Annotated in this window: 57 protein-coding genes and 1 riboswitch (1 of these 58 only partly in view); of the genes, 30 read left to right on the forward strand and 27 right to left on the reverse strand. The window is 71.9% G+C overall.

Going from position 1 to position 53,964, the window contains the following annotated elements; all coding sequences use genetic code 11:
• Nucleotides 1-30: 30 nt before the first annotated feature.
• The 4 genes from ABD127_RS13455 to ABD127_RS13470 form a co-directional block, all read right to left on the reverse strand.
• Complete coding sequence (locus tag ABD127_RS13455; protein WP_425545814.1) at nucleotides 31-309, reverse strand: HU family DNA-binding protein; 279 nt, start codon at nucleotides 307-309, stop codon at nucleotides 31-33.
• A 103-nt stretch (nucleotides 310-412) separates the two neighbouring features.
• Nucleotides 413-1,090 (reverse strand): leucyl/phenylalanyl-tRNA--protein transferase, encoded by a 678-nt coding sequence (aat, locus tag ABD127_RS13460; RefSeq protein ID WP_344202428.1) that lies wholly within the window; start codon nucleotides 1,088-1,090, stop codon nucleotides 413-415.
• Nucleotides 1,083-2,042: a phosphotransferase gene (locus ABD127_RS13465; protein ID WP_344202430.1), complete on the reverse strand. Its 960-nt coding sequence runs from the start codon at nucleotides 2,040-2,042 to the stop codon at nucleotides 1,083-1,085. Before ABD127_RS13465 ends, aat begins: the two co-directional genes overlap by 8 nt.
• 199 nt (nucleotides 2,043-2,241) lie before the next feature.
• Nucleotides 2,242-2,910 (reverse strand): EcsC family protein, encoded by a 669-nt coding sequence (locus ABD127_RS13470; RefSeq protein WP_344202432.1) that lies wholly within the window; start codon nucleotides 2,908-2,910, stop codon nucleotides 2,242-2,244.
• A gap of 382 nt (nucleotides 2,911-3,292) precedes the next feature.
• Between ABD127_RS13470 and ABD127_RS13475 the strand changes: the two genes are divergently transcribed.
• Entirely contained in the window at nucleotides 3,293-3,832 is a 540-nt protein-coding gene (locus ABD127_RS13475; RefSeq protein WP_344202434.1) for a PadR family transcriptional regulator, read from the forward strand.
• Here the strand turns inward: ABD127_RS13475 and ABD127_RS13480 are convergent.
• On the reverse strand, nucleotides 3,808-4,056 hold the full coding sequence (locus ABD127_RS13480; RefSeq protein ID WP_344202435.1) for an SCO4848 family membrane protein: 249 nt from the start codon (nucleotides 4,054-4,056) through the stop codon (nucleotides 3,808-3,810). The genes ABD127_RS13475 and ABD127_RS13480 overlap by 25 nt on opposite strands.
• 26 nt (nucleotides 4,057-4,082) lie before the next feature.
• On the opposite strand from ABD127_RS13480, the gene ABD127_RS13485 reads away from it, so the two are divergent.
• Nucleotides 4,083-6,104 (forward strand): FAD-dependent oxidoreductase, encoded by a 2,022-nt coding sequence (locus ABD127_RS13485; RefSeq protein ID WP_344202436.1) that lies wholly within the window; start codon nucleotides 4,083-4,085, stop codon nucleotides 6,102-6,104.
• 126 nt (nucleotides 6,105-6,230) lie between these two features.
• Here the strand turns inward: ABD127_RS13485 and ABD127_RS13490 are convergent, their stop codons facing one another.
• Nucleotides 6,231-7,526 carry an acyl-CoA dehydrogenase family protein gene (locus tag ABD127_RS13490; protein ID WP_344202438.1) on the reverse strand — a complete coding sequence of 432 codons (1,296 nt, stop codon included), beginning with the start codon at nucleotides 7,524-7,526 and terminating at the stop codon, nucleotides 6,231-6,233.
• Nucleotides 7,527-7,529: 3 nt separating this feature from the next.
• Complete coding sequence (locus ABD127_RS13495; RefSeq protein ID WP_344202440.1) at nucleotides 7,530-8,630, reverse strand: alcohol dehydrogenase catalytic domain-containing protein; 1,101 nt, start codon at nucleotides 8,628-8,630, stop codon at nucleotides 7,530-7,532.
• 63 nt (nucleotides 8,631-8,693) lie between these two features.
• Here ABD127_RS13495 and ABD127_RS13500 point away from each other — a divergent pair, with 63 nt between their 5' ends.
• The 3 genes from ABD127_RS13500 to ABD127_RS13510 are packed head-to-tail and all read left to right on the forward strand — an operon-like array spanning nucleotide 8,694 to nucleotide 11,139.
• On the forward strand, nucleotides 8,694-9,443 hold the full coding sequence (locus ABD127_RS13500; RefSeq protein ID WP_344202442.1) for an SDR family NAD(P)-dependent oxidoreductase: 750 nt from the start codon (nucleotides 8,694-8,696) through the stop codon (nucleotides 9,441-9,443).
• Nucleotides 9,440-10,105 (forward strand): TetR/AcrR family transcriptional regulator, encoded by a 666-nt coding sequence (locus ABD127_RS13505; protein WP_344202443.1) that lies wholly within the window; start codon nucleotides 9,440-9,442, stop codon nucleotides 10,103-10,105. Before ABD127_RS13500 ends, ABD127_RS13505 begins: the two co-directional genes overlap by 4 nt.
• Before the next feature lie 53 nt (nucleotides 10,106-10,158).
• Nucleotides 10,159-11,139 carry a phosphotransferase family protein gene (locus ABD127_RS13510; protein WP_344202445.1) on the forward strand — a complete coding sequence of 327 codons (981 nt, stop codon included), beginning with the start codon at nucleotides 10,159-10,161 and terminating at the stop codon, nucleotides 11,137-11,139.
• 10 nt (nucleotides 11,140-11,149) lie between these two features.
• Here ABD127_RS13510 and ABD127_RS13515 read toward each other — a convergent pair whose 3' ends face one another.
• Together ABD127_RS13515 and ABD127_RS13520 are read right to left on the reverse strand one after the other, a co-directional pair.
• Nucleotides 11,150-11,839 (reverse strand): nitroreductase, encoded by a 690-nt coding sequence (locus ABD127_RS13515; RefSeq protein ID WP_344202446.1) that lies wholly within the window; start codon nucleotides 11,837-11,839, stop codon nucleotides 11,150-11,152.
• Nucleotides 11,832-12,824, reverse strand: coding sequence for a zinc-binding dehydrogenase (locus ABD127_RS13520; RefSeq protein ID WP_344202448.1), 993 nt, complete (start codon nucleotides 12,822-12,824; stop codon nucleotides 11,832-11,834). Before ABD127_RS13520 ends, ABD127_RS13515 begins: the two co-directional genes overlap by 8 nt.
• A gap of 193 nt (nucleotides 12,825-13,017) precedes the next feature.
• On the opposite strand from ABD127_RS13520, the gene ABD127_RS13525 reads away from it, so the two are divergent.
• Nucleotides 13,018-13,614, forward strand: coding sequence for a TetR/AcrR family transcriptional regulator (locus ABD127_RS13525; protein ID WP_344202450.1), 597 nt, complete (start codon nucleotides 13,018-13,020; stop codon nucleotides 13,612-13,614).
• Nucleotides 13,615-13,648: 34 nt separating this feature from the next.
• On the opposite strand, the gene ABD127_RS13530 is transcribed toward ABD127_RS13525, so the two are convergent.
• Genes ABD127_RS13530 through ABD127_RS13545 form a run of 4 tightly spaced genes read right to left on the reverse strand, consistent with a single transcriptional unit; the run spans nucleotide 13,649 to nucleotide 18,392 of the window.
• A complete protein-coding gene (locus ABD127_RS13530) occupies nucleotides 13,649-14,359 on the reverse strand; it encodes an ABC transporter ATP-binding protein (RefSeq protein WP_344202452.1) in 711 nt (236 codons plus the stop codon).
• A complete protein-coding gene (locus ABD127_RS13535) occupies nucleotides 14,356-16,308 on the reverse strand; it encodes a branched-chain amino acid ABC transporter ATP-binding protein/permease (RefSeq protein ID WP_344202453.1) in 1,953 nt (650 codons plus the stop codon). The genes ABD127_RS13530 and ABD127_RS13535 overlap by 4 nt, the downstream gene beginning before the upstream one ends.
• Nucleotides 16,305-17,171: a branched-chain amino acid ABC transporter permease gene (locus ABD127_RS13540; protein ID WP_344202454.1), complete on the reverse strand. Its 867-nt coding sequence runs from the start codon at nucleotides 17,169-17,171 to the stop codon at nucleotides 16,305-16,307. The genes ABD127_RS13535 and ABD127_RS13540 overlap by 4 nt, the downstream gene beginning before the upstream one ends.
• A gap of 42 nt (nucleotides 17,172-17,213) precedes the next feature.
• A complete protein-coding gene (locus tag ABD127_RS13545) occupies nucleotides 17,214-18,392 on the reverse strand; it encodes an ABC transporter substrate-binding protein (RefSeq protein ID WP_344202456.1) in 1,179 nt (392 codons plus the stop codon).
• Between the two features lie 187 nt (nucleotides 18,393-18,579).
• Here ABD127_RS13545 and ABD127_RS13550 point away from each other — a divergent pair, with 187 nt between their 5' ends.
• The 5 genes from ABD127_RS13550 (at nucleotide 18,580) to ABD127_RS13570 (ending at nucleotide 24,357) form a co-directional block, all read left to right on the forward strand.
• Nucleotides 18,580-20,109, forward strand: a complete 1,530-nt coding sequence (locus ABD127_RS13550; protein ID WP_344202458.1) for an AMP-binding protein — start codon at nucleotides 18,580-18,582, stop codon at nucleotides 20,107-20,109.
• Entirely contained in the window at nucleotides 20,106-21,161 is a 1,056-nt protein-coding gene (locus ABD127_RS13555; protein WP_344202460.1) for a phosphotransferase family protein, read from the forward strand. Before ABD127_RS13550 ends, ABD127_RS13555 begins: the two co-directional genes overlap by 4 nt.
• A gap of 38 nt (nucleotides 21,162-21,199) precedes the next feature.
• Complete coding sequence (locus tag ABD127_RS13560; protein WP_344202462.1) at nucleotides 21,200-22,435, forward strand: acyl-CoA dehydrogenase family protein; 1,236 nt, start codon at nucleotides 21,200-21,202, stop codon at nucleotides 22,433-22,435.
• A gap of 348 nt (nucleotides 22,436-22,783) precedes the next feature.
• Nucleotides 22,784-23,827, forward strand: coding sequence for an NADP-dependent oxidoreductase (locus tag ABD127_RS13565; protein ID WP_344202464.1), 1,044 nt, complete (start codon nucleotides 22,784-22,786; stop codon nucleotides 23,825-23,827).
• Entirely contained in the window at nucleotides 23,824-24,357 is a 534-nt protein-coding gene (locus ABD127_RS13570; protein WP_344202466.1) for a DUF1697 domain-containing protein, read from the forward strand. The genes ABD127_RS13565 and ABD127_RS13570 overlap by 4 nt, the downstream gene beginning before the upstream one ends.
• A gap of 21 nt (nucleotides 24,358-24,378) precedes the next feature.
• On the opposite strand, the gene ABD127_RS13575 is transcribed toward ABD127_RS13570, so the two are convergent.
• Nucleotides 24,379-24,603, reverse strand: coding sequence for a hypothetical protein (locus ABD127_RS13575; RefSeq protein WP_344202468.1), 225 nt, complete (start codon nucleotides 24,601-24,603; stop codon nucleotides 24,379-24,381).
• 206 nt (nucleotides 24,604-24,809) lie between these two features.
• On the opposite strand from ABD127_RS13575, the gene ABD127_RS13580 reads away from it, so the two are divergent.
• The 4 genes from ABD127_RS13580 to ABD127_RS13595 all read left to right on the forward strand — a co-directional run bounded on the left by ABD127_RS13580 (nucleotide 24,810) and on the right by ABD127_RS13595 (nucleotide 27,652).
• Nucleotides 24,810-25,613 (forward strand): NAD-dependent protein deacetylase, encoded by an 804-nt coding sequence (locus ABD127_RS13580; RefSeq protein WP_344202469.1) that lies wholly within the window; start codon nucleotides 24,810-24,812, stop codon nucleotides 25,611-25,613.
• A gap of 9 nt (nucleotides 25,614-25,622) precedes the next feature.
• Nucleotides 25,623-26,537 carry a hypothetical protein gene (locus ABD127_RS13585; protein WP_344202470.1) on the forward strand — a complete coding sequence of 305 codons (915 nt, stop codon included), beginning with the start codon at nucleotides 25,623-25,625 and terminating at the stop codon, nucleotides 26,535-26,537.
• A gap of 64 nt (nucleotides 26,538-26,601) precedes the next feature.
• Entirely contained in the window at nucleotides 26,602-27,147 is a 546-nt protein-coding gene (locus ABD127_RS13590; protein WP_344202471.1) for a hypothetical protein, read from the forward strand.
• A 64-nt stretch (nucleotides 27,148-27,211) separates the two neighbouring features.
• A complete protein-coding gene (locus ABD127_RS13595) occupies nucleotides 27,212-27,652 on the forward strand; it encodes a hypothetical protein (RefSeq protein ID WP_344202472.1) in 441 nt (146 codons plus the stop codon).
• On the opposite strand, the gene serA is transcribed toward ABD127_RS13595, so the two are convergent.
• Both serA and ABD127_RS13605 read right to left on the reverse strand, forming a co-directional pair.
• Nucleotides 27,645-28,889 (reverse strand): phosphoglycerate dehydrogenase, encoded by a 1,245-nt coding sequence (gene serA / locus ABD127_RS13600; RefSeq protein WP_344202473.1) that lies wholly within the window; start codon nucleotides 28,887-28,889, stop codon nucleotides 27,645-27,647. The genes ABD127_RS13595 and serA overlap by 8 nt on opposite strands.
• 59 nt (nucleotides 28,890-28,948) lie before the next feature.
• Nucleotides 28,949-29,036, reverse strand: a riboswitch (ZMP/ZTP riboswitch).
• Between the two features lie 4 nt (nucleotides 29,037-29,040).
• Nucleotides 29,041-29,469, reverse strand: coding sequence for a PaaI family thioesterase (locus tag ABD127_RS13605; protein WP_344202475.1), 429 nt, complete (start codon nucleotides 29,467-29,469; stop codon nucleotides 29,041-29,043).
• A gap of 78 nt (nucleotides 29,470-29,547) precedes the next feature.
• Here ABD127_RS13605 and ABD127_RS13610 point away from each other — a divergent pair, with 78 nt between their 5' ends.
• The 5 genes from ABD127_RS13610 to ABD127_RS13630 all read left to right on the forward strand — a co-directional run bounded on the left by ABD127_RS13610 (nucleotide 29,548) and on the right by ABD127_RS13630 (nucleotide 33,650).
• Complete coding sequence (locus ABD127_RS13610) at nucleotides 29,548-30,144, forward strand: DUF305 domain-containing protein (protein ID WP_344202476.1); 597 nt, start codon at nucleotides 29,548-29,550, stop codon at nucleotides 30,142-30,144.
• Nucleotides 30,145-30,189: 45 nt separating this feature from the next.
• On the forward strand, nucleotides 30,190-30,762 hold the full coding sequence (locus ABD127_RS13615) for a DUF305 domain-containing protein (protein ID WP_344202478.1): 573 nt from the start codon (nucleotides 30,190-30,192) through the stop codon (nucleotides 30,760-30,762).
• 162 nt (nucleotides 30,763-30,924) lie between these two features.
• Entirely contained in the window at nucleotides 30,925-31,218 is a 294-nt protein-coding gene (locus tag ABD127_RS13620; protein WP_344202480.1) for a metal-sensitive transcriptional regulator, read from the forward strand.
• A 30-nt stretch (nucleotides 31,219-31,248) separates the two neighbouring features.
• Nucleotides 31,249-31,488, forward strand: a complete 240-nt coding sequence (locus ABD127_RS13625; RefSeq protein ID WP_344202482.1) for a heavy-metal-associated domain-containing protein — start codon at nucleotides 31,249-31,251, stop codon at nucleotides 31,486-31,488.
• Complete coding sequence (locus tag ABD127_RS13630; RefSeq protein WP_344202483.1) at nucleotides 31,488-33,650, forward strand: heavy metal translocating P-type ATPase; 2,163 nt, start codon at nucleotides 31,488-31,490, stop codon at nucleotides 33,648-33,650. The genes ABD127_RS13625 and ABD127_RS13630 overlap by 1 nt, the downstream gene beginning before the upstream one ends.
• 71 nt (nucleotides 33,651-33,721) lie before the next feature.
• On the opposite strand, the gene ABD127_RS13635 is transcribed toward ABD127_RS13630, so the two are convergent.
• From ABD127_RS13635 to ABD127_RS13645, 3 genes are all read right to left on the reverse strand, one after another.
• On the reverse strand, nucleotides 33,722-34,639 hold the full coding sequence (locus ABD127_RS13635) for an esterase/lipase family protein (RefSeq protein ID WP_344202485.1): 918 nt from the start codon (nucleotides 34,637-34,639) through the stop codon (nucleotides 33,722-33,724).
• 110 nt (nucleotides 34,640-34,749) lie between these two features.
• Nucleotides 34,750-35,670 carry an esterase/lipase family protein gene (locus tag ABD127_RS13640; protein ID WP_425545815.1) on the reverse strand — a complete coding sequence of 307 codons (921 nt, stop codon included), beginning with the start codon at nucleotides 35,668-35,670 and terminating at the stop codon, nucleotides 34,750-34,752.
• Between the two features lie 64 nt (nucleotides 35,671-35,734).
• A complete protein-coding gene (locus tag ABD127_RS13645; RefSeq protein ID WP_344202486.1) occupies nucleotides 35,735-36,373 on the reverse strand; it encodes a TetR/AcrR family transcriptional regulator in 639 nt (212 codons plus the stop codon).
• 50 nt (nucleotides 36,374-36,423) lie between these two features.
• On the opposite strand from ABD127_RS13645, the gene ABD127_RS13650 reads away from it, so the two are divergent.
• The 4 genes from ABD127_RS13650 to ABD127_RS13665 are packed head-to-tail and all read left to right on the forward strand — an operon-like array spanning nucleotide 36,424 to nucleotide 39,686.
• Nucleotides 36,424-36,861, forward strand: a complete 438-nt coding sequence (locus ABD127_RS13650; protein WP_344202487.1) for a hypothetical protein — start codon at nucleotides 36,424-36,426, stop codon at nucleotides 36,859-36,861.
• Nucleotides 36,862-36,876: 15 nt separating this feature from the next.
• Nucleotides 36,877-37,179 (forward strand): YbaY family lipoprotein, encoded by a 303-nt coding sequence (locus ABD127_RS13655; protein ID WP_344202488.1) that lies wholly within the window; start codon nucleotides 36,877-36,879, stop codon nucleotides 37,177-37,179.
• Nucleotide 37,180: 1 nt separating this feature from the next.
• The gene (locus ABD127_RS13660; protein WP_344202489.1) at nucleotides 37,181-39,088 is read left to right on the forward strand and encodes an ABC transporter ATP-binding protein; all 1,908 of its coding nucleotides are present in this window, start codon (nucleotides 37,181-37,183) and stop codon (nucleotides 39,086-39,088) included.
• Nucleotides 39,089-39,125: 37 nt separating this feature from the next.
• Nucleotides 39,126-39,686 (forward strand): NYN domain-containing protein, encoded by a 561-nt coding sequence (locus tag ABD127_RS13665; RefSeq protein ID WP_344202490.1) that lies wholly within the window; start codon nucleotides 39,126-39,128, stop codon nucleotides 39,684-39,686.
• A gap of 204 nt (nucleotides 39,687-39,890) precedes the next feature.
• Here ABD127_RS13665 and ABD127_RS13670 read toward each other — a convergent pair whose 3' ends face one another.
• The 3 genes from ABD127_RS13670 to ABD127_RS13680 are packed head-to-tail and all read right to left on the reverse strand — an operon-like array spanning nucleotide 39,891 to nucleotide 43,989.
• Nucleotides 39,891-41,345 carry an NAD-dependent succinate-semialdehyde dehydrogenase gene (locus tag ABD127_RS13670; protein WP_344202491.1) on the reverse strand — a complete coding sequence of 485 codons (1,455 nt, stop codon included), beginning with the start codon at nucleotides 41,343-41,345 and terminating at the stop codon, nucleotides 39,891-39,893.
• Between the two features lie 50 nt (nucleotides 41,346-41,395).
• Nucleotides 41,396-43,030: an acyl-CoA dehydrogenase family protein gene (locus ABD127_RS13675; protein WP_344202492.1), complete on the reverse strand. Its 1,635-nt coding sequence runs from the start codon at nucleotides 43,028-43,030 to the stop codon at nucleotides 41,396-41,398.
• Nucleotides 43,027-43,989 carry a crotonase/enoyl-CoA hydratase family protein gene (locus tag ABD127_RS13680; protein WP_344202493.1) on the reverse strand — a complete coding sequence of 321 codons (963 nt, stop codon included), beginning with the start codon at nucleotides 43,987-43,989 and terminating at the stop codon, nucleotides 43,027-43,029. The genes ABD127_RS13675 and ABD127_RS13680 overlap by 4 nt, the downstream gene beginning before the upstream one ends.
• 65 nt (nucleotides 43,990-44,054) lie before the next feature.
• On the opposite strand from ABD127_RS13680, the gene ABD127_RS13685 reads away from it, so the two are divergent.
• Nucleotides 44,055-44,777, forward strand: coding sequence for a PaaX family transcriptional regulator C-terminal domain-containing protein (locus ABD127_RS13685; RefSeq protein WP_344202494.1), 723 nt, complete (start codon nucleotides 44,055-44,057; stop codon nucleotides 44,775-44,777).
• 120 nt (nucleotides 44,778-44,897) lie between these two features.
• Here the strand turns inward: ABD127_RS13685 and ABD127_RS13690 are convergent, their stop codons facing one another.
• Nucleotides 44,898-45,776, reverse strand: coding sequence for an ABC transporter substrate-binding protein (locus ABD127_RS13690; protein ID WP_344202495.1), 879 nt, complete (start codon nucleotides 45,774-45,776; stop codon nucleotides 44,898-44,900).
• 11 nt (nucleotides 45,777-45,787) lie between these two features.
• Entirely contained in the window at nucleotides 45,788-46,456 is a 669-nt protein-coding gene (locus ABD127_RS13695; protein WP_344202497.1) for a DedA family protein, read from the reverse strand.
• A gap of 4 nt (nucleotides 46,457-46,460) precedes the next feature.
• Between ABD127_RS13695 and ABD127_RS13700 the strand changes: the two genes are divergently transcribed.
• From ABD127_RS13700 to ABD127_RS13710, 3 genes are all read left to right on the forward strand, one after another.
• On the forward strand, nucleotides 46,461-47,957 hold the full coding sequence (locus ABD127_RS13700; protein WP_344202499.1) for a hypothetical protein: 1,497 nt from the start codon (nucleotides 46,461-46,463) through the stop codon (nucleotides 47,955-47,957).
• A 126-nt stretch (nucleotides 47,958-48,083) separates the two neighbouring features.
• Nucleotides 48,084-48,485 carry a Crp/Fnr family transcriptional regulator gene (locus ABD127_RS13705; RefSeq protein ID WP_344202501.1) on the forward strand — a complete coding sequence of 134 codons (402 nt, stop codon included), beginning with the start codon at nucleotides 48,084-48,086 and terminating at the stop codon, nucleotides 48,483-48,485.
• Nucleotides 48,478-49,530 carry an adenylate/guanylate cyclase domain-containing protein gene (locus tag ABD127_RS13710; protein ID WP_344202502.1) on the forward strand — a complete coding sequence of 351 codons (1,053 nt, stop codon included), beginning with the start codon at nucleotides 48,478-48,480 and terminating at the stop codon, nucleotides 49,528-49,530. The genes ABD127_RS13705 and ABD127_RS13710 overlap by 8 nt, the downstream gene beginning before the upstream one ends.
• A 96-nt stretch (nucleotides 49,531-49,626) precedes the next feature.
• On the opposite strand, the gene ABD127_RS13715 is transcribed toward ABD127_RS13710, so the two are convergent.
• The 3 genes from ABD127_RS13715 to ABD127_RS13725 all read right to left on the reverse strand — a co-directional run bounded on the left by ABD127_RS13715 (nucleotide 49,627) and on the right by ABD127_RS13725 (nucleotide 53,239).
• The gene (locus ABD127_RS13715; RefSeq protein ID WP_344202504.1) at nucleotides 49,627-51,303 is read right to left on the reverse strand and encodes an ABC-F family ATP-binding cassette domain-containing protein; all 1,677 of its coding nucleotides are present in this window, start codon (nucleotides 51,301-51,303) and stop codon (nucleotides 49,627-49,629) included.
• 207 nt (nucleotides 51,304-51,510) lie between these two features.
• Nucleotides 51,511-52,620: an S-layer homology domain-containing protein gene (locus tag ABD127_RS13720; RefSeq protein ID WP_344202506.1), complete on the reverse strand. Its 1,110-nt coding sequence runs from the start codon at nucleotides 52,618-52,620 to the stop codon at nucleotides 51,511-51,513.
• 52 nt (nucleotides 52,621-52,672) lie between these two features.
• Complete coding sequence (locus ABD127_RS13725; RefSeq protein WP_344202507.1) at nucleotides 52,673-53,239, reverse strand: TetR/AcrR family transcriptional regulator; 567 nt, start codon at nucleotides 53,237-53,239, stop codon at nucleotides 52,673-52,675.
• Between the two features lie 52 nt (nucleotides 53,240-53,291).
• Here ABD127_RS13725 and ABD127_RS13730 point away from each other — a divergent pair, with 52 nt between their 5' ends.
• Together ABD127_RS13730 and ABD127_RS13735 are read left to right on the forward strand one after the other, a co-directional pair.
• A complete protein-coding gene (locus ABD127_RS13730) occupies nucleotides 53,292-53,786 on the forward strand; it encodes an FBP domain-containing protein (RefSeq protein WP_344202508.1) in 495 nt (164 codons plus the stop codon).
• 46 nt (nucleotides 53,787-53,832) lie between these two features.
• Nucleotides 53,833-53,964, forward strand: the beginning of a protein-coding gene (locus tag ABD127_RS13735) for a putative quinol monooxygenase (RefSeq protein ID WP_344202509.1). It continues 171 nt past the right edge of the window; the window shows 132 of its 303 coding nt (coding positions 1-132); its start codon is at nucleotides 53,833-53,835; the stop codon falls past the right edge of the window.

Genomic DNA, 53,964 nt, shown 5'->3' on the forward strand with positions numbered 1-53,964 from the left:
GGGGTGCGGCGGCGTCGTGGAAAAGCGGTGTTACTTGGCGGCGGCCTTGAGCTTCGAGCCGGCGCTGACCTTCACGCCGAAGCCGGCGGGGATCTCGATCGTCTCGCCCGTGGAGGGGTTGCGACCGGTGCGGGCGGCACGCTCGACGCGCTCGACCGAGAGGATGCCCGGGATGGAGACCTTGTCGCCGGCGGCGACGGCCTCGAGGAGGACGTCGGTGAACGACGACAGCACGGAGTCGGCGACCGTCTTGGTGGTGCCGGACTTCTCGGCGAGGGCCGCGACGAGGTCACTGCGGGAAATAGCCACAACTGCTCCTAGAAATGGTGGATCTGGATCGGCCTCAGTCTAGGGAGCCGCACTCTGTTGCCAACCACCGGGCCCTGCGTGTTGCCCGAATTTTCGGCGTTTTTCAGGTCCACCGACCTGGCGAGCGCCGGTCGCGGTAGCGCACGACGAGCTCGCGGTACTCCTCACGCGGCACCTCGACGACGCCCAGGGTCGCCAGGTGGTCGGTCCGCCACTGCACGTCGACCAGCCCGCCGCGCATGCGTCGGCACAGCTCGACGACCGCAGCCTTCGACGCGTCGGTCGCGTGGTGGAACATCGACTCCCCGGCGAACAGGTCGCCGATCGCCAGTCCGTAGAGGCCGCCGACGAGGCGGCCGTCGGCCCAGACCTCGACCGAGTGCGCCCAGCCCAGCTCGTGCAGGCGGACGTAGGCCTCCCGGATCGGTGCGTCGATCCACGCTCCCGGACGGCCCGGATCGGCACAGGCGTCGATGACCTGCGCAAACGCGGTGTCGACGGTCGTCGTGAAGCCGCGCAGGGACCGGCGCAGGGACCGACTGACGTGCACCTGCTCGGGCCAGAGGATCCCCCGCTCCATCGGCGACCACCACAGGGGAGCGCCGCCGTCGTCGCCCATCGGGAACATCCCGGCGCGGTACGCCGCCACGATCGTCGCCGGCGCGAGGTCGGCGCCGCCGACGACGCAGTCGACGGGCGGCAGCGTCACCTGGTCGCCGAGCTCCGGGAACTGCCACGGCGACGGGGGGAGCGGGGTGGGTCCGTCCGTCGGCTCAGTCATGCGACAGCACCCGCGTCAGGTGGTGGACCGGACCGACGCCCCACTCCGACCACTCCGCGGCCGACGCGCTGGAGAGCGCGCGCCACCACGTCAGGCAGCGGTGCACCGACTGGGTCGTCCACGTCGCCGACAGGTCGTCGGCGAGGTCGTCGGGGGTCAGGTCCCACTCCGCGGCGTACGCGGCGAGCACCGGCTCCCACCGGACGTCGCCCTCGTCGGCGTCGATCACGCCGCGCGGGACGGCCAGCACCTCGAGGGCGTGGGCCCACTGCGCGTCGCCGAAGTCGAACAGGCGCAGCCCCTCGGGAGAGGCGAACACGTTGTCGGTGTGGAGGTCACCGTGCTGCAGGGTCGACGGCAGGGGCGAGGCGACGAGCCGGGCGGCGGCCGTCTCGACACGGGGGCGCTGGTCGCGCAGGTCCGACGCCACGCCGGCGTCGAGGTGGCACGGGTGGTCGGGCTCCAGCTCGGCGAACAGCGTCACGAAGCGGTCGAACAGGTCCACCGTGCGCGACGGTCGGCAGTCGGGCAGACCGGTCGCGAGGATCGCGTCTCCGTGGCGGGCCAGCCGTTGCTGCAGACGGGCGACGCGCGCCATCAGCGACTGCCAGTCGGCGGTCGTCGCGGCCCGCTGCTCGCGCCAGGTCGGGCCGTGGTCGACGTCGAGGATCCAGCCGCGGGCGGCGTCGACGGCCACGGGGCGGGCGACGTCGTCCGGGGCCAGGTCGGCCAGGAGGGCGTGGAGTCCGGCCTCGTAGGCCGCACCCGGCGGCAGCGCCTTGAACCAGTGGCGGCCGCGCGACGTCTCGACGCGCAGCTGCGTCGACCAGGGACGGATCCGCGGCTGCTCGACCGACACGATCTCGGCTCCGTCGAGGTGCGCGGCGATCCACGACCGGGCCGCCTGGTGCCACGGCTCCTCGGCGACCTCGAGGGAGAACGCCCGGTCCATGCCCTGACGCTAGCGCCAAACCCAGCCACCGGTGGTTGAGGTGAGCGCTCCGAGGCTCGCTCGTTCCGGGTCCTGAGGTGCGAGGAACGAGCCTCGAAGGGGGCTCGCACCTCAGGGCCCGGAGAGGGTCCCGCCCTCTGAGGTGTGAGGAACGAGCCTCGAAGGGGGCACCTCAACCACCGGGCGTTGAGGCCGGTGGCTACAGCCGGCGGTCCTTGAGCTCGGTCGCGGCGTACTGGCCGACCTGTCGGGTCTGGTACGCGTCGGTGCCTCCGGCGACGACTCCGCCGACGCCGGGGATGCGGCGGGCCATCAGCGTCACGGCGCGGCGTCCGATCGTGCGAGCGACGAGCTCACCCGTGAGCTCGCTGGCGATCAGCCGGTCGAGCCCGGGGTCGTGGACCTCGGCCGTGGCGATGCCCATGGGGTACGCCGGCAGGCTGTGGCGCTTGACGAGCTCCTTGACCTTGTCGGGCCCGAGCATGCAGCCCAGGATCGCGTTGCGGACGCGGGGGTCGTCGAGGTCGTAGCCGCGCAGGTGCGCGATGCCGGCGACGAGGTGCGCCTGCAGCAGCGTCACGCCCGCGACGTTGGCCGGCACGCTGACGGGGACCGTCGCGATGCCGCCGAGGTTCGTGACGAATCCCTGCGCTCCGGCGAGGACCACGTGGGTCCGGGTCAGCGTGGCGATGGCCTGCTCGACGTCGCCGTGCGCGTCGACCATGTGGGTCGTCGCGGACTCGGCGGCCGAGCGCAGCGGACCGATCCCGTCGATCGCCTTGTCGAGGGCCTGGCGCACGAAGCTCCAGCCCACCTTCGGTGCCGCCTGTGCACCTGCGGCCGCGGCCAGCTTCTTCCCTGCTCCCATGCCGCGAGTCTAGGAGCGGGTCGGGCCCGGCGCTCGGTGGTCGCCGCCCCCGGAGCGGTGAGCCAGCAACCTCTCGGACCAGCGATGAGGTTGCCTGCTCACCGCCCGGCGGCGGGAGCGGTGAGTCAGCAACGTCTCGGACCCCGGTTGAGGTTGCCTGCTCACCGCTCTCGCGGGCCGGGCCCCGGACGGCCGACAGGCCCCCACATGCGCGAAGGGGGGCCTGTCAGGAGAGGTCCCGGCTCGGACCGTGGTCGACGCCGGTCCCTCGAACCTATGGCTTTTCTGTGCGGGCGCAACTCGAACGTGAGGCAACCCTCATGTCGTTGCCTCATGTGCAACCAGTTGCCTATGCATCGAGTTGCGTACTAAGGTGCTCGCCATGGCACTCGAGCACGCGATCCTCGTCTCGCTCGCGGAGCGGTCCGCGAGCGGCTACGAGCTGGCGCGCCGCTTCGACGCCTCGATCGGGCACTTCTGGCGGGCCAGCCACCAGCAGATCTACAAGGTGCTGGGCCGCATGGAGTCCGACAAGCTCGTCGAGTCGCACCTCGTCGCGCAGGAGAGCCGGCCCGACAAGCGGGTCTACGCCATCACCGCCGAGGGCCGCGAGGAGCTCGCCGCCTTCACGCGGACCCCGACCGGACCCGAGGTGCTGCGCAGCGACCTGGCCGTGAAGCTGCGGGCGCTGCCGTTCGGCGACCGCGACGCGATCGTCGCGTCCGTGCGCCAGCGGCGGGCTGACCACGCAGCGACCCTCGCCGGCTACGAGGCCAGCGCCGCGCGGTTCTACCCCGACCCCGCAGCCGTGCCGGCGGAACAGCTCGGTGCCTGGCTCGTGCTCAGCGGCGGCATGCGCGCCGAGCGCGGCGGCCTCGAGTGGTGCGACGAGATCCTTCAGGCGCTGGGGGAGCGGCGATGAGCCAGCAGGCTGCGCACGCCGATCACCAGCACGATCACGCCCAGCGTCATCGCGGTGCCGATCAGCACCGCGTGCACCCAGAAGAACGCCTGCGGCGCGCTCGACCACGCCTCACCGGCCCACGCGCGGTCGTCGTCGACGATCGCCTTCGCGAACCGCGGCCAGATGACCACGTTGAACACGCCCGCCACGACGAGCATCCATGCCGACAGCCTCGAGATCACGCCCCCATGAAACAGGAGCACCCCCGATGAGCGAGTACCCGCACCTGCTGAGCCCCCTCGACCTGGGGCACACGACCCTGCGCAACCGGGTCATCATGGGCTCGATCCACTCCAAGCTCGAGGACCGCGCGAAGGACGTCCCCAAGTGGGCCGCGTACTTCGCCGAGCGGGCCAAGGGGGGCGTCGCGCTGTCGATCACCGGCGGCATCTCGCCGAACCGCACCGGCTGGCTGCTGCCGTTCGGCGGCACGATGAACTCGGGCCGCATCGCCGACCGCCACCGCCCCGTGACCGACGCGGTGCACGAGCACGACGGCAAGATCGCGATGCAGGTCCTGCACGCGGGCCGCTACGGCTACCACCCCTTCGTCAAGGGGGCGTCGACCCGCAAGTCGCCGATCTCGCCCTTCAAGCCGCGCGCGCTGAGCACCAAGGAGGTCGACCAGACGGCCACCGACTTCGCGAAGGCCGCGAAGCTCGCCCGCCGGGCCGGCTACGACGGCGTCGAGATCATGGGCTCCGAGGGCTACCTGATCAACCAGATGCTCGCCGCCCGCACCAACACGCGCACCGACGCGTGGGGCGGCAGCGCGGCCAAGCGCATGCGGTTCCCCGTCGAGATCGTCAAGCGCACGCGCGAGCTCGTGGGCGACGACTTCATCGTCCTGTACCGGATGAGCCTGCTCGACCTCGTCGACGACGCCCAGTCGTGGGAGGAGACGGTCGAGCTCGCGCACCTCCTGGAGGAGGCCGGGGTCAGCATCATCAACACCGGGATCGGCTGGCACGAGGCCCGCGTGCCCACGATCGTCACGTCGGTCCCCCGCGCCGCGTTCGCGCCGCTGACCGCGCGGCTGCGCGCCGAGGTCTCGGTGCCCGTCGTCGCGTCCAACCGCATCAACACCCCCGAGATCGCCGAGCAGATCCTCGCCGACGGCCAGGCCGACCTGATCTCGATGGCGCGTCCGCTGCTCGCCGACCCCGACTTCGTGCGCAAGGCCGAGGAAGGTCGCGCCGACGAGATCATCACGTGCATCGCGTGCAACCAGGCGTGCCTCGACCACACGTTCAAGAACCAGCGCGCGACCTGCATGCTCAACCCGCGGGCGGCGTTCGAGACTGAGCTCGTGCTGCTGCCCACGCGCACCGTCGAGCGCATCGCGGTCGTCGGAGCGGGACCCGCGGGCCTCGCCGCGGCGGTCGAGCTGGCCGGCCGGGGACACGAGGTCGAGCTCTTCGAGGCCGCCCCGGAGATCGGCGGGCAGTTCAAGCTCGCGATGGAGATCCCGGGCAAGGAGGAGTTCAAGGAGACGATCCGGTACTACCGCCGCATGCTCGAGGTGCGGAACGTGAAGGTGCACCTGAGCACGCGAGCCACGGTCGCGGACCTGACGGGCTTCGACCAGGTGGTCGTCGCCAGTGGCGTCGAGCCGCGCGTCCCGACCATCCCGGGCATCGACCACCCGAGCGTCGTCACCTACCAGCAGGTCATCGGTGAGGGCGCCGCTGTGGGCGAGACCGTCGCGGTGCTGGGCGCCGGCGGCATCGGCTTCGACGTCAGTGAGTTCCTGCTGCACGATCCCGACGAGTCGGTGGAACAGTGGCAGGAGCGCTGGGGCGTCGTCGACCCGTCGCTCGAGGTCGACGGCGGCGAGCGCGGCGGCCTCGGCACCAAGCTCCTCGCCCCGCCGCGCCGGAAGGTGTACCTCCTGCAGCGCAAGACCTCCGACCTCGGCAAGGGCCTGGGCAAGACGACGGGCTGGGTGCACCGCCAGACGCTGAAGGACTCCGGCGTCGAGATGATCAAGGGCGTCACGTACGACCGCATCGACGACGAGGGACTGCACCTGACGCACGACGAGCGCGAGCTGCTGATCAAGGCCGACACGATCGTGCTCTGCACCGGTCAGGAGTCGGTGCGCGACCTCGTCGACGGGCTGGCCGAGGCCGGCGTGACCCACCACGTGATCGGTGGCGCCGACGTCGCCGCCGAGCTCGACGCGAAGCGCGCGATCAAGCAGGCCACCGAGCTCGCCGCCCGCCTCTAGCCCCCGCCGCGGCCGCGGATTCCCACGAGACCGCTCGTTTCTTGCGTCGAGCGCATGAAGTTTCGTGCGCTCGACGCGGGATTTCGACGGTCTCGTGGGAATCCGCGCCGGGGGGCGGGGGGCGGGTCAGAGCTGGGCGACCTCGTGCTCGAGGACGTCGGCGAACTTCGCCCGAGCCTTCGCGCGAAGGGTCGGCAGGTGGCCGGACGACCAGAGCTCGTCGCCCGGCTCGACGTCGCGCAGCAGCGACTTCGCGAGCGTGAACACGTGCACCTCGGTCGGGCCGTCGACCATGCCCATGACCTGGGCGTCGACGAGCATCTTCGCGAACGGCAGCTCGTTCGACATGCCGAGCGCACCGTGCAGGTGCATCGCCCGGGCGACGACCGAGTGGTAGACGTCGGGCATCGCGACCTTCACGGCCGCGATGTCGCCGCGCACCGCGCGATAGTCCTGGTGCTTGTCGATGAGCCACGCGGTGCGCAGGAGCAGCAGGCGGAACTGCTCGAGCTCGATCCAGCTGCGGGCGATCGCGTCCTGCGTGAGCTGGGAGTCGGCGAGTCGCCCGTTGCGCAGGCGGCGGGAGACCGCGCGCTCCAGCATCAGGTCGAGGGCCTTCCGCACCTGCGCGACCGTGCGCATGCCGTGGTGGATGCGTCCGCCGCCCAGGCGCGTCTGAGCGATCGCGAATCCCTCGCCCGGCTGTCCGAGCAGGTGGTCGGCCGGCACGCGCACGTCGGTGTAGCGCAGGTAGGCGTGGCTGCTCTCCTCCGGACCCTCGGTCCCGACGCCCGCGTCGCGGACGATCTCGAGGCCGGGAGTACCGGCCGGGACGATGAACATCGACATGCCGCGGTGCGGGTCCACCTCGGGGTCGGTCACGACCATGACGAGGAAGAACGCCGAGTGCCGCGCGTTCGACGAGAACCACTTCTCGCCGTTGATGACCCACTCGTCGCCGTCGCGCACCGCCCGCGTCGTGAAGAGCGTCGGGTCGGCGCCCGCGTGGGGCTCGGTCATCGAGTAGCAGGACGAGATCTTCGAGTCGAGGAGCGGCTGCAGGTACGTCGCCTTCTGCTCCGGCGTGCCGTACTTCGCGAGGATCTCGGCGTTGCCCGAGTCCGGCGCCTGCGTGCCGAACACCGTCGGCGCCCACCGCGACCGACCGAGGATCTCGTTGAGGAGCGCGAGCTGGAGCTGGCCGTAGCCCTCGCCGCCGAGCTCGGGGCGCAGGTGGCACGCCCACAGGTGCTGCGCGCGAACCTGCTCCTGCAGCGGCCCGAGGATGCGGTTGGCCACCTCGTCGGACTTGTCGTAGGGATCGCCGAGGACGAGGTCGAGCGGCTCGACCTCCTCGCGGACGAACGCGTCTGCCCAGTCCAGCTTGGCCTGGAACTCAGGATCGGTCTCAAAACTCCACATGGGTCAGCTCTCTTCGTCGGGGTCGACAGGTTCGGGGGTGTGCAGGTCGGGATCGGACAGCAGGACGACACGGGTCGGGCTACCGCGTCGTGAGGCCAGGAGGTCGTAGCCCTCCGCTGCGTCGGCCAGGGGGAGGGTCGCCGAGACCGTGCCCTCGATCGTGAGGTCGCCGCGCTGGACGTGGTCGACCAGCGCGACGAGGTCGTCACGGCCGTAGCCGTACGAGCCGACGAGCGACCACTCCTGCACGACGAAGGGCTCGAGGCGCTGGGCGAGCTCAAGGCGGCCCGGGCCCACTCCCATGACGACCGCGGTGCCGCCTCGGCGCAGCGAGCGCAGGGCCTGCTCGACGACCGGCACCGCACCGACGAACTCGAGCGAGGCGTCGACCGGACCGTGCTCGGCGCGGATCCGGGTGGCGACCCGCGGGTCGAGGCCGTCGAACACGGCCGAGGCGCCGAAGGCGAGGGCACGCTCCCGGGCCACCGGGTCGATGTCGACGCCCACGACCCGCGCGCCGTACAGCTGGCGCGCGATGATCACGGCGTGCAGGCCCAGGCCCCCGAGGCCGAAGATCGCCACCGAACCGCCGGCGCGCAGGCCACTGCGACGCAACGCCCGGAACGGACCGGCCACGGCGTCGGCGAGGACGGCTGCCTGCGCGAAGTCCAGGCTCGGCGGCACGGGCACGAGGTTGCGCCCCGGCACGACGACGTAGTCGGCCTGGGCGCCGTCGACACCGACGCCGAGGACGACGTGGTCGTCGCAGCGGTGCCAGGATCCGTCGGCGCACGCGTCGCACGCGTCGCAGCCGATGATCGGGTTGATCAGGACGCGGTCGCCCTCCACGAACCTCTCGACGCCGGCGCCGACCTCGGCGACCTCGCCCGCGGCCTCGTGCCCCAGGGTCAGGGGCAGTCGGGGCACCGCGACGTCACCGTCCAGCACGTGCAGGTCGGAGCCGCAGATGCCGCACGCCCTGACGCGCACCAGTACCTCGTCCGGCCCGGGCCGGGGCGTGGCCACGGACTCCACCACCGGCGGTTGCCCAGGAGTACGGACGCGGACGGCGCGCATCCTGTCCGTCGATTGATTCAGTCGCATTATGTGGTGGATAATACACACGCATTACTGATCTGCTAGTCTGGAGTCCTGCAGAGGAGGACGATGTACACCGACAAAGTCGTCATCGTGACCGGCGGGAGCCGGGGGCTGGGCCGCGCCATGTCGCTGGCCTTCGCGGCCCGCGGAGCCCACGTCGTGGTCGCCAGCCGCAAGATCGAGGCGTGCCAGGAGGTCTGCGACGAGATCATCGAGCTCGGCGGACCCCGGCCGCTCGCCGTCGCCGCCCATGCCGGGTCGTGGGACGACGCCGACGCGCTCGTCGCGCAGACGCTCGAGACCTTCGGGCGCCTCGACGTCCTGGTCAACAACGCCGGGTCCTCGCCGCCCTACCCCTCGCTCGAAGAGCTCTCGCGCGAGCTCGTCGACAAGACGATGGCCCTCAACCTCGTCGGTCCGCTGCGCCTGACGATCCGTGGCGCCGAGGCGATGCGGGAGACCGGGGGAGGTGCGGTGCTGAACATCAGCAGCACCGCGGCCGTCCAGCCCGAGGCCTACGACCTGCCGTACGCGATCGCCAAGGCCGGCCTGCACACCATGACCACCGGGTTGTCGCGCGCGCTCGGACCCACCGTGCGGGTCAACACGATCATGGCCGGGCCGTTCGACACCGACGTGACCTCCGCCTGGTCGCAGGACACGTGGGACCGCGTCTCCGGACAGGTCGCCCTCGGCCGTCTCGGCCGTCCCGAGGAGGTCGCCGCCGCAGCACTGCACCTCTGCAGCGACGAGGCCGCCTTCACGACCGGCGCGGTGCTCAAGATCGACGGCGGCATGGCGTGGTCGCCGGCATGAGCCCGGAACGTGACGGTGTCGTCGACCCGGCGTCCACCGGTCAACGTCTGCTCGATGCCGCCGAGGAGCTCTTCGCCCTCCACGGCAGCGAGTCCGTCAGCCTGCGCCAGATCAGTCGCCACGCAGGTGCCGGCAACGTGCTCGCGGTGCAGTACTGGTTCAGCGACCGCGACGGGCTGGTCCGTGCCGTGCTCGACCGGCACCACGACGCGATCGACGACCAGCGCCACGCCCTGATCGACGGGATCGACCCCACCCTCGGGTCCGAGGACCGCGTCCGAGCCCTGAGCCGCGCGCTCGTGGTGCCGTGGGCGGCCGAGCTCGAGACCGGCGCGCGAGGTGCGGGGTACCTGCGCCTGGTCTCGGACCTGCTGCACCGCCCCGAGCCGTCGATCGAGCCGTGGCGTGCGGACGACCCCGACAGCAGCATGGTGAGGTGGCGCGACGCGCTGGACGAGGTCCTCGACCCGCAGGTCGTCGCCCTGCACCGCCGATTCCGCGTCGCGCGATTCGTGATCAGCGAGCTGAGCCACCGGGCTGTCGCCCGCTCACGCACGCAGGACCCGCTGTTCGTGAGCCAGCTCGTCGACATCGTCGCGGGCATGCTGCAGGCACCCGTCTCCGCCGAGACCGCCGCACTCGTCGAGCGACAGGCGGACTGAGCGTGGACCTGGCCGGCCTCGACAGCGATCACCTCTCCGCTTGGCTCGAATCCGTGGGGGTCGAGGGCCAGCTGACGGACGGACGGCCCCTGAGCGGGGGCACGCAGAACCTGATGCTGGTCCTGACCGTCGGAGGCCGTCAGGTCGTGCTTCGCCACCCGCCGGTGCACCGGCGTGAGCACAGCAACCGATCCCTGGGCCGCGAGATGCGGGTGCTCGGTGCGCTCGCCGGGACCGACGTCCCGCACGCGCCGCTGATCGGCGGTGCCGAGGACTCAGCCCTCCTGGGTGGGGCCACCGCCTTCGTGACCGGGTTCGTCGAGGGGTTCAACCCCGGTGACGACGCCGGCCCGGCGGCATACGCCGACGCCGAGTGGCGAACGGCGGCCACGCTGGACGTCGCGGTCTCCTTCGCCCGGTTGGGCGACCTCGATCCCGACGCGCTCGGCCTGGCCGGGCTCGGTCGGCCTGACGGATTCCTGGAACGCCAGATCGACCTCACGGTCCGGACGTGGGACACCGTCGCCGCCGAGAGCGGGTCGACGGTCGACGTCCTGGGGATCTGCTCCTGGCTGCGCTCGACCCTGCCCCCGGCGTCCCGGCCCGGCATCACGCACGGCGACGCCCACCTCAACAACGTCCTGCTCGCCGTCGACGCGCCTCGCACGGCCGCGATCGTCGACCTCGAGATGGTCACGGTGGGCGACCCGCTCCTCGACCTCGGGTGGCTGCTGGCGTGCTGGCCGGACGAGGACGAACCGTTCACCGGCGCCGCGCTGGCCGAGCGTGGTCCCGTGGCCGAGCGCGACCGTCTCGTCGAGGTGTACGCCACCGCGAGCGACCGGGACGTCGACCACCTCGCCTGGTACACGGCCCTGGCCTCGGTCAAGCTTGCCGTCCTGCTCGAGACGACCTACGTCCGCTCGGTGCACGGGCAGGCACCGGTCGACATCGGGCAGCGGCTCCACCGGGCCGCCGCCCAGCTCCTGCAGCAGGCCGACCTGCTGCGTCGAGGCCGGCCGCCCCATCGGTGACCCACGGAGCTCACGCCTCGACGCGCACCACCACGTCCGCGGGTAGCGCACGAGACGTGCGGAACGCGTTCGCCGGATGGTCCGGATCGGCCCGGCCGAGCGAGACCGCGCAGACGACGAGCCGGTCGTCCGGCAGTCCGAGCACCTCCCGGACCGGGGTCGAGCGCATCGCGATCGCCGCCTGCGCGATCGTCGCGACGCCCTCGGCCGTCGCCGCGTTGAGCACGTTGGCCACGTAGGCACCGCAGTCCACCGCACCGTAGGTGCCCTGGGAGGAGTCCGTCGTGACGATCGCGACGTGGGGTGCCCCGAAGAAGGTGTAGTTGAGCATCGCCTGACGAGCCCGGGCCTCCCGGTCCGACCGCTCCACGCCGACGGCCTCGTAGAGCGCGAAACCGGCCTCGCGCCGCCGGTCCTGGTAGACGCCGACGTACTGCTCGGGCATCGGGAGGTCGGAGGACTCGGGGTTGTCCCGCACGTCGTCGACGAGCCGTTGCGACAAGCGATCTCGGGCGGCCCCGGAGACCAGGTGCACCTGCCAGGGCTGGGTGTTGCACCAGGACGCGGTGCGCTGGGCGACGCCGAAGATCCGGTCGAGGACCACGTCGGGTACAGGATCCGCGAGGAATCCCCGGCAGCTGTGCCGAGCCGTCAGGAGCGCGGCGAGCTCCGCCGCCGCACCCTCTCCGCGGTCAGGCATCGGTCTCGATCATCACCACGACCTGGCCCGACACCTCGCGGGCGAGCACCGCGCGCAGGCGGTCCGGGACCTCGTCCAGCGTGCAGGTGTCCGGGTCGACCTCCCGGCCGTAGTCGCCAGCGGCAACCCGTTCGAGGACCTCGCTCATGACGGCCTGCCCCTCGACCAGGTCCCGGGTGATCGCGAAGCCCAGGTCGACCCCGGTGATCCGGCGGTTGCCGATCAGCACCCGGTTGGCACCGAGCCGGGGGATCGTGCCCGAGGCGAAGCCCAGGACGAGCAGCTCCCCCCAGGGCGCCAGGAGCTTGAGCGACTCCGTCGCGAGGTCACCGCCGACCGGGTCGACCACGACGTCGACACCACCGGGCGCCAGGCGGCGAACGGCCTGGGTGAGCGTCTCGTCCGCTCCCGGGCCCACGACGACGGGCTCCGCGCCCAGCCGCTGAGCCGGCGCGAGCCGCTCGGACCTGCTGCCGACCGCCAGGACGCGCGCGCCGGAGGCGCGCGCGACGTCGACCGCGGCGGACCCGATCGCGCCGCTGGCCCCGAGGACGAGCACGACCTCGGTGCCCGACAGGGGCCGACGGCGCGTGAACGCGAAGTGCATCGTGCACCAGGCCTCCAGGACGGCCGCCGCCAGGACGTCGGTCACCGCGTCCGGCACGGGGACCAGCAACGCGGGGGCGAACTGGGCGTGGGTCGTCCAGCAGCCGCCGGAGAGCCGGGTCGTCGCGACCCGCTCGCCGCGCGAGAGTCGCCCGTCCGGGGAGTCGGCGAGCAGGACCCCGACCCCCGTCGTCCCGGGGACGAAGGGGACCGGTGGCGGGACCTGGTACTGACCGCCGGCCAGGACCGCGTTGACGTAGCTGACGACGCTGGCCCTCATGGCGACCGGGATCTCGCCCTCGACCGGCTCCGGCGCCGCGCCCGCCTCCAGGACGAGGTTCGCCAGGTCACCGAGCTCATGGGTCACGACACGCTTCACGTTTCCTCCGTTGATGATGGGGACATCGGTGTGGGGGCTGCTGCGGCGGCGCCGCAGAGATGACTCTTCTTTATCGAACGCTCGCTCTTGCTCGGCCGACTCCGCAGCGCCTACAGTTCGACGCTGTGCCGCATCCCGTGGTCGGCGTAGCATCCACGGGGCACCGCACCACCGAACCGGGAAGAAGGCGGCCATGGCAGGCAAGGCGAGAAACGGACGGGCAGCGATCCTCGACTCCGCCACTCGGCTCTTCACCAAGGTCGGCTACCACGGGACGTCGATCCGCGACATCGCCTCGGACGCGTCGCTCACGGTGCCGTCGATCTACTACCACTTCGCCTCGAAGCAGGAGATCCTGCAGCAGATCATGGTCGGGATCCTCGAGGAGGTCCACGCCGAGACCATCGAGGCGCTCGAGAAGGCCGACGACACCGCCACCGCACGGCTCGAGGCACTCGTGCGGCTCTGGATCCTGTTCCACATCCGCCGGCAGAGCCCGGCCACGGTCGGCGCGAGCGAGATCCGCAGCCTCGACGAGGAGGGGCTCACCAAGATCGTCGACCTGCGCGACCGGCAGGAGCGGTTGTTCCGCACCGTCGTCGCCGATGGCATCGAGTCCGGCGAGTTCGAGACCCCGCACCCTCTCGAGGCGGCCCGCGCGATCATCAACATGGGACGCTCGATCGTGTCGTGGTACCGGCCGAACGGTCGGACCGGCGCCGACGAGCTCGCCGACCAGTACGCCGAGCTGGCGCTCGCGATGGTGCGAGCCCGGCCGAGCCAGGACTAGTCCCGGGCCCGACCGGGCCGTGCGTCGTGTCATCTCACATGCCCAGGTAGGCCTTGCGGATCTCGTCGGACTCGCGCAGCTCGTCGGCAGGACCCTCGGCGACGATGCGGCCCCGGTCGAGCACGTACGCCGACGACGCGAGTCGCAGGGCCGCGTCGACGCGCTGCTCGATCAGCAGGACACCGGCTCCCGTCTCGTCGGCGATCATGCCCACGAGCCGCAGGACCTCGGAGCTGAGCCGCGGGCTCAGACCCAGGGAGGGCTCGTCGAGCAGGAGGTAGCGCGGACGCGAGGCGGCGGCCCGGGTGAGGGCGACCATCTGCTGCTCACCGCCCGACAGCAGCCCGGCCCGCTGGTTCCACCGCTCGCGCAGGATCGGGAAGCTGTCGAGGAGCTGGTCGACGACCTCGGTGTCCGCGTTGCGGCCACGCGCCGCCTGACGGCCCATCGCGATGTTCTCGGCGACCGTGAGCTGCCCGAACAGGCGCCGCCCCTCGGGCACGTGCACCAGGCCGGACTTCGCTCGTCGCTCCGGACGCAGCCCGTCGATCGGCGTCCCGTCGACCTCGATGCTGCCGGCGGACAGGCGCAGGAGGCCGCTGATGGCCTTGGCCAGCGTCGACTTTCCCGCGCCGTTGGCTCCCACGACCGACACGATCGTGCGCGACGGCACCTCGATGCTGACGTCCTCGAGCACCGGCATCCGCCCGTACCCGGCCGCGGCACCCACGACACGCAGGCTCATGACCCCTCCTCCACGGCGACGCCGAGATACGCCTCGACCACGGCGGGATCCGCCAGGACCTCGGCAGTGGAACCGTGCGCCAGGACGACACCGGTGTTCATGCAGGTGACCTCGTCGGAGACCTGGGTGACCAGGTCCATGTGGTGCTCGACCAGGATCAGGGACAGGCCTCGGTCACGCAGGCGGATCAACAGCTCGCCGAGCACCGACGTCTCGGAGGTGTTGAGGCCGGCGGCCGGCTCGTCGAGGATCAGGAGCTTCGGTCCGCTGGCGAGCGCCCGCGCGATCTCGAGCGCGCGCTGCTTGCCGTAGGACAGGTTGCCCGCCTCGAGGTGTCCGTGCCCCGCGAGCCCCACGAGCTCGAGCAGCTGCTCGGCGCGCTCCCGCATCTCGGCGTTGCGCCGGTACTGGCCCGGGAGCTTCAGCCAGGCGCGCCAGAACGGCATCGTGCCGGTGTCGAGGAATCCCGCGAGGACGTTCTCCTCGACCGACTCCTCGGCGAAGATCAGCGGCGTCTGGAAGGTCCGGGCGACACCGCCACGGACGATCCGGTGCGTCGGCCAACGATCGATGCGCTGACCCTCGAGGACGAGCTCGCCCTCGTTGACCGCGTAGACGCCCGTGACCAGGTTGGCCAGGGTCGTCTTGCCGGCACCGTTGGGTCCGATCAGGGCGTGCACCGTGCCACGGCGGACCGTCAGGTCGACCCCGCCGACGGCCGTCAGGCCGCCGAACCGTCGCACCGCTCCGCGCACCTCGAGGAGGTTCTCGCCCCCGCCGTCGGTCGGCACCGACAGGACGGCGTCGGCGACCGCGTCGCTGGAGCGGGCGAGCTCGGAGCCGTCGTCCGCGCCGGTCTCGACCTCGGACGGCTCCTCGGTGCCCCGGTGCGTCAGTCTCACGAGGCTCCCGACGATGCCGTGCGGCAGGAACGCCAGGGTCAGGACCAGCAGCAGGCCGATCAGGCCCGGCGTCGAGAGGTACCAGCTGTCGCTGATCGAGCGCTGGGCGTCGACGACCGGGACGAGCACGTTGGTCTGCTGCAGGATCACGATGACCGCGGCACCGATCACCGGGCCGACGACGGTGCCGCCGCCCCCGAGGATGACCGCGAGCACGATCGTGATGGACAGGAAGATGTCGAAGGTCTCGGGCTGCAGGTGCGCCATGACCTGCGCGTAGAAGACGCCGCCGAGCGCGCCGTAGACGGACGCGACGGCCATCACCACGACCTTGCGCGAGAACACGTTGACGCCGAGGTGGGCCGCGAGGTGCTCGCTCGTGCCGATGGCCCGCAGCGAACGGCCCCACGCCGAGCCGACCGCGTTGCGGTAGCCCAGGAAGACGATCGCGGCGACGAAGACGATCGCGATCACGACGGTCACGGCGGTGCCCGCGAACAGCGGCGGCTCGAGCGTGAGGCCGAAGATCTCGACGGGGTCGATCAGTCCTGAGCCGTGGTCGAGGGCGTTGGGGTAGCCGGAGAGACGACCGAGCGGACGCCACTCGACGAGGATCTGCTCGACCAGGATCGCGACGACCAGCGTGATCATCGCGAAGGCGGGGCCACGCAGGCGCATCGAGCAGACCGCCAGGACGGCGCCGATCGCACCGGCGGCGACCAGGGCGACCAGGATCGCCAGGAGCGGGCTGAGGTCGCCGTCGACCAAGAGCCACGCGCTGGCGTACGCACCGACCGCGAAGAAGGCGCCCTGGCCGAGCGAGACGAGCCGGACGTAGCCGACCAGGAGGTTGAGGCCCATAGCGGCGATCGCGATCGCGCCGAAGTAGCCGACGATCTGCAGGTTGGCCAGTGTCGGACCCTCGCCGCGGAGCGCCGTGGGCACGACGAGCGCGGCCAGGGCGAGGGCGACGATCGCCACGACGAGGTCGGTCCGCGCCTCGGCCGCGCGGGCCTGGGTGCGAAGACGGTGGATGAGAGCGTTCACAGCTTGGCCTCCATGCGACGGCCCAGGAGGCCTTCGGGGCGAACGACGAGCACGCCGATGACGAGGAGCAGGCCGATGATGCTGCCCCAGAGCGAACCGATCTCGTACGACGCGATCTGCACGACGACGGCGTAGATCGCCCCGCCGACGAGCGGACCCCAGAACGAGGTGAGGCCACCGATCACGGCGACCGCGAACGCGGAGACCAGGATCGGGAGGCCGAGGTGCGAGCTGACCCCGACCTCGGCGGCCCAGAGCACACCCGCGAGACCGGCGAGAGCCGAGGCCCCCGCGTAGGCGTAGGCGCCGACCCGCCGGGGTGAGACGCCCATGAGCGAGGCCGTCTCGGCGTCCTCGGCGACGGCCCGCATGAGCAGGCCGCTGGACGTCCACTTCGACCCGGCGACGAGCACGAGGGTCACGATGATCGCGAGGACCGTGATGAGCAGGGCCTGCGCGTTGATGTTGGCGCCCAGCAGCGTCTTCGGCTCGCTGATCCGGCCGAAGCCGAGTCGCTGCGGGTTGGCGCCGTAGGCGTTGGTGAGCAGGTTGACGAGGACGTAGGACAGGCCCACGGTGCTCAGCAACCAGCGCGTGTCGTGCTCGCCGTGCGAGAACGGCACGACGAGGAACCGGTACGTCAGTGCTCCGAGGACCCCCACCGCCAGCACGGCGATGACGATCTTGCCGGGGCCGGGGAGCCAGGTCCAGCTCCCCAGCCCGAGGCCGATGAACGCCGCCACGGCGAGGAACTCACCTGAGGCGAAGTTGATGGTGCGCGTGGTGACGAAGGTCAGCACGATGCTCTGGCCGACGAGGGTGAACAGGCCACCCAGCACCAACCCGCTGATGACGGCGTCCATCGAGGACTCTCTCTTCTCTGTCGGAGGGATCAGGCGGTCACGTCAGCTGACGAAGTCAGCCAGCGTGCCGCGGTTCTCGAGGGTTCCCGAGGCGTCGAACCCGAGCACGAACCAGCCCGAGGCCTCCTCGGGGTCGTACAGCTCGTGGTCGTCCTTGCTGAACGGGTTGGGGTACACGTCGTCCTTGACCGTGATCTCCTCCAGGCCCTCGATCGCCTCGCGGATCGCGTCGAAGTCGCGCGCGTCGCCGACCTCGGACACGGCCTGCAGGTACGCGTCGACCGCGGCGTAGACGCTGTGGACGTTGGTGGGCAGGATCGGCGGCTCGCCGTACTCGGCCTCGTACTCCTCCGAGATCGCGGTGATCGACGAGCCGGTCAGGTCGCGGGTGTCGACGAAGACCAGGTTCTCCCACTGCGCCGGGTCGGCGAGCTCGGAGAAGTCGGCCAGGATCGTCGCGTTGGTCACGACGAGCTTGGCGCCCAGGTTCTCCTGCGCCATCGCGCGCGTGACCGTCGCGGTGTCGCTGCCCGAGGTGATCGCGAGGAACACCGTGTCGACGCCGGCGGCGCGCAGGCGGGCGATGCCCGGACCGAAGTCGGTCGCGCCCGGCTGGATCGCCTCGACGGCGGCGACGTCGTAGCCGGCCGCCTCCGCCTGGGCCTCGATGGTCTCGGCGCCGCTCTGGCCGTAGCCGTCGGCGGAGTGGATCACGCCGACCGTGCCGCCGCCCGAGAAGAGCAGCTCGGTCACGACGGTCGAGAGGTCGGTGTTGCTGTAGTTGGTGCGGAAGGCCCAGTTCGGGTCGGCACCGTTCTCGATGATCTCGTCGGCGAGCGCCGGGGAGAACACGGGACGGCCGGTGCGCTGGATGACCTCGCTGACCTGGAGCGCGTTGCCCGACTGCGGCGGGCCGAAGATCACGTCGACGTCCTCGTTGTTGAGCAGGCGCTGCACGGCGATGGACGCGCCGTCGGGGGTGCCCTGGTCGTCGGCCGTGACGATCTCGACGTCGACGCCGTACTTCTCCGAGAGCTCCTTGACGGCCAGCTCGGTCGGGCGCACGAGGTCGGTGTAGAACTGCGGCGCCGCACCGGTCTCGGGACCGACCAGTCCGATCTTCACCGTCGTGCCGTCGCCGGACGAACTGGAGTCGTCGCCCCCGCTGCACGCAGCAAGGACGAGCGTGGCGGCCACTGCCACCGCAGCCAATCTCTTCATGGGATCTCCTACATTTCTCGCGTCCGGGGCGGACGTGACGTCGATCACCCTAGGGACGTCGAGCGGCGAAAGCAATACCTAACGTTCGATAAAGTTTTTTGCCATCTGACGCGCTCCTGACCTTGACCAGCAGTACTCGGCCACCTAGGGTCCCTTTACCGAACGTTCAGTCAGAATGGAGCCCGGGATGCTGTTCCCCGACCACCATGCGGATCGCCGTCCCGAGGCGCCCGCGTACGTCATCGACGGAGTCGCAGTCGACTACCGCACGATGGTCGACAACTCGATCCGCACCGCCAACCTGATGCGCGACATCGGTCTGGTCCCCGGCGACGTCGTCGCGATCCTGCTGCCGAACGTGCCGGGCCTGCTCGACATCGCGTGGAGCGCCCAGCGCTCGGGTCTGCGGTACACCTCGGTCGCGAGCCACCTCACGGCCGAGGAGATCGCGTACATCCTGACCGACAGCGGCGCCAAGGTCGTCTTCACGTGCACCGCACTGGCCGACGTGGCAGCGGCAGCCATCGCCATGGTGTCGCCGACCCCGCTCGCGGCGTTCTCGATCGACGGCGAGGCGGCCGGCCTTCCCGACCTCCGACCCGCACGCGACGCCCAGCCTGCGGTCCCGAACGGCCCGGAGTCCGAGGGCGTGGACCTGCTCTACTCCTCTGGCACCACGGGCCGGCCCAAGGGCGTCGCCGCGACCCTCGGCCAGGCACCGCTCGGCACCCTCAGCGGCACCGCGCCGTTCCTCATCAACACGTGGGGCTTCGACGAGTCGACGGTCTACCTCTCGCCCGCTCCGATGTACCACTCGGCGCCACTGCGGACCAGCATGGCCGTCCAGCGCATGGGCGGCACGGTCGTGATCATGCCGAAGTTCAAGCCCGAGCCGGCGCTCGAGCTCATCGCGAAGCACCAGGTGACCCACACGCAGATGGTGCCGACGATGTTCGTCCGCCTGCTGCAGCTCGACGACGAGGTGCGGCTCGCGCACGACGTGTCGTCCCTGCGCGCCGTGATCCACGCCGCCGCTCCCTGCCCGCCCTCGGTCAAGCAGGCCATGATCGCCTGGCTCGGGCCCATCGTCGACGAGTTCTACTCCTCGACCGAGGCGCCGCTGGTGACCCTGATCCGCTCCGAGGAGGCGCTCGCACGCCCCGGCTCGGTCGGGCGACCCGTGCTCGGCACGCCCCACATCTGCGACGACGAGGGCAACGTCCTGCCGGTCGGCACCCCGGGCACGATCTGGTCCGAGGGGGGCGTCGACTTCGAGTACCTCAACGCGCCCGAGAAGACCGCCGCGACGCGCAACGAGCTCGGCTGGCGCACCGTCGGGGACCTGGGGTACCTCGACGAGGAGGGCTTCCTCTACATCTCCGACCGGCGCGACGACCTGATCCTCGTGGGCGGCGTCAACGTGTACCCCCAGGAGATCGAGAACGTGCTGATCGAGCACGCCGCGGTGCAGGACGTCGCCGTGATCGGGGTCCCGGACCTCGAGTACGGGCAGCGCGTCGCCGCCTTCATCACGCCGAACCCCGGGCACGAGGCCTCCGACGCCCTGGCCCAGCAGATCATCGCCGACACCGCCGACCGGCTCTCGCGCGTCAAGCAGCCCCGCATCGTCGAGTTCGTCGACGAGCTGCCCCGCACCCCCACGGGCAAGCTGCTCAAGCGCGTGCTCCGCGAGGAGTACAAGGCCGAGAGCCGATGAGCACGACCGACCTGCCCGGCATCGACCTCGACGTGCTGACGTCCTACCTCGGCACGCGCGTCGACGGCGGTCTGGCGGGTCCGCTCCAGGGCGAGATCATCGCCGGTGGGCGGTCCAACCCCACCTACGCGCTCACCGACGGCGACCGCTCCTGGATCCTGCGCCGGCCCCCGCTCGGCGACGTGCCGCGCGGCGCCCACGACGTCTCGCGCGAGTTCCGCGTGCTCCGTGCCCTCGGCCCGACCGACGTGCCGGTGCCCCGCACCGTCGCGTGCGAGGCCGAGGCGGGTGTCCTCGAGGCGCCGTTCTACGTCATGGACCGGATCGCCGGACGGACCCTGCGCACGCAGGACGACACCGGGACGCTCACGGTCGCGCAGCGCCGCGGTCTTGCCGACGCGATGCTCGACACCCTGGTGACGCTGCACGAGATCGAGCCCGCCGCAGTCGGGCTCGACGGCTGGGGCCGTCCCGAGGGCTACCTCGACCGGCAGCTCGCCCGGTGGCGACGCCAGTGGCACGCGATCAAGACGCAGGACCACGCCGGCGTCGACGTGCTCTTCGACCGGCTCGACGCCGCCGTCCCGCAGACGCGGTTCGCCGGCATCGTGCACGGCGACTACAAGATCGACAACGTCCTGGTCGACCAGGACGACCCGTCCCAGATCCGGGCCCTGCTCGACTGGGAGATGGCGACGCTGGGCGACAGCCTGGCCGACCTCGGGATGCTCGTGAGCTTCTGGGACGAGCCCGACCGGTTCCACAACCCGATCACGGCGGGGGCCACCGCGCAGCCCGGGTTCCCGAGCGCGCACGACATCGTCGAGGGCTACGCGCGCCGCCGCGACATCGGTCTGGACGAGGTCGACTGGTACATCGTGTTCTCCGACCTGAAGGTCGCGGTCATCCTCGAGCAGATCCACGCACGCCACCTGCGGGGCGAGACCGTCGGCGACGGCTTCGACGGCATCGGTGCGATGGTCGCCCCCCTGATCGACCGCGCCCGTGACCGTGCCGCCGCCTCCGCGCTGCGCTCGCTCCGCGTGGGCTGACCCCCGTCCCCCACGACCACCACACCACCAGGAGTGACATGACCACCGACCCGTTCTCGGCGCTCGACCTGACGCCGTCACCTGCGGCCCAGGCGCTGCGCGACCAGCTCGTCGCGTTCATGAACGACGAGGTCTTCCCCGCCGAGGCGGAGTACCACGCGTACCGCGCGGAGCGGGGTCCGCAGGACCACACGCTCCCGCCGGTGGTCGAGCGCCTGAAGGCCAGCGCCCGCGAGCGCGGGCTGTGGAACCTGTTCCTGCCGGCCGAGTCCGGCATCTCGCAGCTCGACTACGCGGGCCTCGCCGAGATCACCGGATGGAGCCTCGAGATCGCACCCGAGGCGATCAACGGCCAGGCCCCGGACACCGGCAACATGGAGCTGCTCCACCTGTTCGGGACCCCCGCACAGAAGCAGGAGTGGCTCGAGCCGCTGCTCGACGGCACGGTGCGCTCGGCCTTCGGGATGACCGAGCCCGAGGTCGCGAGCTCCGACGCCACCAACATCCAGACCCAGATCGTGCGTGACGGCGCCGACTACGTGATCAACGGCCGCAAGTGGTGGACCAGCGGGGCGGCCGACGAGCGAGCCAGGCTGCTGATCGTCATGGGCAAGACCGACCCGGACGCCGAGCGCCACCGCCAGCAGTCGATGATCCTCGTCCCCCGCGACACCCCGGGCGTCACGATCGTCCGCGACGTCCCGGTGTTCGGTCGGCACGACCAGCACGGTCACTGCGAGGTCCTCTTCGAGGACGTCCGGGTGCCCGCGAGGAATCTGCTCGGCGAGGAGGGCTCGGGGTTCGCGCTGGCCCAGGCTCGCCTCGGACCAGGACGCATCCACCACTGCATGCGCGCCCTCGGCGCGGCCGAGCGGGCGCTGCAGCTCATGGTCCAGCGCGCTCAGCGGCGCACCGCGTTCGGGCGTCCCCTCTCGGAGCAGGGGCTCGTGCAGAGCAAGATCGCCGAGGCCCGCATTGCGATCGACCAGGCCCGCCTGCTGTGCCAGCACACCGCAGCCGTGATCGATGCCGAGGGCAACCACGCCGCGCGCACGCTGGTCTCGATGGCGAAGGTGTCGGTGCCGCGGGTCGCCCTTCAGGTGATCGACGACGCGATCCAGGTGCACGGGGGCGCCGGGGTGAGCGACGACGTGCCGCTCGCGGCGATGTACGGCTGGCACCGGGCGATGCGGATCTTCGACGGTCCGGACGAGGTGCACCTGCGCACGATCGCCGGCACCGAGCTGCGCCAGAGCCCCGTCCTCACCCCCTAGCCGGCCTCCCGCCCCGTGAGGTGTGACGAGGCACGAGGAGCCGCGAATGGGGGAACGCAACCACCGGGGGTGACGGTGACCCCTTCGAGGCTCGTTCCTCGCACCTCAGGGGTCGGGGGCGTGCACCATCCCGCCCCGTGAGGTGTGACGAGGCACGAGGAGCCTCGAAAGGGGCACCTCAACCACCGGGGGCGACGGTGACCCCTTCGAGGCTCGTTCCTCGCACCTCAGGGGTCGGGGGCGTGCACCATCCCGCCCCTTGAGGTGTGACGAGGCACGAGGAGCCTCGAAAGGGGCTCCGTCACCACCGGCGGGCCGCTGCCGGGCGGGATCGGTACCGTCGGGGACATGACCTCCTCCACCACCAGCACCCAGGTCCGTCTCGCCCGTCGTCCGGTCGGCGAGCCCGCCGACAGCGACTTCACGATCGACACCGCGGAGGTCCCGGCGCTGGGCGACGGCGACGTGCTGCTGCGCACGATCTACCTCTCGCTCGACCCGTACATGCGCGGGCGCATGAGCGACGCGAAGTCCTACGCCGCACCGGTCGAGCTGGGCGACGTGATGGTCGGGTCGACGGTCTGCGAGGTCGTGGAGTCGAACGCCGAGTCGCGTCCGGTCGGCACCTACGTGCTGGCGTTCACGGGATGGCAGTCGCACGCGGTCGTCCCCGCGCGCCAGACCCGCCGCCTCGACCCGGCCACGGCCCCCATCTCCACCGCGCTCGGCGTGCTCGGCATGCCGGGGTTCACCGCCTACGCCGGGCTCCTGCAGATCGGGAAGCCGCAGGAGGGCGAGACCGTCGTCGTCGCGGCCGCGGCCGGTCCGGTCGGCTCGGCGGTCGGGCAGATCGCACGCGCCAAGGGCGCTCGGGCGGTCGGCATCGCCGGTGGCGCCGAGAAGGTCAAGATCCTGCGCGACGTCTACGGCTTCGACGAGGCGATCGACCACCGCTCGCCCGAGTTCGCCGCCGAGCTCAAGGCCGCCACCCCCGACGGCGTGGACGTGTACTTCGAGAACGTCGCGGGCACCGTCGGCGAGGCGGTCGTGCGCCGCATGAACACCTACGGCCGCATCCCCGTCTGCGGGCTCGTGGCCGACTACAACGCGACGGAGCCGCGCGAGGGGGCCGAGCCCGGTCCCGCGCTGCTGCGCCGCGTGCTGACCAAGAGCCTCACGATCCGCGGCTTCATCCAGGACGAGTTCGTCGCCGAGCACCACGCCGACTTCCTGCGTGAGATGGGTGGCTGGGTCGGCGCCGGGACCGTGCAGTACCGCGAGGACGTCGTGGACGGCCTGGAGAACGCGGTCGACGCGTTCCGCGGGCTGCTCACGGGTCGCAACGTCGGCAAGCTGCTCGTGCAGGTCGGCGAGGACCCGAGCCGCACGTGAGCGAGTCGGCGGTGCGGATCCACCTGCTGCGCGCGGTCAACGTCGGGGGCACAAAGCTGCCGATGGCCGAGCTGCGGGAGGTCGCCGCCGAGCTGGGCGCGACCGAGGTCTCGACCTACATCGCCTCGGGCAACCTGCTGTGCGTGCCGCCGGGCGACCCGGACGCCTTCGACCGCGCGCTCGAGAAGGCCGTCGAGCAGCGGTTCGGCTTCTTCCGCGAGGTCATCAGCCGGTCACGCGGGGAGGTGGCCGACGCGCTCGCGGCCCACCCGTTCGAGGTCGTCGAGGCGAAGTACTCCTACGTCACGTTCCTGACCGCGGCGCCCACCGCGGCAGCACTGGCCGCGGCGCACGAGGTACCGACGGGCGACGACCGCTGGGAGGTCGTCGGCCGCGAGATGCACGTCCGGTACGCCGACGGTGCCGGCCGGCCGCAGATGAAGGACGCCACGATCGGACGTCGCCTCGGCGTCGCGGGGACGGCGCGCAACCTCAACACGGTGCAGAAGCTCCTCGACCTGACCGCCTGAGCCGGCGCCGGCTCGACCGGCTCAGCGATCGTCCGCGAGACCGACCCACGACGCCGCAGCGATGCCGGCGAGCATCCCGAGCCCGGCCAGCCACCACACGTCGAACAGGATCCAGGCGCTCGCGCCGACCCCGCCGCCCAGGATGATCCCCCACGCGAGCCGGTCGTCACCCGTGCCCTGCTCCTGGGCCAGGTCCTGACGCGCGTCGTCGCAGTCGCAGTCCCGGCCACAGTCCACGTCGTCCACGGTTCCCCTCCTCGGTCGACGCCTTCATCGTCGCCCGTGTGACCGCCGCGGCGCACCGGCCACGGGACCGAGATCCGCCCCCGCCGAAAGTCGCACCCCACCTCCACCAGATGTGTGCGCGAATCGACCTTCTGGCGACCCGAGACGGTGGATCTGCGCACACATCTGGAGGGCGCGGGGTGGTGTCGCGATCTACCCTGGGAGGCATGGACCTGGCGATGATGCTCGAGCGCGGCGACGTGCTGGTGCTCACCGGTGCGGGGGTCTCGACCGACTCCGGGATCCCGGACTACCGCGGTCCCGCGAGCGTCCCGCGTACGCCGATGACCTACCAGGAGTTCGTCGCGACCGACCGCGCCCAGCAGCACTACTGGGCCCGCGCCCACGTCGGCTGGTCACGCATGCGCACGGCCGAGCCGAACACGACGCACCGCGTGCTCGCCCAGCTGGAGGCCGACGGGGTGCTGACGGGCCTCGTCACGCAGAACATCGACGGCCTGCACGGCCGCGCCGGCCACCGCGAGCTGGTCGAGCTGCACGGTGCGATCGACCGCGTGATCTGCCTCGACTGCCGTGAGGTCACGCCGCGGGTCGATCTCCAGGAGCGCCTGACGCGCCTGAACCCCGGGTGGACCGATCGCGAGGCGGTGTCGGCCCCCGACGGCGACGTGCTGCTGGAGGAGACCGAGACCTTCACGGTGGCGGCCTGTTCCTCGTGCGACGGCCGCCTCAAGCCCGACGTCGTCTTCTTCGGTGAGAGCGTCCCGAAGCCGACCGTCGCTCACTGCTTCGACCTGGTCGAGCGCTCGGCCTCGCTGCTGGTGCTGGGCTCGTCGCTCCACGTCATGAGCGGCCTGCGGTTCGTGCGGGCCGCCGCCAAGCGCGGCATCCCGGTCGCGATCGTGAATCGTGGCGCGACCCGCGGCGACGCCCTCGCCACGGTCAAGCTCGACGCGGGCGTGGCCGAGACCCTCGCAGAACACCTGACGGGCGCCCCCGCCCGCGCCTAAAGTTCTGGGGTGACCGCCTTCCGCCTCCTCGGACTTGTCGTGATGGCGTCGGCCGTCGCGCTGTTCGTCGGTGGTTTCGGCCCGTGGGTGGTCGCGGACAGCGGCGAGCTCTCGGATTTCGAGGCCGGGTCTGCGTATCCCGGGACGGCGTTGCCCATCTGGGCGGGGCTCCTCGCGATGTGGTCGGTCCGGCCCGCCCACGCCCGCCGTTGGTTCCCGTGGGCGGTCGTCACGATCGCAGCACTGGCGTCGCTGACATCGACGATCGACCTCGTCCGGATCGCCGGCTCGACTCGTGGCGGTGAGGTTGTCACGGTCGGATGGGGGTTGTGGGCCACGGTGACGACCGCCCAGGTCCTACTGGTGGTCTCCACGGCCCTGGCGGTGGTCTCCCGGCGGGTCATCCCGACCGAACCGCCTCCGCGACCCGCACCCTGGGGCGCCTCACCCGGCGACCCGCTGCGGAGCGCCCTCTCCGTCGCCGCTCTCGGCACCATTCTGTCGCTCATCTCATCCTTCGGCCCGTGGGGGGCGGGCGGTGGAGACGTCGTCGCGAGCCGTGAGAGCGACCGTGTCGCGGCCATCGTCCTGATGATTCTGGTCGGCGTTCTCCTGGTGGGCTTCGCGGGCCCTCCCAGAGCGACCCCGGCCCTGCGACCCTTCGTGCTGCCTCTGGCGGCTGCGGCGTTGACGGCCTCAGTCCTGACGCTGGCCCATGCGGATGGGGCGTCCGACCTGAGCGTGTCATGGGGGGCGTGGCTGGCCGTGCTCGGCGCGGGCGTCACGTGCCTCGGCGGGATCCTGCTGCTGTTCGTACCTCTGCCCGATGCGGGGATCCGCGCGCGACCCTGGTTCCCGCTGCGCACCCCGGCACCCCAGTTCCACCGCGCCGGCCCGCCCCTGCCTCCGCCGCCGGCGGCCTGACCGCTGCCGCGGCGACCCGCTCGATCTCGAGACGGGTGGCCCCGCGTCGCCCTAGGGTTCCGGCATGCTCCCCTTCAAGCCGTTGGCGATCACCCAATTCGGCCTCTGCGGTCTCCTGCTCATCGGCAGCATCGGCCCGTGGGTCTCGGCCGGGTTCGTCTCCGCCTCCGGGATGGACGGCGACGGTGTGATCACCCTGCTGTGCGCGATCGTGATCGCTGGCCTGACCGGACTCGCCCTCGGCGTGCCGGACGTGCGTCGCTGGATCACCTGGATCGTGCTGCTCCCTGCGGCCGCGAGCCTGCTCACGACGGTCTACGACGTCATCAACATCAGCACGTCGGGCGACGAGGAGTACTTCTCGGTCAGCGTGGGCTGGGGACTCTGGTTCGCCCTGCTGGCGTCGCTCGGGGTCACCGCGGTCGCGGTGCTGCTGGGCCTGGCCTCGCGAGGATCCACGTCGGCTGCCGCACCGGTCTCCTCGCCCGGCCCGGCCTACGGCGCCTGGACTCCGCCGGCCCCGACCGCGCCTCCAGCGCCCCCAGCGCCCGCGCCCGCACCGCCGACCGCCGGTCCCGCGACACCTCCTCCGCCCCCGCCGGCTCCCTGAGCCGCGGAAGTTCCGGGGAGCGCTCCCCGTCGCGGGCACGGTCGGGCGGGCCTACCGTCGAGGCATGACACAGATCCGCCTGGCCGCAGGCCTCACGGCACTCGGCGCCCTCGTCTGGGTGCTCGGCGCCCTCGCGCCGTGGAGCAGGATCGGCGAGAACACCTACCCGGGCCTGAAGGGCTCCGAAGTCGCGTGGGTCGTCGCGGTGCTGGTCGTGCTCGTGGCCGCGACGAGCGGCGTGGCGGGACGGGCGGTCGCCGCCGCTGCGCGGTGGACCCTCCTGCCCGTCGCAGCGCTGGCTCTGCTCCTGACGGTGGTCATCATGATCGACGTCGCGACGTCGACCGCGGCCGACGTCGCGCAGAGGGTCGACGGACCGACCCTCACTCGAAAGAACGCGTGGGGAGTCTGGGTCAGCCTGCTCGGCGCCATCGTCGCGACGGCCGCCGGGATCGTCGCGATCCTGGCGCCGTCACCGCGCGCTGCGGTTCAGCCGGTCAGCTGAGCTCGCGCACCCGGATGGTCTCGGGCAGCGCGGCGAGCGCGGCCAGGACCGCCGGACCCGGGTCGCTGGCGACGTCGGTGACGGCGTAGCCCAGCTCACCACGGGTCGAGAGCTGCTGGCCCTCGATGTTGACGTGGTGCTCGCCCAGCAGCGTGTTGATGCGCGCGAGCACGCCGGGGGCGTTCTCGTGCACGTACGCCACGCGGTGCTTGTCAGGATCGGCCGGCAGGTTCATCTCCGGGAAGTTGACGCTGAGCGAGGTGCCACCGAACGCCGCGTACGACCGCAGCTTCGAGGCGACGAAGCGACCGATGTCCTGCTGCGCCTCCTCGGTCGAGCCGCCGACGTGCGGGGTCAGGATGACGTTCGGGATGCCCTGCAGCTCCGAGGCGAACGGGTCGCCCTGGCGCTTCGGTTCCACGGGGAACACGTCGAGCGCGGCACCCGCGATCTCGCCCGACTCCAGGCGCTGGCGCAGCGCGGCGGTGTCGACCGCGATGCCGCGCGACAGGTTGAGGAACAGCGCCCGCGGCTTCATCGCGGCGAACTGCTCCTCGCCGAAGAAGCCGGCGTTGCCGGGCCGGCCGTCGACGTGCAGCGACACGACGTCGGCCTCGGCGAGCAGCTCCTCGATCGTCGAGCAGCGCTTGGCGTTGCCGAGCGCGAGCTTGTCGTCGATGTCGAAGAAGATGACCTTGAGACCGAGGGCCTCGGCGACGACCGACAGCTGGCTGCCGATGTTGCCGTAGCCGATGATGCCGAGCGTGCGGCCGCGGATCTCGTGGCTTCCGGCGGCCGACTTGTTCCACACGCCGCGGTGCATGTCGGTGGACTTCTCGTGGAGGCGGCGCGCGAGCGAGATGATCTCGGCGATCGCGAGCTCGACGACCGAGCGCGTGTTGGAGTACGGCGCGTTGAAGACCGCGATGCCGGCGCGCGACGTGGCGGCGAGGTCGATCTGGTTGGTGCCGATGCAGAAGGCGCCGACGGCGAGCAGGTCCGGGGCTGCCTCGAGGACCTTGGGGGTGATGTAGGTCGTCGAGCGGATGCCGAGCAGGTGGACGCCCTGGATCGCCTCGATGAGCTCGTCCTCGCCGAGCGCACCGTCGCGCGTCTCGACCTGGTAGCCCTTGCCGCGCAGGAAGTCGCGGCCGTCGGCGTGGATGTTCTCCAGCAGCAGGACGCGCACGTCGGCGTCGTCCAGGCGGCGGGCGGGGAGTGTGGTGTCGTGAGTCATCGTCGTCATCGTCATGTAGGGGGCCTCTCGGGTCAGGGCTGACCTGGGTCAGGGGCTGACTCGTGGGCCCAGGCGAACGGTCCCGATGTCGTGAGCTGCCAGGCTCCCTGGTGGTCTCCCACCTCAACGCCAGTTGCCGGGCAGGCCCAGCCTACTCCTGCGTCATGGCCCGGTAGCGCGCGAGCGCCTCCGGTGGGACGGGCAGGTCGAGGTTGGCCAGACGCACCTGTCCCTGGGCGACGAGCTTGCCGTCCGGACCCGTCGTCTCGACGCGCCACAGCTGCTGGGTGCGGCCACGGTGGATCGGCGTCGCGACGGTCGTGATCGTGTCGCCGACCTTGGCCTGGCGGATGAAGTCGGTGCTGTTGTTCGTGCCGACCACGACGCCCTTCTCGCCGAGCCAGATCTGCCCGCCGGTGCTGGCGGTCGACTCGTGCACGGCGCAGTAGACGCCGCCGTGCGGGATGCCGAACGGCTGCAGGTGCTGCTCGCCGAGCGTGTACTGCACGACGACCTTGTCGGGGGTGAGCTCGAGGTGCTCGACCCCGAGGAGGCCGTCCAGGCCGGGAACGTCAGACATGTCGCGAGCGTACCGAGCCCGGCCGGACGGGGACCTCTCTCCCTCGCGCTGGGGCGTCGACGTCCGTACGGTCGGGTCATGAGACGTCGAGGAGCCGCGGCCGCGGCCGTGCTGGTGGTGCTGGGCCTCGGGCTGGCCGCCTGCGGCGAGGACGAGACCTGTGCAGCGTCCGACCGCGTGGGGTGTGCCCCGGACCCGGAGCCCGCGGGTGACCCGAACGACGCCGACGAGGACTACGTGCTGGAGACCGCGCTGCCGGTCAGCGAGGTGCAGAGGCTCGCCGAGCTCGCGGCGGAGGAGTCGGACGACCCGGAGGTGGTCGAGCTCGCGGAGGAGATCGCCGACGCCGCCGACGACTTCCTCGCGGAGCTGCGCGGCCGGGAGGAGCAGTGGGACCTCGAGCCGCTCGTGTACGACAGCGCGGTCGGCGCCGTGACGCTGCCGGACTACGCCGGCGACGAGGACTACGACGTGCTGCAGCGTCTCGACGGAGTCGAGTTCGACGGGTACTGGGTCAGCGTCGTCCTGGAGCGCACGCTCACGCAGCTGCGCGACTCGGGCGACCTGCTGTACCGGGGCAGCGACCCCGGGCTGCGGGCCGTCGTCGAGGACTGGGACGCGGCCAACGATGGGTGGCGCGACCGGCTCGAGGTGCTGCAGGAGGAGATCCGCTGAGTCGACTGCTGGATACCTGTAGGGGGTATGGGTTACCGTCGGCGCATGACTGCACCTCGTCACGCCATCCGTGCCCTCACCGTGGCCGCGGCCGTCACCGTGCTCGCCGCGTGCGGCTCCGGCACCCACAACGACGCCGACGTCGCCTTCGCGCAGCAGATGGTGCCGCACCACGAGCAGGCCGTCGAGATGTCGGACCTCGCCCTGGAGCCCGACCGCGGCGCGTCCACCGAGGTGCGTGAGCTCGCCGAGCAGATCGGCTCGGCCCAGCACGACGAGATCGACCTCATGAACGGCTGGCTCGAGGAGTGGGGCGAGTCTGCGGGCTCGGGCCACGGCGACGGGCACGGAGACGGCCACGGCGACCACGGCGACGGAGCCGACCACACGATGGAGGGCATGCTGACCGACGAGCAGATGTCCGACCTCGCCGCGGCGACGGGCTCGCAGTTCGACGAGCTCTGGCTGACGTTCATGATCGAGCACCACGAGGGCGCCGTCGAGATGGCCGAGACGGCCGTGGCCGAGGGCGAGGACCCCGACGTGCAGGAGCTCGCGGAGCAGGTCGTCGAGGTGCAGCGCTCGGAGATCGCCCAGATGACGGCCCTGCTCGGCTGAGGTGAGACGCGCCCCCTGAGGTGCGAAGAAGGAGCCTCGAAGGGGACACCGCAACCACCGGTGGTCACCGCACGCCCTTCGAGGCTCGTCGTTCCTCCTCGCACCTCAGGGCCCGGTCGGCTTCCGCTTGAGTTCGATACCCCCTGGGGGTATGGTGGCGACATGGCACACGAGACTCCCGGCTACTCCGACGACAAGATCGCGGTCCTCAAGCGGCTCAAGCGCATCGAGGGCCAGGTCCGCGGGCTGACCCGCATGGTCGAGGAGGACACGTACTGCATCGACGTGCTGACCCAGGTCAGCGCGACCACCAAGGCCCTCGAGGCGGTGGCGCTGAAGCTGCTCGACGAGCACCTCGCCCACTGCGTCGTCAACGCGGCCCGCGCCGGCGGGCCGGAGGCCGACATCAAGGTCAAGGAGGCGTCCGACGCCATCGCGCGCCTCGTTCGCTCCTGACCTCACCACCCGACGAAGGGACCCCACCCCATGAGCACCACCCAGACCTTCCAGGTCACCGGCATGACGTGCGGGCACTGCACCGCCGCCGTGACCGAGGAGCTGACGTCGCTCGACGGCGTCACGGGCGTCACGATCGACCTCGTCAAGGGCGGCACGTCCGCCGTGCACGTCGAGACGGCACGCGAGCTGAGCCGCGAGGAGGTGGCGGCGGCGGTCGACGAGGCGGGCTACGAGCTGGCCCGACCCGGCTCGCTCCCGCTGGCCTGATGAGCACGACCCGCCTCGACATCGGAGGCATGACCTGCACGGCGTGCGCGACCCGCGTCGAGAAGAAGCTCAACAAGCTCGAGGGCGTCGAGGCCACGGTCAACTACGCGACCGAACGCGCCACGGTGCGTGCCGAGGAAGACGTCGACGTGCAGCAGCTCATCGACGTCGTCGAGCGCACCGGCTACACGGCCCGCGTCCGCGATCCTCACGGACACGGTCCCGACCACGGGGCCGATCACGGGGGCCTGCACGGCGTCGCGTCGATGCGACGTCGCCTGGTCGTCTCGGCCGTGCTGACCGTGCCGGTCGTGCTGCTCTCGATGGTCCCGGCCCTGCAGATCGACTACTGGCAGTGGATCTGCCTCGCCCTCGCGACCCCCGTCGTGGCCTGGGGCGCGTGGCCGTTCCACCGCTCGGCACTGCTGAACGCGCGCCAGGGCGCGGCCACGATGGACACCCTCGTGAGCGTCGGCGTCAGCGCCGCCTTCCTCTGGTCGGTGTGGGCGCTCGTGCTCGGCGAGGCCGGGCACATCGGCATGACGATGCGCTGGACCTGGCTCGCGCAGGGCGCCGGCTCCCACGAGATCTACCTCGAGGTCGCCGCGGCGGTCACGGTCTTCGTGCTCGGCGGGCACTACCTCGAGGCCGCGGCGAAGGGACGCTCGAGCGCCGCGCTCCGCGCCCTGATGGAGCTGCAGCCGGCGGTCGACGTGGCCGTGGGCGAGGAGTTCACGGTCCGCCCCGGTGAGCGCGTCGCGACCGACGGCGTCGTCGTCGCGGGCGAGTCCAGCGTCGACGAGCAGATGCTCACGGGCGAGTCCGTCCCGGTCGACAAGACCGTCGGCGACGAGGTCACCGGCGCCACGGTCAACGTGTCGGGCCGGCTCGTCGTGCGAGCCACCGCCGTGGGCGAGGACACCCGCCTGGCCCAGATGGCCCGCCTCGTCGAGGAGGCCCAGGAGGGCAAGGCCGAGGTGCAGCGGCTGGCCGACCGCGTGTCCGCGTGGTTCGTGCCGGGCGTCATGGTGCTGGCCGTCGCGACGTTCGGCGCGTGGCTGCTCCTCGGCGGCACGCTGCTGCAGGCCTTCACGGCCTCCGTCGCGGTCCTGATCATCGCCTGCCCGTGCGCCCTCGGTCTCGCGACGCCGACCGCGCTCATGGTGGGCACGGGGCGCGGGGCCCAGCTGGGCATCCTCATCAAGGGTCCGCAGGTGCTGGAGTCGACGCGCCGCATCGACACCGTGGTGCTGGACAAGACCGGCACGGTCACGACCGGCGTCATGGGCGTCGTCGACGTCGCGCCGGCCGACGGAGTCGACCCCGAACGCCTGCTGCGGGTCGCCGCGACCCTCGAGGACGCCTCCGAGCACCCCGTCGGCCGCGCGATCGCGGGACAGGCGGAGCACGGCGAGCTCGTGGGATTCCAGAACCACGCGGGCCAGGGCGTCTCGGGCGTGGTCGACGGCGAGCCCGCTCGCGCAGGCCGTGCGACCTGGGTGACCGCGCCGGGCCCTGAGGTGCGAGGAACGAGCCTCGAAGGGCGCACCTCAGGGGGCGGCGAGGCGGGCACGGTCGTGGCGGTCGAGCACGGTGGCACGTTCCTCGGCACGATCACGGTGGCCGACACCGTCAAGGAGTCGTCGGCCGCCGCGATCGCCGAGCTCCGGTCCCTCGGGCTCGAGCCGGTGCTGCTGACCGGCGACAACCGGGCCGTCGCCGAGCGGGTCGCGGCCCAGGTCGGCATCGACCGGGTCGAGGCCGAGGTCACCCCGGACGACAAGCTGCGCACGATCGAGCGGCTCAAGGCCGAGGGACGCGTCGTCGCCATGATCGGCGACGGGGTCAACGACGCCGCCGCCCTGGCCGCCAGCGACCTCGGCATCGCGATGGGCACGGGCACCGACGTCGCGATCGCCGCGTCGGACCTGACCCTCGTGGAGGGTGACCTGCGCAAGGCCCCCGAGGCCGTGCGGCTCGCCCGCGCGACCCTGCGCACGATCCGGCGCAACCTCTTCTGGGCGTTCGCCTACAACGTCGCCGCGATCCCGCTGGCGATGTCGGGCTACCTCAACCCGATGGTCGCGGGCCTGGCGATGGCGTTCAGCTCGGTCTTCGTGGTCGGCAGCTCGCTGCGGCTGCGCAGCACGCGGCTGACCTGACCTTCGGCACAAGGCTGCGGCCGCGCACCTCCTCCCTCACAGGAAGGTGCGCGGCCGCAGCGGTCAGGGGGTCAGATGCCGACCGTCGTGAACGGCACCGGCCGGCGCAACGGGGTGTTGACCGGATCGAGGTGGTGCAGCACCAGGCTGGCGATGTTGGGATCGATCGCGAGCCCGAGGTGTCCGGCGGAGTCCCACGGCGCGTAGTCCTGCAGCGTGATGTTGGTGATGTTCGCGCCGGGCGCGCCCGTCAACCGGCCGTTGGTGAACGGCGTCACGACGCTGTCGAACCTGCTGACGATGCTGACGTACCGGGGCCCCGGCACCGCCACGCCACCCGCGTTGAGGTCGTTCAGGAACGGCGAGCCCTGCAGCAGCTGGCTGCAGGCGGTGCACCCACCGGCGTTGAGCACCGGCTGGAAGCCGATGGCGGAGGCGAGCGTGCCCAGGCCCAGGAGCGTCGTGCCCGAGTACACCGAGCCGAAGCCGATGACCGTGCCGACCTTCTGGTCGCCGCCGAGGAACTTCAGGTAGTACGCCGGCATGACGCTGCCCTCGGAGTGACCGACGATGTCGACCTTGGCCGTGCCCGTCGCCCCGCGCACGCGGTCGACGAAGGCCGACAGCGTGGCGGCGCTGTCCTGGATCGGCGCCAGACCGCCGACGCCCGGGTAGAACGTCTGGCCGTACGACTCCGAGAACACGCAGTAGCCGGCGCTCACGAGCTTCGGCGCGAGCGTGGCGAAGTTGAGCGCGTCCGACGCCCCGAGTCCGTGGACCAGCACCACGGGGCGTGGGTGCGCCGCGGACGGCTTGCAGCTCCAGTTGTTCCAGCCGGAGCTGACGGCCGTGGCCAGCGGCGCCGCAGCCGGGGCGACCGACGGGGGTGCTGCGGCCTGGGCGCCGGTCGGCGCGACGAGCGCGACGGTGGCGACCAGGGCGATGACGAGCCGCACGGTGTGCGGGACGGACGCTCGGACAGGTCTCATGGACGGTTCCTTCCCCCGAAGGGCCGCTCGGACGGCGGCACGCGTCGAGTGAACCACGTCACACTCATCACCGACAAGGCTTCTTTTCCGCGGCCTCGATCCAGTCCGCATCAGACGCCGAACGTCGTGAACGGCACGGCCCGGGCGAGCGGGGTCCGCTGGGGGTCGAGGTGGTGCAGGACCAGGTTCACCACGTTCGGGTCGATGGCCTGACCGAGGTGACCGACGAAGTCCCAGCGCGCGTAGTCCTGCAGGACGACGTTGGTGATGTCGGCGCCGGTCGTGGTCGTGAGCGTGCCACTCGTGTAGGGCGTCACGATCGTGTCGAGCTTGCTCATGATGCTGACGTACCGCGGACCCGCGACCGCGTTGCCACCGTCGTTCAGCCGGTTCATGAAGTCCGAGCCGGGCAGGAACTGCGAGCACGCCGTGCAGCCACCGGCGTCGAGGATCGGCTGGAACCCGATCGCGCGAGCCAGGGACCCGAGGCCCGACAGCGTCGTGCCCGCGAAGTTGGAGCCGAAGCCGACGAACGTGCCGACCTCCTGGGCGCCGCCGAGGAACTTCAGGTAGTAGGCCGGGACCGTCGTGCCCTCGGAGTGGCCGACGATGTCGACCTTGGTCGAGCCCGTCGCGGCCTGCACGCGGTCGACGAAGGTGCCCAGCTGAGCGGCGCTCTGCTCCATCGGCGCGAGGCCGCCGACGGCCGGGTAGTACGTCGTGCCGTAGGTCTGCGAGAAGACGCAGTAGCCGGCGCTGACGAGCCTCGGCGCGAGCACGGCGAAGTTGAGCACGTCGGTCGCGCCCAGGCCGTGGACCAGCACGACCGGCCGCGGGTGCGCGGCCGACGGCGTGCAGCTCCAGTTGTTCCAGCCCTTCGTGACGGGCGCGGCGGCCGCCAGGTCCGGCACCGCTGCCGCCGGTGCCGACGTGGGGGCCGGCGCGGCCTGCGCCGAGGTCGGCGCGACGAGCGCGATCCCGGCGACGACGGCCGCAGCGACGAGACGGACGGATGCTCCGATGGTTCTCATGCAGGTTCTCCTCCCGGCCCGTCCCTCCGACGAGCACGAGTGGAGTGAACCACGTCACACGACGTCAGGACAAGTTTTCTTTTCCAATACGGATCCCTGCCGTGACGGCTTGGTAGAACGCGATGAGGCGGCGCTCGAGGACCGCCGGGTCGAGGACCTCGAGCTCGTCGGACCCGGCCACCCAGTCGGCGACGATGTCGAACAGGCCACCGACGACGCCGGTCGCGATGCCGTCGGCCTGCTCCTGCGTCACCTGCGAGAGCGACCAGATCAGGGCGATCAGGTCGGCCGTGCGCCGCCGGTTCGCGCGGCGCTCCGCCTCGACCGCGAACGTCGTCGCGGTCCCACGCCCGAACAGCACCGTGGCGACGCGGGGGTCGCCGCCCATCAGGCGGGCGAAGGTCGTCAGGAGCCGGCGCTCCGCCGCGGCCACGTCGTCGAACCCCTCGGCCACGACGGCCGCCGTCATGGTCTCGAGGAGGTGCTCGGTCGTGCGGCGCATCAGGTCCAGGTAGCACTGCTCGCGCGACTCGTAGATGCCGTAGAAGCTCTTGGTGCTGACGTGCGCGGCGCGGCACAGGTCCTCGATCGGACTGGCCAGGTACCCCCGGGTCGCGAACAGCTCCAGCGCCGCGTCGAGCAGGGACTGTCGACGGGACTCGCGTCGCTCGTCGACGGCGGAAAGGGAACGGCGCTGTGTCACCTGCACAATCTACGGCCGGGAGCGGCACTCGGCTTGGATACTCTCGGGGCATGACGCAGCCGCCCGGACCTCCCGGCCCGCCCCAGCAGCCGACGCCCCAGCCCGGTCACCCGCCGATGGGCACGGTGCACCTGACGGTCCAGGGGTCGGTCATGACCTCGAACGTCATCACGCCCTCGGCGTCCATCAACGGCTACCCGGTCAAGGTCCGCTACGGCGCGAACCCGATCCCCGTGCCGGCGGGTCCCGTGCGGATCGAGCTGTCGAACTCCTGGCTGCGCACCTACGGGCAGGCCAGCATCCAGTTCACGCTCCAGCCGGGTCAGGACGTGCCCGTCTTCTACGCCGCGCCGTGGCACCAGTTCACGACCGGCTCGATCGGCTACGAGAAGGTCAAGCGCAAGGGCGGCCTCGCGTTCGCCGGCCTGCTGGTGGGCATCGTGGCGATCGTCGGGATCTTCGGCGCGCTGGCGATCCTCGGGGGCTGACCTAGGCTCGACCCCATGACCGCACTCCTCACCGTCACCGGAACGCTCGCCATCCGCGAGAAGGTCGCCTTCCCGGCCGGGGCGGTGGCCACGGTCAAGGTCGTCGACGCCGAGGGCGAGGTGCACGGCGCGTCCGCCTTCGACGTCGAGCAGGCACCGGTCGACTGGACCGTCACGATCGACCCGCAGCTCGTCCCCGACACCGACCGCCTGCTCGTGTGGGCGATCCTGCGCACGGGCGTCGGCGTGTGGGGCACGCCCGAGCTCGTCGCGGCGACCGACGCCGAGACGGTGCTCGAGCGCGTCGACGGCGACTGACGTGCGGTCCGGGCCCACCGACGGCGTCCACCACATCGACCCCGACGAGGCTCGCGACACCGAGGCCGGACCGGTGCTGGAGCGGGTCGCCCGGCTCCTGGCGCCCTATCGCACCCAGCTGGTGCTCGTGCTCGTCGCGGTCGTCGCGTCGGCGGCCCTGACCTCCCTCATCCCGTTCCTGACCAAGGCCGTCTTCGACGACGCCCTGTTCCCGACCGACGGGGGCGGGGTCCGCCTCGACGTGCTGACCTGGCTGGTCGTCGCGATGTGCGTGATCCCGCTGGTCACCGCCGTGATCTCGATCGCCCAGAACTGGCTGACCTCGACGATCGGCAACTCGGCGATGGCCGACCTGCGGGGCGAGCTGTTCGCCCACCTGCAGACGATGGAGCTCGCCTTCTTCACGGCCACCAAGACCGGCGTGATCCAGTCACGCCTCGCCAACGACGTCGCGGGCGTGCGCACCGTGCTGACCGACACGGCCACGACGATCGTGCAGAACTCCGTCACGGTGCTGGCCGCCGTCGTGTCGATGGTCGTGCTGTCCTGGCAGCTGACGGTGCTGACGCTCGTGCTGATGCCGGTCTTCATCTGGGTGCAGCTGCGGGTCGGGCGCCGGCGCCAGGTCATCGCCCGCAAGACCCAGGAGTCGCTGTCGGACATGACCGCGATCACCGAGGAGGCCCTGAGCGTCTCCGGGATCCTGCTGAGCAAGGTCTTCGACCGCGGCGAGACCGAGACGATCCGGTACCGCGACGCCAACCGCCAGCAGGTGCGGCTGCAGGTCTCGCAGGCCATGACGGGACGCACGTTCTTCGCGACGGTGCAGACGTTCTTCGCGATCACCCCGGCGCTGATCTACCTGCTCGCCGGGCTCCTCGTGACCGGCAACGTGCCGGGGGGCGCGGACGCGCTCACGGCCGGCACCCTCGTCGCGTTCACGACCCTGCAGGCACGGCTGCAGATGCCGCTGCTCCAGCTGATGCGGGTCACGCTGGACGTGCAGACCTCGCTCGCCCTGTTCCGCCGCATCTTCGAGTACCTCGACCTGCAGCCGACCATCACCGAGAAGCCCGGCGCGATCGAGCTCGAGCAGCCGCGCGGCGCCGTGGAGCTGCGCGACGTGTGGTTCCGGTACCCGGCACCGCGATCTCTGGCGGGGCGCCCGCTCGAGCCGCAGCACGAGTCGGTCCTCGACGCACGCGCCGACGCGGACGACTCCTGGGCCCTGCGCGACGTCTCGTTCCGGCTCGAGCCGGGCCAGTTCGCCGCGATCGTCGGGCCCTCGGGATCGGGCAAGACGACCGCGACCTACCTGGTGCCGCGGCTCTACGACGTGACCCGCGGTGCGGTCCTGATCGACGGGCACGACGTGCGCGACCTGTCGCTCGCCTCGCTGTCGCGGGCGGTCGGGGTCGTCACGCAGGACGCGTACCTCTTCCACGGCACGATCCACGACAACCTGGCCTACGCACGTCCGGGAGCGACCGAGGACGAAATCGTGCAGGCCGCGCGCGACGCCAACATCCACGACCGCATCATGGGCTTCCCCGACGGCTACCAGACCCTGACGGGCGAGCGCGGCTACCGGTTGTCCGGCGGCGAGAAGCAGCGCATCGCGCTGGCCCGGGTGCTGCTCAAGAACCCGCCGCTGCTGATCCTCGACGAGGCCACGAGCGCCCTCGACACCGAGACCGAGCGGGTCGTGCAGGAGGCGCTCGAGCGCGCCGCCGCCGATCGCACGACGATCGCGATCGCGCACCGCCTCTCGACCGTGCGGCGGGCCGACGTCATCCTCGGCGTCGAGCACGGCCGGCTCGTCGAGGCGGGCACGCACGAGGAGCTGCTGGCCCTCGACGGCCTCTATGCCCGCCTGCACGCCGAGCGCAGCGACCGCGCGGTCGACTGATCGGAGGACGACCCGGTTCAGGGTTAGGGTCGTGAGCATGGACAGTCTCGGGCGCACGTACCTCCTCGTCGACGGCGAGAACATCGACGCGACGCTCGGAGGATCGATCCTCGGTCGTCGGCCGCAGCCGCAGGAGCGCCCGCGCTGGGACCGCCTGCTGACCTTCGCCGAGGAGCACTGGGGGCAGCCCGTCACGCCGTTGTTCTTCCTCGCGGTGCACGGCGAGATCCCGATGCCGTTCGTGCAGGCGCTGACCTCGCTGGGCTACAAGCCCGTGCCCCTGTCGGGCACGCCTGACCAGAAGGTCGTCGACCTCGGCATCCAGCGCACGCTGGAGGAGATCGGCCGTCGCGAGGGCGACGTGGTGCTGGTCAGCAACGACGGCGACTTCATCCCCCAGCTCGCTCCGCTGATCGGCACGCGCCGCACGGGCCTCCTGGCCTTCAACGAGTTCCGCAACCTCGGGTACACCGAGCTGCAGGCCCAGGGGCTCGAGGTCTTCGACCTGGAGTACGACGTGCACGCCTTCACCGAGACGCTGCCGCGCCTGCGGGTCATCCCGATCGACGAGTTCGACCCCGCGCAGTTCCTCGGGTAGACCGCGACCAGTGGTGGCTGGGCACGGCAGCTGGTCCTCGGGCACGGCAGATTTGCCGTGCCCGAGGGCGACGTGCCGTGCTCCGTCCAGATCGCCGCGAACCCACGCCCGCGCATCCTGGTCCATGCCGCTCGTCCGGTACGTCCGCGTGGCGGGGGTGCCCCCTTCGAGGCTCCTTCGTCGCACCTCAAGGGGCGGGGTGGGTCAGATCGCCAGGCCGACGTACTTCGTCTCGAGGTACTCCTCGATGCCCTCGGTGCCGCCCTCGCGGCCGAAGCCGGAGGCCTTGACGCCACCGAACGGCGCCGCCGGGTTCGAGACGATGCCCTGGTTGATGCCGACCATGCCGGTCTCCAGGCCCTCGTAGACGCGGACGACGCGCGCGTGGTCGCGGGTGAAGGCGTAGGCGACCAGGCCGTACTCGGTGTCGTTCGCCATCGCGATGCCCTCGGCCTCCTCGCGGAAGGTGAAGATCGGCGCGACCGGGCCGAAGATCTCCTCGGTGCGGACCTGGGCGTCGTCGGGCACGTCGGTCAGGACCGTCGGCGGGTAGAACCAGCCCGGACCCTCCGGCACCTCGGCGCCGCACAGCACCGTGGCACCCTTCGCGACGGCGTCGTCGACGAGCTCGGCGACCTTGTCGCGCTGGGCCTTCTCGACGAGCGGGCCCACGTCCACCCCGTCGTCCAGGCCGGGGCCGGACGTCAGCGCCTGCATGCGCTCGGCGAGCTTGCGGGAGAACTCCTCGGCGACCGACTCGTGCACGATGAACCGGTTCGCGGCGGTGCACGCCTCGCCGATGTTGCGCATCTTGGCCAGCATCGCGCCGTCGACCGCGGCGTCGACGTCGGCGTCGTCGAAGACCAGGAACGGCGCGTTGCCGCCGAGCTCCATCGAGACCCGCAGCAGGCCCTGTGCGCTCTGCTCGACCAGGGAGCGGCCGACCTCGGTCGAGCCCGTGAACGTCAGCTTCCGCAGCCGCGGATCGGCGATCAGCGGACCCATGACCTTCCCGGTGCTCTTCGTCGTGACGACGTTCAGCACGCCGTCCGGCAGGCCCGCCTCCTGCAGCACCTGGGCGAGCCAGAGCATCGTCAGCGGCGTGAGACCGGCGGGCTTGACGACCATCGTGCAGCCGGCGGCGATGGCCGGCGCGATCTTGCGCGTGCCCATCGCGAGCGGGAAGTTCCAGGGCGTGATCGCCAGGACCGGGCCGACGGGCTGCTTCAGCGTGAGCAGACGCGTGGCGCCGTTCGGGGCCACCGAGTAGCGGCCCGCGATGCGCACGGCCTCCTCGGAGAACCAGCGCAGGAACTCGGCACCGTAGGCGATCTCGGCCTTGCTCTCCTTGAGCGGCTTGCCCATCTCGAGCGTCATGATCGCGGCGAGCTCGTCGGTGCGCGACGTGACCGCCTCGAAGGCTCGGCGCAGGATCTCGCCCCGGTCGCGGGGCGGCGTGGCGGCCCACTCCTTCTGCGCCGCCACCGCGGCGTCGAGCGCGGCAGCACCGTCCTCGACCGTCGCGTCCGCGACGCGGGCGATCTCGTCACCCGTCGCCGGGTCCTCGACCCCGAAGGTCCCCCCGCCGGTCGCGTCGCGCCAGCTTCCTGCGATGAACAGCTGCTGCGGGACCTGGGACACGACGTCGGAAGCGCTCATGGGCCGAGCCTAGGACGGTCGGCCACGGGCCGACAGTCGAGCAGCCTCGCTCAGTCGTCGAACCCGGTACGCGTGCGCTCCAGGATCGGCGCGAGGTCGAGGCCGGTCGGCAGCGTGCCGAGCGCGCCGCCCCAGTCGCGGTCCAGCCGCGAGGCGCAGAACGCGTCGGCGACCGCCGTGGGAGCGTGGCGCAGGAGCTGCGAGCCCTGGAAGACCAGGGCCATCTGCTCGACGATCCGCCGCGCCCGCAGCTGGATGTCGTCGAACGAGGTGAGCTCCTTCGCGAGCCGGTCGAGCGCGTCGTCGTAGCGGGCGTCGACGCCACGAGCCAGCTCGGCCTCGGCGAAGAACGCGTCGAGCGTGTGGGGCTCGCGTGCGAGAGCCCGCAGCGCGTCGAGAGCGGCGACGTTGCCCGAGCCCTCCCAGATCGAGAGCAGGGGCATCTCCCGGTAGATCCGTGCGAGATCGAAGTCCTCGATGTAGCCGTTGCCGCCGAGGCACTCGAGCGCCTCGCCCACGGCGATCGGCGCGCGCTTGCAGACGTAGTACTTCGTGACGGCGAGCGCGATGCGGCGCAGCGCGGCCTCGCCCTCGTCGCCACGGATCGCGCGGTCGTTGGCACCGGCGAGCCGGAACATCGCGGTCGTCGCGGCCTCGGACTCGACCTGCAGGTCGGCCAGCACGTTCTGCATCGCGGGCTGGTCGACCAGCCGCTCGCCGAAGGCGGAGCGGTGCCGCGCGTGGTGCGCCGCCTGGGCGACCGCCGTGCGCATGCCGGCCGAGGATCCGATCACGCAGTCGAGCCGCGTCATGTTGACCATCTCGACGATCGTGCGCACGCCGCGACCCTCCTCGCCGACGAGCCAGCCCGTCGCACCGTCGTACTCGATCTCCGACGACGCGTTCGAGCGGTTGCCGAGCTTTTCCTTGAGGCGCATGAAGCGCATCGCGTTGCGCTCGCCGCCCGGCAGCACCCGCGGGACGGCGAAGCACGAGATGCCGTTCTCGGTCTGCGCGAGCGTCAGGAACAGGTCGGACATCGGCGCCGAGGTGAACCACTTGTGGCCCACGAGGGTGTGCGTGCCGTCGGACTGCGGGGTGGCGGTGGTGGTGTTGGCGCGGACGTCGGAGCCGCCCTGCTTCTCCGTCATCGACATCCCCGCGACCAGCCCGCGCTTCGTGAACGGGTCGGCCAGCACCGGGTCGTACTCGCGGTTCGTCAGCAGCGGCTCGAGCCGCTCGGCGAGGGCCGGGTTGGCCCGCAGCGCGGGCACGACGGCGTACGTCATCGAGATCGGGCAGCCGTGGCCCGCGTCGACCGACCACGTCATGAACTTCGCCGCGCGGGCGACGTGCGCGCCCGGACGGTTGTCGGCCCACGGTGCGCCGTGCAGCCCGTGACCGACGGCGGTCTCCATCAGCCGGTGGTAGGCCGGCACGTACTCGACCTCGTCGACCCGGTGGCCGTACCGGTCGTGCGTGTGGAGGCGGGGCGGCACGCGCTCCGCGAGGCGGCCCCACGCCTGGGCCTCCTCGCTGCCGGCGAGCCGGCCCAGCTCGTCGATCTCGGGCAGCGCCCAGCCGGCACCTTCGCGCTCGACACCCTCCCGCAGGGCCGGGTCGGCGGCGGTGTTGTGCCCCACCAGGGGCGGGGCCTGGTTCAGGACCTCGTGCGTGCTCGTCATGACTGCTCCTCGGGGTGGTGCGGGTCGCGGGGGTTCTTGTTGGTCGAGGGACCGGCGTCGTCGAACGGGGGCCCGTCGCGCTCGGCGACGGCCTGGCGGAACCCGACCTCCATCGAGCGCTCGGCGAAGGAGTACCCCTCGCGGGTGTGGCGGGAGATGCCGTCGAACACGGTCGAGATCGTGCGGCTGTTCTGCACGCCCTGGGCCAGGAGGGCCGAGTTGAGCGCGAGCTTGACCATCATGAGCTGGTTGACGGGCATCGCCGCGATGCGCTCGAGCAGGTGCTCGGTGCGGGCGTCGAGCTCGTCGGGCTCCGGCGCCTCGATCGCCAGGCCCCACTCGAGCGCCTCGCGACCCGACAGCGAGTCGCCCGTCAGCAGCAGCCGCTTGGCGCGCTGGTCGCCGAGGCGGTGCGCCCACAGGCCGGCGCTCGGGACGCCCCACACACGGGTGGGCGGGTAGCCGATCTTGGCGTCGGCGGCGATCAGGATCTGGTCGCAGTGCAGGGCGATGTCGGTGCCGCCCGCGACGCAGAAGCCGTGGATCTTGGCGACCGTGGGCTTGTCGGCGTGCATCAGGCTCGCGTAGCCGCGGGTGAAGCGGCTCATCATCGCGTAGTCGACCATCGGGTCCCAGGTCTGGTTCGGGTCGTGGTTCGGGATGGCCTGCTCGGCGAAGGCCGCGAGGTCGTACCCGCCGCAGAAGCCCTTGCCCCGCCCGCTCACGACGATGACGTGGACGCGCGGGTCGAGGTCGGCCCGCTCCACGGCGTGCGCGAGGTCGAGCGGGGTGTCCGGGGTGATCGCGTTGCCCTGCTCGGCGCGGTCGAACGTGATGCGGGCGATCCGGCCGTCGACCTCGTAGGTCAGCGTGCGGTACTCGCGCTCGGACTGCCAGTGCTGCTCGGCCGGTCCGGGTCCGTCCTCGGCCGGACGACGCCAGGGTGCGGGATCGCTCATGCGACGGACATTACACATTCATCACCAGTTGTGTCGAGAGTTGTAACCATGGGACAGTGGCCCCGATGAGCGTCTCGGACCTGCAACCGCTGACAGCACGATCGGTCGTCCTGTCGCTGCTGCTCGGGGCCCACCCGGCCCGGCTCAGCCCCGCACAGCTGACGCGAGCCGGCGAGCACTTCGGCGTGCCCTCGGCGACGGTGCGCGTCGCGCTGACGCGGGCCGTCGCCTCGGGCGACCTCGAGCGCGTCGACGGCGACTACGTGCTCGGCGAGCGCCTCGTGGCACGACAGCGCCGCCAGGACGAGGGCGTCCTCGACGCCGAGACCTCCTGGGACGGCGACTGGGAGATGTCGGTCGTCGTGGTGACGGGGCGCACCGGGGCCGAGCGGGCGGCCCTGCGCCAGCAGCTCGTGCGCGCTCGTCTCGCCGAGCTGCGTGAGGGCATCTGGATGCGGCCGGCCAACCTGCGCCGCGAGGCACCGTGGGCCGACCCGGTCGTGCGCACGTTCCGCACCAGGCCGGACGCTCCCGCGGCCGAGCTGGCGGCGGACCTCTGGGACCTGTCGGGGCTCAGCGCGACCGGCCGCGCGCTGCTCGCGACGCTCGAGAGCACGACGGATCCCGCGGCCCGGCTGCGCGCGGCGAGCGACGTGGTGCGGCACCTCGCCGCCGACCCCCTGCTGCCGCACGAGCTGCTGCCGCCGGTCTGGCCCGGCGCGGAGCTGCGTGCGGCCTACGCCGCCTACCAGGTCGAGCTCCGCACCCTGGCGCTCGACGCCGGCTGAGGCACCCCCTTCGAGGCTCGTTCCTCGCGCCTCAGGGGGGCGGTGACGTCGCCGACCCCTGAGGTGCGACGAGGAACGAGGAGCCTCGAAGGGGGTCCCGCCACCACCGAGGGGCTCGCCTCAGGTGATGCGGCGGACGTGCGGGCTGGCCTCGATCACGTCGGGGTGCAGGACCGCCGCGATCGCCTCGACCCCGTCCACGACGCGGGGTCCCGGGCGCACGACGACCGCGTTGCCGTCGATGGCCCACACCTGGGCGTCCGGGAGGTGCTGCGCGACGACCGCGGCCTGCTCGGCGGCCCCGTCGAGTCCGTAGCCGCACGGCGCGACGAGCACGACCTCCGGGCGCTCGGCGGCCAGGTCGTCCCACGAGCTCGCACCCGAGGCGCGACCCGGGTGCATGCCGACGGGGTCGCCGCCCGCAGCGGCGACCTGGTCGGGGATCCAGTGGCCACCCGTGAACAGCGGGTCGACCCACTCGACCACGGCGGTGCGGGGCCGAGGGCGTCCTGCCACGGCGTCGGCCAGGAGGGCCAGACGACGACGCAGGTCCGTCACGACCTCGACCGCCTGCGCCGTCGCGCCCAGCGCGTCCCCGACCGTCAGGACGGAGTCGACGACGTCGGCGAGCGTCATCGGGTCGAGCGTCACGACGTCGGCGTGGCACTGCAGGTGCGTCAGCGCGGCGTCGACCTGGCCGGTGGGCACGGCGCACACGCGGCACAGGTCCTGCGTCAGGATCACGTCGGGCGCGAGGTCGGCCATCGCGCCCTCGTCGAGCGTGTAGAGGTCGCGGCCCGCCGCGAGCTCGGCGCGCACGTAGGCGTCGATCGCGGCGACGTCCATCGCCGCGGTGTCGCGGCCCGAGACGATCACGCGGTGGTCGGCCCGCGCCGTGGCCGGCTCGTCGCACTCGAAGGTCACGCCCACCAGACGGTCCTGGGCGCCGAGCGCGTAGACGATCTCGGTGGCCGAGGGCAGGAGCGAGACGACGCGCACGGGGGCCGGCCTCAGGCCGGGTCGACCGGACGGCGCCGGTCGCGCAGGCGGATCACGACGAACGCGATCACGACGACGAGCACCGCGACGATGACGACCTTTTGGAAGACGTCGGCGTACGGCTCGACCTTCTCCCAGTCCGAACCCAGTCGGTACCCGGCGATGACGAAGATCGAGTTCCAGATCAGGCTGCCGGCGGTCGTCAGCGCGAGGAACAGCCAGAAGTTCATCTTCTCGACCCCGGCGGGCAGCGAGATGACGCTGCGGAAGATCGGCACCATGCGACCGAAGAACACCGCCTTGGACCCGTGCTTCGCGAACCACGCCTCGGTGCGCTCCAGGTCGGAGACCTTGAGCAGCGGCGTCTTGTCGAAGACCCACATCGCCCGCTCGCGACCGAAGGCGCGGCCCAGCCAGTAGAGGATCACGGCGCCGATGACCGATCCGGCCGTCGTCGCGAACAGGGCGCCCTCGAGCGTGAAGATGCCCTGGCTCGCGGCGAAGCCGGCGATCGGCAGGACGATCTCGCTGGGGATCGGGGGGAAGAGGTTGTCGAGGCCGACCGCGATCGCGGCGCCGGCGAGACCCATCTTGTCCATCAGGTCGACCATGACGCCCGCGAGACCGTCGATCTCGGTCGCACCGGACACGTCGGTCGCTGCCAGATCGAGTAACGTCACGCGGATGAGCGTAACGGGGGCGCGCACACGGCAGGTCGCGATGGCGACCGCCGTGGTCCTCGTGCTCGGCTGGACGCAGGGATGCACCTCCGACGGCCCGGCCACCCCGAGCGCGAGCCCCGACGGCCCGGTCGAGGTGCGGGACCACGCCGACGACCTCACCGTCGTCGACGACGCATCGCCCGCCGACCGCTCGGTCGTGGTGTCGCGGCTCCTGGTCGAGCAGGCCGACGTCGTGCTGGTCGCGTCGACCGACGTCGCGCCCGCCGTGGCCGAGACCGCCCGTGACCACGGGCTGCCCGCGCTGGACGCCGCGGCTGTCGGCCTCGCGGACGAGGTCGAGCGGCTCGACGCCAGCACCGTGGTGCTCGTGGGCACGCCGCCGGCCGGGGCCCTCGACGGCGTGGCCGACCAGGTCGTCACGGCGACGCCCAAGGACCTGACGTCGGTGCTCGCCGAGCACGCCCCCGACGCCTCCACCGCGCAGGGCGGACGCGACACCGTGGTGCTGACCCGCGACCCGGGTGCCGACGCGCTGGCGCTGGCCACCGCGGGCGGCGCCGAGGTCGTCTCGGTGCCGAGCGGCGACCCCCGCTCCGACCCCGCCGTCGCCGACCGGCTGCGCGAGCTCGGCGAGCAGCCGACCGTCGTGCTCGGTCCGGACTGGGTCGAGCCCGCCTACACGCTCGAGGTCGTCCGCACGCAGCCCGAGCAGCCCGGCGGCGGCCACACGATCTTCCCCGGCCGGCACGTCGTCGCGCTGTACGGATCACCGGGGATCCCGGCGCTCGGCATGCTCGGCGAGCAGGACCCGGCCGCCACCGTCGCTCGCACGCAGGAGGTCGTCGCCCAGTACGCCGCGATCAGCGACCGACCGGTGGTCGGGGCGTTCGAGCTCATCGCGACGATCGCCGACGCCGACATCGGGGCCGACGGCGACTACTCGCGCGAGGTCCCGGTCGAGACGTTGCGCCCCTGGGTCGATGCCGCCCGCGAGGCAGGGCTCTACGTCATCATCGACCTCCAGCCGGGCCGCACCGACTTCCTGACCCAGGCGCAGCGCTACGCGGAGCTGCTGAAGGAACCGCACGTGGGCCTCGCGCTCGACCCGGAGTGGCGGCTCACCCCCGACCAGGTCCACCTGCGCCAGATCGGCTCGGTCACGGGCGCCGAGGTCGACGCGGTGGGTGCCTGGCTGGCTGACCTGACGCGCGAGAACGACCTGCCCCAGAAGCTGTTCGTCCTGCACCAGTTCTCGCCGCTGATGATCTCGAACCGCGAGGTCGTCCGCAGCGACCGGCCGGAGCTGCAGGTCGTGGTGCACGTCGACGGGCAGGGCTCACCGGCGGCCAAGGTCGGGACGTGGAACCAGCTGCGCGCGGGAGCGGCGCCGACGATCGCCTGGGGATGGAAGAACTTCGTCGACGAGGACCTGCCGATGCTGACGCCGGAGCAGACGTGGGGCATCGCCCCGAGGCCCGACCTCGTCACCTATCAGTGACCCCCGCGCGTAACTCGGCGTGACGGACCACGTCGCGGCGCTTGCCAGTGTCCGCGCCCGATGACAAGATCACGGCGGGGAGGGCAGGTCCGGTCCCCCCGGGACCGGCAACGAGAGGAACACCCAATGGCGAAGCTCGACCCTTCGGTCGTCGAGGCCCTGAAGTCGGTCACCGACTTCGACGACACCACGGTCAAGGCACTCGCGACGCACGGGACGCTCGTCAACGTGCCGGCGCGCTGGTCCCTCATGTGGGAGAACACCCCGGCCGACAAGGCCTACATCATCCTCGAGGGCGACGTCGTGATCCGCAAGGACAACGCCGACCTCGCCGAGCTGGGCCCCGGATCGGTCATCGGCGAGATCGCGCTGGTCAACAAGAAGCTGCGCAGCGCGTCGGTCTTCGCGCTGACGCCGCTCAAGGCGCTGCACTTCACCGACGACGCGATCGCGGCGCTCAGCAACGACAACCCGAGCTTCGGCGAGGCCCTCAAGCAGGCCGCCGCCGAGCGCCTCGCGAGTGACTGACCCCGAGTCCGACCCTGACGCGGGTCCCGGCCTGCCGGACGCCCGCGAGTTCGACCCCGCGGTCGACGCGCACGCCTTCGATCCCGCCATCCTCATCGAGGTGGCGGGTTCGTACCTGCTCGGTGGCGACGGTCCGGGCCTGACCCGGCACCAGGTCGCCGAGCAGGCGGACGTGCCGCTGGAGCAGGCGCAGGAGCTGTGGCGCGCGCTCGGGTTCGCCGAGACCGGCGACGACCAGGCGGCGTTCACCGAGGCGGACGTCGAGGCGTTGCGCCGCGTGCAGGAGCTCATCGGCCTCGACTTCCTCGACGCCTCGATGCTGCCGTCGCTGGTGCGCACCATGGGGTCGACGTTCTCGCGCATGGCCGACTGGCAGACGCGGCTGCTGCTCTCGACCATGGCGCGTGCCGACGACGACGACGTGCCGCTCGAGCTGCTGACCGAGGTCGTCCCGCTCGTCGAACAGCTGCAGTCGTACGTGTGGCGGCGCCACCTCGTCAGCGCCACGAGCCGGCTGCTGCTGCAGGGATCGACCGACCAGGCCTCGGCCCCGCTCGCGGTCGGGTTCGTCGACATCGTCGGGTACACGACGCAGAGCCGGCGCCTCAGCACGACCGAGCTCGCGACGATGGTCGAGACCTTCGAGCGCACGACGTCGGACCTCGTCGTCGAGGCCGGCGGCCAGGTCGTCAAGACGATCGGCGACGAGGTGCTCTACACGCTGAGCGACCCCGTGGCCGCGGCCGACCTCGCGCTCGCCCTCGTCGACCGCGGCGAGGCCGACGACACGTATCCGCAGGTGCGGGTGGGCTCGGCCTACGGCACCGTGCTGTCGCGGCTCGGCGACGTGTTCGGCCCGGTCGTCAACATCGCGGCCCGGCTCACGTCGGTCTCGCGGCCCGGTCGGGTGCTGCTCGACGCCGAGCTGGCCTCGCTCGTGCGCGACGTCGAGCGCTTCCGCGTCCGCCGAGCCCCCCGCGCCTCGGTCAAGGGCTACGAGCACCTCGAGCTCTGGTCGCTCAAGCACCCCAAGCCCCGCCGCTGACCCCGGGCGGTGAGCTAGTCGCCCTTGCCGCCCCGGGCGGTGAGCCAGTCGCCTTTCGTGACCTCCGATGGACGACTCACTCACCGCCCGGCGGAGTCAGGGGAGGGGGAGCGTGGGCCAGTCGGCGAGGTCGCGCAGGAGCTGGCGGTCGTGGGTCGCCACGACGACGGCCGCCCGGGTCGTGCGGATCGCAGCCGTGAGCTCGTCGACGAGCCAGGCCGCGAGGTGGTTCGTCGGCTCGTCGAGCAGGACGAGGTTCGGCCGGCCCGCGAGGTGGAGCGCCAGGTCGAGCCGGCGGCGCTGCCCCTCCGACATCCGTCCGACCGGCGTCCGCCGCGCCTCCCGGTCGAGGAGCCCCGTGGCGCCCAGACCCACCGCGTCACCCGCAGCCAGGAGTCCCTGCCTGACGAGGCGCTCGACGCGCTCGGCGTGGAGCCGTTCGGCCGTCGCGTCGCCCGGCCACGCCGCGACCTCCTGCCCGACGTGCGCGAGGCGAGCGCCGGAGAGGTGCCTCACCCCTCCGGTGTCCGGCTCGAGCTCCCCGGCCAGCACCCGCACCAGGGTCGACTTTCCGGCGCCGTTGGCCCCGGTCACGACGAGCCGGTCGCCGGCCGCGAGGTCCAGCGAGACCGGAGTCGCCAACCGCCCCTCCACCGTGACCTGCTGGCACCGCAGCAGAGGCACGCCCGGGCGCACCCGGACCTCGGGCCAACGCAGCCGTGGCGGTGGCGGTGGCACCGAGACGCGGTGCGCCTCGAGCGCCTCCTGGTCGCGGTGCAGCGCGCGCACCACGCCCGGTGCTCGCGACTGTCGCGCGTGCTTGCCGGTCCCCTTCTCCGGACGCCACCCGGTGCTGAGCCGGTCGCGGGCCTGCTGGACGGCCTCGTCGAGGCGCCGGTGCTCGGCCTCCTGCGCCGCGTGCTCGGCCTCCCACCGGGCCCGGTCGCGCCGCCGTCCGTCCTGCCAGGCGTCGTAGCCACCGGCGTAGGTCCGGACCTGTCCGTCCTCGGTCGGGTCCAGGTCCACGAACTCCCGCGCGACGTCGCGCAGCAGCGTTCGGTCGTGGCTGACGAGCACGATGCCCCCGGGGTGCGCGCGCAGCCGCTCGGTCAGGTAGGCCAGACCGTCGGCGTCGAGGTGGTTGGTGGGCTCGTCCAGCAGCCACAGGTCGTGGCTCGCGCCGAGCACGCAGGCGAGACGCACGCGATAGCGCTGGCCGACCGAGAGGGTGCCGAGCAACCGATCACGATCGGTGCACGCGCCAAGACCCTCGAGCGCGACGTCGACGCGACGGTCCGCGTCCCACGCGTCCAGGCGGGTCGCCGCGTCGAGCGCCGTCGCGTAGGCGTCGTCGGCACCTGGTGAGCCCGCCGTCAGCGCCTCCGTCGCCCGGTCGAGTGCGGCGATCGCGGCGCGCGACGCCCCCACCGCTTCGTCGACCAGCGTGCCGACCGTCTCGGTCGCCCCGACGCGCATCGCCTGGCGCGTCAGCGCGGCCGTGCCGACACGGTGCACCGTGCCGTGGTCCGGCGTGTCCTCCTCACCTCCTACCCCGGCCAGGAGGTGGAGCAGGGTCGTCTTTCCGCGGCCGTTCTCGCCGACGAGCGCGAGGCGGGACCGTGCGTCGACGGTCAGGGACAGGTCGGTGAACAGCGTCCGCGCGCCGCGGACGACCGTCAGCGACTCCGCGCGGATCTGCGCGAGGTCACCGGCGGGCAGGTGGTCGGTGTGAGAGGTGGCATCGGACGTGCCGATGGGGTCGACGAAGGACACAGGGAGCTCCCGGGCTCGTGAAGAGGGAGCCGGGCGGACCAGGCGGAGCCGCCCGGCGGAGGGCCGGAGCGGCGTGCAGGCGAAGGAGAGTCTCGGGTGCGCGCCGTCAGAGGACGGGGCGCAGGCGCATCGAGGCGGTGCCGACCATCGACACGGTTCCGGTGAACATGCGTCCAGGCTACCGGATCGGCCGGGGAGCCCTGGGCGTCAGGGGCGCTCGGTGTAGCGGTGCAGGAAGGCGGCCATCTGCTCGCGCAGCACCGGCTGCGCAGGGCGGAACGTCGCGGATCCGTCCGGCTCGACGTATCCCGTCGTGATCCCGGCCGACGCGAGCCAGGCGATGTGTCCGGCGAACACGTGAGTCGGGTCGACGTCGGTGAAGCTCGACGCCGTCGGTGCGACCGGCTCGGGGGCGCGCGTGGTGCGCTGCAGGAACGCGGCCATCTGCTCACGCAGCACCGGCTGCGCGGGGCGGAAGCTCTGGGTGCCGTCGCCGTTGTCGTAGCCCGTCGTGATGCCGGAGCGGTACAGCCACACGATCTCGCGGTAGAACACGTGCGAGGTGCTGACGTCGGTGAACGGCGACGTGGCCGGCAGGTCGGGCACGTCCGGTCGTCCGACCAGCCGATACAGGAAGGCCGCCATCTGCTCGCGCAGCACGGGCTGCTGCGGTCGGAACTCGAGGTACCGGTCGGGGCGCGTGTAGCCGGTCGTGATGCCCGTGGTGCTGAGCCACTCGATGTGCGCCGCGAAGACGTGGGTGCTGGCCACGTCGACGAACCCACCCGGGCCCGGGACCGGCTGGTCCATGTCCTTGAAGTGGATGAAGCCCGTCGGCCAGCCCGTGCCGTCGCGCGTGACCTTGCGCCAGTGGAAGTCCCCGCTCGCGCTGTCGTCGGAGACCCAGATCTCGTTCGCGGAGACGACCTTCTCGACGTACGACACGTGTCCAGCCGCCCCACCCAGACCCTGGTTGCTGTCCCACCACGCGACGGCTCCGACGGCGGGGATGCCGTCGGTGATCGCGGCGTTGTAGTGGCCCCAGGTGTAGGCGTTTCCGAAGCCCGACCACGGCTTGGTGGTCGACATGCCGTTGGTCGTGATGAGCCGGTAGGCGACGTAGTTGGTGCAGTTGTGCCCGCTGTACTGCTGCCAGTACATCTTCCCGGAGGCCGCGCCGTAGCCGAAGTCGGAGTAGCCGGCGCGGGTGCACCCGTCGTAGCCGGTGCAGAGCGTCGTGAGCCTCGCCTGCGCCGGGGCGGCGACGACGACCAGGCACAGCACGGCCACGGCCAGGGCGCTGCGCAGGAGTCTCACCGGGTCATTCTGCACCGATCGTGGGTCAGATGGGGCTGGAGTGGCGAGCTGCTCAGGACGGCCAGCCGCGCAGGAGGGCGTCGAGCGCGTCGATCGTGCGGGGCCAGGAGTCGGCCGCCGGCGGTGCGCTGTGGTCGAACGACCCGGCTGCCTCGAGGTCCAGGAAGCCGTGGATCGTCGCGCCCAGGAGCCGCACCGCGTGCACGTGGTCGCGCTCGGGGACGTCGTAGCCGCGCAGGATCGCGACCGACAGCGACGTGTGGCGCGGTCCCGCGCCCGCGAGCGCGTCCTGGCGGCCGAGGGGGCGGTGGCTCGCGGCGTAGCGACCGGGGTGGGCGAAGGCGTACGTGCGGAAGGCGGTGGCCCAGGCCTCGAGCGCGTCCCGGCCCGAACGCCCGGCCATCGCGTCAGCGGCGCGCTCGGCCATCTCCCTCAGGGCGAGCTGGGTGACGCGGCGCAGCAGGTCGTCGGCGCCGTCGAGGTGCGCGTAGACGCTCGCGGGCTTGACGCCGACCTGGCGGGCGACGGCGGAGACGGTCACCTGGTCGAGCCCGTCGCGGTCGGCCAGGGCCGCGGCCACGACGACGAGCTGGTCGGGCGTCAGTCCGGCTCGAGGCATGGCCAGAACCTACACCACTGGTCGATCTACCTACAGGGTGTAGGTTTGGGGCATGGACATCCTCGCGCAGACCGACGTGCGCCGCGCCTTCGTGAACTCCTCGCGGAGCCGCACCGCGGCGGTCACCTTCCCGCAGCAGTGGCCGCCGGCCGACGCGGCCGAGGTCGACTTCCTGGCCTGGGCCGACCCGAAGGCACCCCAGCGCGCGTACCTCGTGGTCGCCCCGCCCGTCACCGATGAGACCGTCGCGGTGGAGCTGCGCCTGGGGGAGTCGGCCGGGCCTCGGCGGGCGGCGCACTGCGACTGGTGCCACACGCAGGACGCCGCCGCGGGATCGCGCCTCGTCGTGGCGCCGCGCGCCGGCTCCCGCGGCCGCTCCGGCAACAGCGTCGGGGTCTACGTCTGCACCGACTTCGGCTGCTCGGAGCGAGCGCGGCGTCCGCTCAAGGCCCACCAGCGGTCGGTCTCGGGTGCTCCGGACCTGCGGGTCGAGGAGCTCGCCGAGCGCGTCGGCCACTTCGTCGCCCGGGTCCTGGGCGAGGCCTGAGCCCGCGACCGCCCTTTCCGTCGGCGGCACGTCGTAGCGTCGGCGCATGACCTTCGCCAACGTCGGCACCCTGGGTGCCCTCCCGGGCCGGCGCGACGAGCTCGTGCGCCACCTCACCGCCCGCAACACCACCCTGCTCGAGGTGGGCTGCCTGCTCTACGAGGTCGGCGTCAGTCCC

It is taken from the genome of Aeromicrobium alkaliterrae (genome assembly GCF_039529015.1).
Classification (GTDB): Bacteria; Actinomycetota; Actinomycetes; order Propionibacteriales; family Nocardioidaceae; genus Aeromicrobium; species Aeromicrobium alkaliterrae.

Excerpts from the sequence above, each read along its gene's own strand:
- aat (WP_344202428.1), bottom strand. The coding sequence starts at position 1,090 with ATGACTGAGCCGACGGACGGACCCACCCCGCTCCCCCCGTCGCCGTGG.
- ABD127_RS13465 (WP_344202430.1), bottom strand. The coding sequence starts at position 2,042 with ATGGACCGGGCGTTCTCCCTCGAGGTCGCCGAGGAGCCGTGGCACCAG.
- ABD127_RS13470 (WP_344202432.1), bottom strand. The coding sequence starts at position 2,910 with ATGGGAGCAGGGAAGAAGCTGGCCGCGGCCGCAGGTGCACAGGCGGCA.
- ABD127_RS13475 (WP_344202434.1), top strand. The coding sequence starts at position 3,293 with ATGGCACTCGAGCACGCGATCCTCGTCTCGCTCGCGGAGCGGTCCGCG.
- ABD127_RS13485 (WP_344202436.1), top strand. The coding sequence starts at position 4,083 with ATGAGCGAGTACCCGCACCTGCTGAGCCCCCTCGACCTGGGGCACACG.
- ABD127_RS13490 (WP_344202438.1), bottom strand. The coding sequence starts at position 7,526 with ATGTGGAGTTTTGAGACCGATCCTGAGTTCCAGGCCAAGCTGGACTGG.
- ABD127_RS13495 (WP_344202440.1), bottom strand. The coding sequence starts at position 8,630 with ATGCGACTGAATCAATCGACGGACAGGATGCGCGCCGTCCGCGTCCGT.
- ABD127_RS13500 (WP_344202442.1), top strand. The coding sequence starts at position 8,694 with ATGTACACCGACAAAGTCGTCATCGTGACCGGCGGGAGCCGGGGGCTG.
- ABD127_RS13505 (WP_344202443.1), top strand. The coding sequence starts at position 9,440 with ATGAGCCCGGAACGTGACGGTGTCGTCGACCCGGCGTCCACCGGTCAA.
- ABD127_RS13515 (WP_344202446.1), bottom strand. The coding sequence starts at position 11,839 with ATGCCTGACCGCGGAGAGGGTGCGGCGGCGGAGCTCGCCGCGCTCCTG.
- ABD127_RS13525 (WP_344202450.1), top strand. The coding sequence starts at position 13,018 with ATGGCAGGCAAGGCGAGAAACGGACGGGCAGCGATCCTCGACTCCGCC.
- ABD127_RS13530 (WP_344202452.1), bottom strand. The coding sequence starts at position 14,359 with ATGAGCCTGCGTGTCGTGGGTGCCGCGGCCGGGTACGGGCGGATGCCG.
- ABD127_RS13540 (WP_344202454.1), bottom strand. The coding sequence starts at position 17,171 with ATGGACGCCGTCATCAGCGGGTTGGTGCTGGGTGGCCTGTTCACCCTC.
- ABD127_RS13545 (WP_344202456.1), bottom strand. The coding sequence starts at position 18,392 with ATGAAGAGATTGGCTGCGGTGGCAGTGGCCGCCACGCTCGTCCTTGCT.
- ABD127_RS13550 (WP_344202458.1), top strand. The coding sequence starts at position 18,580 with ATGCTGTTCCCCGACCACCATGCGGATCGCCGTCCCGAGGCGCCCGCG.
- ABD127_RS13555 (WP_344202460.1), top strand. The coding sequence starts at position 20,106 with ATGAGCACGACCGACCTGCCCGGCATCGACCTCGACGTGCTGACGTCC.
- ABD127_RS13560 (WP_344202462.1), top strand. The coding sequence starts at position 21,200 with ATGACCACCGACCCGTTCTCGGCGCTCGACCTGACGCCGTCACCTGCG.
- ABD127_RS13565 (WP_344202464.1), top strand. The coding sequence starts at position 22,784 with ATGACCTCCTCCACCACCAGCACCCAGGTCCGTCTCGCCCGTCGTCCG.
- ABD127_RS13580 (WP_344202469.1), top strand. The coding sequence starts at position 24,810 with ATGGACCTGGCGATGATGCTCGAGCGCGGCGACGTGCTGGTGCTCACC.
- ABD127_RS13590 (WP_344202471.1), top strand. The coding sequence starts at position 26,602 with ATGCTCCCCTTCAAGCCGTTGGCGATCACCCAATTCGGCCTCTGCGGT.
- ABD127_RS13595 (WP_344202472.1), top strand. The coding sequence starts at position 27,212 with ATGACACAGATCCGCCTGGCCGCAGGCCTCACGGCACTCGGCGCCCTC.
- serA (WP_344202473.1), bottom strand. The coding sequence starts at position 28,889 with ATGACTCACGACACCACACTCCCCGCCCGCCGCCTGGACGACGCCGAC.
- ABD127_RS13605 (WP_344202475.1), bottom strand. The coding sequence starts at position 29,469 with ATGTCTGACGTTCCCGGCCTGGACGGCCTCCTCGGGGTCGAGCACCTC.
- ABD127_RS13610 (WP_344202476.1), top strand. The coding sequence starts at position 29,548 with ATGAGACGTCGAGGAGCCGCGGCCGCGGCCGTGCTGGTGGTGCTGGGC.
- ABD127_RS13615 (WP_344202478.1), top strand. The coding sequence starts at position 30,190 with ATGACTGCACCTCGTCACGCCATCCGTGCCCTCACCGTGGCCGCGGCC.
- ABD127_RS13620 (WP_344202480.1), top strand. The coding sequence starts at position 30,925 with ATGGCACACGAGACTCCCGGCTACTCCGACGACAAGATCGCGGTCCTC.
- ABD127_RS13625 (WP_344202482.1), top strand. The coding sequence starts at position 31,249 with ATGAGCACCACCCAGACCTTCCAGGTCACCGGCATGACGTGCGGGCAC.
- ABD127_RS13630 (WP_344202483.1), top strand. The coding sequence starts at position 31,488 with ATGAGCACGACCCGCCTCGACATCGGAGGCATGACCTGCACGGCGTGC.
- ABD127_RS13635 (WP_344202485.1), bottom strand. The coding sequence starts at position 34,639 with ATGAGACCTGTCCGAGCGTCCGTCCCGCACACCGTGCGGCTCGTCATC.
- ABD127_RS13640 (WP_425545815.1), bottom strand. The coding sequence starts at position 35,670 with ATGAGAACCATCGGAGCATCCGTCCGTCTCGTCGCTGCGGCCGTCGTC.
- ABD127_RS13650 (WP_344202487.1), top strand. The coding sequence starts at position 36,424 with ATGACGCAGCCGCCCGGACCTCCCGGCCCGCCCCAGCAGCCGACGCCC.
- ABD127_RS13655 (WP_344202488.1), top strand. The coding sequence starts at position 36,877 with ATGACCGCACTCCTCACCGTCACCGGAACGCTCGCCATCCGCGAGAAG.
- ABD127_RS13665 (WP_344202490.1), top strand. The coding sequence starts at position 39,126 with ATGGACAGTCTCGGGCGCACGTACCTCCTCGTCGACGGCGAGAACATC.
- ABD127_RS13670 (WP_344202491.1), bottom strand. The coding sequence starts at position 41,345 with ATGAGCGCTTCCGACGTCGTGTCCCAGGTCCCGCAGCAGCTGTTCATC.
- ABD127_RS13675 (WP_344202492.1), bottom strand. The coding sequence starts at position 43,030 with ATGACGAGCACGCACGAGGTCCTGAACCAGGCCCCGCCCCTGGTGGGG.
- ABD127_RS13680 (WP_344202493.1), bottom strand. The coding sequence starts at position 43,989 with ATGAGCGATCCCGCACCCTGGCGTCGTCCGGCCGAGGACGGACCCGGA.
- ABD127_RS13685 (WP_344202494.1), top strand. The coding sequence starts at position 44,055 with ATGAGCGTCTCGGACCTGCAACCGCTGACAGCACGATCGGTCGTCCTG.
- ABD127_RS13700 (WP_344202499.1), top strand. The coding sequence starts at position 46,461 with ATGAGCGTAACGGGGGCGCGCACACGGCAGGTCGCGATGGCGACCGCC.
- ABD127_RS13705 (WP_344202501.1), top strand. The coding sequence starts at position 48,084 with ATGGCGAAGCTCGACCCTTCGGTCGTCGAGGCCCTGAAGTCGGTCACC.
- ABD127_RS13725 (WP_344202507.1), bottom strand. The coding sequence starts at position 53,239 with ATGCCTCGAGCCGGACTGACGCCCGACCAGCTCGTCGTCGTGGCCGCG.
- ABD127_RS13730 (WP_344202508.1), top strand. The coding sequence starts at position 53,292 with ATGGACATCCTCGCGCAGACCGACGTGCGCCGCGCCTTCGTGAACTCC.